Genomic DNA, 54,121 nt, shown 5'->3' with positions numbered 1-54,121 from the left:
TCCGAAACCAATCAACAGGTTTCGGATTTTCACACATCAGAAGGATCGGTCAATGGATCCTTAACTGATCGGCATTAGGCCACTTGGCCCGGTTTTCTTTTTTCCGGTTGGCAGGCTAACATGCGAGCCGGATAAGGGTTTTATCCGCTCACCAGCCCGCACGCTTTTGTCAGCAGTCACAAGGACGCCATCATGCCCCGTTTTGTTCTGATCACCGGTTGTTCCAGCGGAATTGGCCTCGCCGCCGCACAGGCGCTGGGGCAACACGGTTTTACCGTGATCGCTTCGGCGCGCAAGGCGGAAGATGTGGCCCGCTTGCAGCAACAGGGATTGCTGGCGGTACAGCTGGATCTGGCGGATCCCGCCTCCATCGAGCTGGGTGCCAGTGCGGCGCTCCATCTGGCGGGCGGGCGCCTCTATGGCCTGTTCAACAATGGCGCCTACGGCCAGCCGGGTGCGCTGGAAGATCTGCCCACCGAGGCGCTCAGGGAGCAATTCAATACCAACCTGTTTGGCTGGCACCATCTGATCCGTCAGGTGCTGCCGCCGATGCTGGAGGCCAAAGAGGGCCGGATAGTGCAGAACAGCTCGGTACTGGGGCTGGTTGCCATGAAGTATCGCGGCGCCTACAACGCCAGCAAATTTGCGCTGGAAGGCTATAGCGATACCCTGCGCCTCGAGTTGGCGGGCAGCGGGGTACACATCAGCCTGATTGAACCGGGCCCCATCGATACCCGTTTTCGTGCCAATGCCCGCAGCGCCTTCTTGCGCCACATCGATCCAGCCCAAAGCCGTCATCAATCAGCCTACCGCCAAACCCTGACGCGGCTGGAAAAAGAGGGGGCCACCAGCGGCTTTACCCTCTCCAGCGAAGCCTGCATCCCGCCACTGCTCCATGCGCTGACCCACGCCCATCCCAAGGCGCGCTATCCGGTGACCACTCCGACCCGGCTGTTTGCCTTCCTGCGACGGGTATTGCCCACTCGCTGGCTCGATAAATTGCTGGCCAAATCGGCCTGATCCCGTAACTGGCGACAAGCATCCTGTCGCCCGGATTGGGTTAGCTCTATAGAGGCGCAATCCAACCCGCCAACCTTGTTTATCCCTCTCTTCAGTAGTGCTCACCGTTGCTGTAATAGGCGCTCTTGACCAGGGGGATCACCTGCACCACCACATAGGTCTGCTCCCCCAGCACCTGCTTCAAATGGCGCGTGATAAGGCGCGCGGCGGCATCCTGCATCTCCTGCGGCCGTTCGAACCAGTGCAACTCGACAAACGGAAACCCCGCCTCTGGCTCGCCGTTACGGATCCAGCAGCTCTCCACCCGCTCCATGGTGACAAACTCCGGCTTGCCGCCGCTCAGCTCGCAAAGCTCGGCCAGCAGCGGGCCGCTCACCTGTTGCAGGGTATCGAGCGTCACAGCGCGAAAACGAAGATGGGGCATGGCAAACCTCTTGGTTATCTGAAATGAGGACTTATCATAGGAGTTATTGTCAGCAAGAGAAGTCACCCGGCGCATATTAAGGATCCCCATGAGATTTCATCGCACCCTCTTTGCCTTCCTGCTCTGCCTGCTGCTACCGCTGCACGCCTTTGCCGATCCTGCCTTCTATCGGGTGAGCAAGGGCAACCAGCAACACTGGCTGCTGGGCTCCATCCATGCGGGCAAGCCAGCCCTCTATCCGCTGCCCGAGCCGGTTGAGCGCGCCTGGTTGCAGAGCCGAGCACTGGTGATGGAGGTGGACATGAACAGCATCACGCCGGATCAGTGGCAACAGACCGGCTCCCTCACCCGACTGGTGGATGGCAAACCGCTCAAGGATCATCTGCCTGCCGAGCTCTATCAACGCACCCTGATGGCGGGCGCCCGCTATGGCATCGACGAGGCCACCCTTGCCACCCTGCGCCCCTGGTTTGCCGCCATTACCCTGACCCAGGCCGCTATGGCCCGCTCCGACTTCAAGAGTGAACTCGGGATAGACCAGCACTTTGCCACCCGGGCCGCCAAAGAGGGCAAACCGGTAGTGGGTTTTGAAACCCTGCTGGAGCAGCTCGGTTATCTGGCCAGCGTGGGTGACAACCAGACCCTGATGCTTGCCAGTACCCTGGATGAGCTGCCAATGCTGGAGACAGGTTTCGCCGCCGTGATGAAAGCGTGGCAGCAGGGGGATGAGGCGACGCTGATCAATCTACTCAAAGAGGAGATGGCCCCGCCCGCGCTACAGAGCTGGATGGAGCAGACCCTGCTGGCCGAACGCAACCACAACTGGCTGAAAAAATGGTCCACCCTGCCCAGCGAGAGCTTTATCGTGGTAGGCGCCCTGCACCTTTACGGCGCACAGGGATTGCTGGCGTTGCTGGAGCAGCAGGGGTGGCACATTACCCCGCTCACCACACCGGGCCCTGTGCAGGCTCGGCAGCAAGGAGTCCAGTGAGAACGATCACAGAACGCACTGGTTATTAAACAACCTGCAAGGGAGTTGATCGGGATCATCCCGGACGGGGCAAAGAGGTATTTATCATGCCTGTCATCAACCGGGTGACAGGAGCAATAAAATGGACTTTTGGCTGGACCTGATGTTTGGCAACCGCGTGGGATTGATGTCGATGCTGGTGATTATCGGCACCTTCTTGCTCATCAGCTCTTACGCGGCCTACTTCATCTACAAGGTGATGCACTCGCAACCGCCTCATTCACAGCAACCCCATTCTCAACAACCCAAAGAGGGAAAATAATCCTCTGACCCCGGGCGGTCGCTCACACTGACCGCCTGTGCTGTTTTATGGTTCGTGACAGTGATTCCCGGGCCAGACGGCACCGGCTTCCATGCTGGGCTCCCCTCTTATCTCCTCCCGCTTTCCCCGTTTTCTGTGCCGGTTGCGGCCGTTATAATGGCCGCCACTTTTTCTTATGGGGAGCCTGCCGTGTCTCATAACGACGAACTCTCGCTATTTATGAATGAAGTGGCCGACGTGCGGCCCATTCGCAGCGACAACATCCATCCCCATGCGGCCAAATCCGCCCCGACCGAGGCGCAGCTCGCTCGCCGTCAGGCTGCTACCGCGCAGCAACTCGCCCTCGACCACCTCACCATGGAGGCCATTGAAATGCGCGATCCGCACGAGATCGTCGGCTTCAAGCGTGATGGGGTGCAGGAGGGGGTCTACAAGAAGCTGCGGCTCGGCAAATACGAGCTGCAGGCCAGCCTGGACTTGCACCAAAAAACCCTCAACGAAGCGCGCCAGACGCTGGTGCAGTTCATTGCGGATTGTGAAGTCCGGGATATCCGCTGCCTGCTGATCCTGCACGGCAAGGGGGAGCGCAGCACCCCGCGCGCCCTGCTGAAAAGCTATGTCAGCGCCTGGTTGCCGCAACTGCCCGCCGTCATGGCGATCCACAGCGCCGAGCGTCGCCACGGCGGCAGCGGCGCCCTCTACGTGCTGCTGCGCAAAAGCGAGCGCAAAAAAGCGGAAAACCGCGAACGGCACCAGAAGCGGCTAGGTTAACCCGCCGCTCGCCACCACCCCTTTGGCCCGCCAGCGTGAAGGTGGTCAACGATGCAGCGGCGGTGTTAGCATCAAACAGCCCCGATCATGCCAGGTACGGGGCGGCATACCATCAGGGACGATAACAAGGACAATCCCATGTCATATCAAAAGCTTGAACAACATCAGCAGCAGATCCACCGCTTTAGCCACCTCGCCGCCATCTGCGGCTGGGATCAGGCGGCCATGATGCCGGAAGGGGGCAACGATGCCCGCGCCGAAGCGATGGCCGAACTCGGTCTGCTGATCCACCAGAAGCGCACCGCTCCCGAGCTGGGCGACTGGATTGCCAAGGCCGAGAGCGAGCCGCTCGATGAAGTGCAACGGGCCAATCTCGGCGAGATCAAGCGCCAGTGGCAAGATGCCAGCCTGCTGCCCGGTGAGCTGGTCGAAGCGCTGTCGCTGGCCGGCAGCAAGTGCGAGCACGCCTGGCGCAGCCAGCGCAAGCACAACGACTGGGCCGGTTTTGCCCCCAATCTCGAAGAAGTGGTGAAACTCTCCCGTAACGTGGCACAGCTGCGGGCCGATGCGCTTGGCGTGCGCCCCTACGATGCCATGCTGGCGCTCTATGAGCCGGGCATGACCAGCGCACGGCTCGATCAGATCTTCGGCGATCTCGCCAGCTGGCTGCCGAACCTTATTCAAACCGTGAGCGAACAGCAGAAGGGCGATGCCCTGCTGCTGCCGCAAGGCCCCTTCCCCATCCCGACGCAGCAGGCGCTCGGTCAGGAGGTAATGGGACTGCTCGGCTTTGATTTCGCCCACGGCCGCCTCGATGTGAGCAGTCACCCCTTCTGTGGCGGCGTGCCGACCGATGTGCGGATCACCACCCGCTACAACGAGCAGGAGTTTGTCTCCAGCCTGATGGGCATAGTGCACGAGACCGGTCATGCCCGTTACGAACAGGGGCTGCCGCGCCATCTGCTGGGTCAGCCGGTGGCCGAGGCGCGCTCCATGGCGATCCACGAGAGCCAGAGCCTGTTTTGCGAGATGCAGCTGGGCCATCATCCGGCCTTTCTGAGTCTGCTGGCGCCACGCATTCGTCACCACTTCGGCGAGCAGGCGGCGTTTGCACCGGACAATCTGGCCAAGCTCTACAGCCGGGTCGAGCCGGGCTTTATCCGGGTCGATGCGGACGAAGTGACCTATCCGGCCCACGTTATCCTGCGCTACGAGCTGGAGCGCGATCTGGTGGAAGGAAAGATCGAGGTGGCCGACATCCCCGAGCTGTGGGATGCCAAGATGCAGCAGTGGCTGGGACTCTCCACCAAGGGCAACTACCGCAATGGCTGCATGCAGGATATTCACTGGACCGACGGCTCGTTTGGCTACTTCCCGAGCTACACCCTGGGTGCCATGTATGCCGCCCAGCTGCGCTTTGCCCTCGAAAAAGAGCTGGGCAGCATGGGGGACGTCATCGCGGCGGGCCGTCTGCCGGAGATCTTCGGCTGGCTCGGACGCAACATCTGGTCACAAGGGAGCCTGCACAGCACCGACGAGCTGGTGCGCCGTGCCACCGGTGAAGCGCTCAACCCGCACTGGCTGCGCCAGCATCTGGAACAGCGCTACCTGAAGTGATGAGAGCAACAAGCTAACAGCAGAACGGGGCCCTTTTTAGTTGACCACTACAGGGCCCCGTTTTTATGGCGGTTCATTTTTATGGCGGTGCATGGCGCAGCACACCCTCACCACCATGTAGTAAAAAGAGAGGATTCAGAGGGGATCAGGGGAACCCAGCAACTCGCGCAGGTGCAGGATATTGCCCTCCGGGTCGAAGGCATTGCGCACCACAAAGCCGGGCCCCGTCCACTGCTGTGGCAGCAGGCCGCCGCCGAGATCCGCCGCCTTCGCTTCTGCCCAGGCAAGGCTGGATACGGTGAAAAACAGCTTGATGGCCCCCTCTTCCCGCAGTTCCGGCGGGCGGTTGATAACGACCTGCTCGGCATAGGGTTCGGGAATGGCGTGGATCAGCAGCTGGATATCGCTGTTTTCCAGCACTACCAGCTGCTCATCCTGACTGCAGACCACCATCTGCAGCAGGGTACGATAAAACTGGGTCAGCAGGCCCGGATCCTTGGCATAGATCAGGGCACCGGCACGAGCGGGGCCTGGCATGGAGCACTCCTCAATAGTGAACGGCTGGGTGGACAGATCTCCACCTTCTCACAGTTGCGCGCCCCGTTCGATCCTTTTTAGCGGCTCGCCAGCCTCACTGCACAAAGTGCCACTGCCGCAGTGCCAGTGTCGGCGGCGGCCCCTGATCCTCACCCATATCCGCCATGCCCAGCGCCTAGTCATAATGCACCCCGCCAGCACCACTCTCGGTCAGATGCTTGGCGCGCACCGCCCCGAACAGACCGCCACTCCCGGCGATCTTCATCTCGGTGAGCGGAGCATAGAGGGCCGCATAGAGCGGGGTATTGCCCGACAGCTTGACTCCATCCTTGCCACTGTATGCGGAATAGATGGAAATCGCCGGATTACCTGCCGGTGTCAGTCCCTGCTTGCCTGCCGTGACCTCGGCTCCAGCCCCGAGATCGATCTTGCCGCTGACGATCAGGGTCAGGCTGCTGCCCGGCTCGACCGTCAACTGGTTGCTGCCACCCATGGTGAAATCCTTGCCGATCAGCAGCACCACATCCCCCTTGATGGTGAGCTTGGCATCCGACCCCATATTGAGGCTATCGAGCTGATACACGGTCTGCTCCTTGCCAAACAGCTCCCCCTTGCCGGGTAGCGGCAGCCCGGGCTTGTTCTGGTTGCTGCTGGTGACCGAGCCGGTGGAGGGATCCGTAGTCAACACCATCTGCTGGGTGGCCCCCAGCGTCAGCGGGCCATTGATTGGCAGCGTTGCTGGCGGGAATGATTTGGCCAGCGCGGCCACATTGAGCGGGTCACACACCTGCCCGGCTACCGGTGGCAGCTTGGGGTGAATGCGGTATTGGGGATCCAGATACTTCTGGTTCGCCTGATCGTTGAAACTGCCCGCACCGCCATAACTGAGCTTGCCACTGTCGATGCTGGTGCCCCAATCCATGGAGACATTGCCATTGACCGCCACCTGGCCACCGATGCGCCCCCCTTTCAGAGTCAAACTGCCGCCCCCTTTCACATTACCGGAGACCCGGACAATCTTGTCCGAAGAGGGGGAGATAATGACGTCGCTCCCGGCATTCACGTTGCCGGAGATGGGCGAAGATCCGTTCAGGGTCACCGAGCCGGTCGCCCGTACATCACCCCAGATGGGGGAGTGACCATCAAGCACCACATTGGCCTTGTCGCTGACAGTCGCCACCTTGGCATTCTGGTTGATGTTGGTGCCGCCATATTTGCCCTTGCGCGAGTCATAACTATCGATAAGACCGCTGCCGGAGAGACTTAGCCCTTCGCACGCCACCACCGAGTCCTGGAAGATCAGATTGCCCGGTTCACGCTTGAGGGCAAACAGCGCGTTGAGGCTGGCATTGCCCTCCAGATAGCGGCCATGGCTCTGCAGCGCCAGCTTGCTGTCGGCTTCAGTATCAAGCTGCTCGATGCTGAAGCGGCTACCCGCCATCGCCCCTTCGCCCTTGCCCGGCACCTTCTGCACCAACCGATCCCACTCGATGCGCGGCTCGGCGCCAAGCGCCTGACGCAGGGCGCGATAGCTCTCGTTCATGCCCTGCTCGGCACTCAGCTGCGCATTGATCTTCTTGTGAAAATTGCCGCTCAGGCGGGTCTGCAACTGGTTCTCCTGAATGCTGGTAAACACCAGCAGACTCGACAGCAGGCTCACCACCAGCACCACCAGCAATACGGCTCCCCGTTGCCCCTGCAATCCCTTGTTCATCCTGCTCCCCCAGTTGTGGCGTTGGCACCGGATGTGGCCAGCGCTGCCGCCCAGACCGCCTTGCGACGGGCCACCTGCACCTCTACCCCCGGCTCCAGATAGCCGGGCAGCCCTTCGGGCAAGATGCGGATATTGACCAGCGTCCCCTGCTGGCCGAATTCAAGATCCTGAAGATGCGCCAGCAACAGGCGCGCGCCGTCCCCGTCATCGCAACTGAGTACCGGCGGCGTGAAGCGGTATTGCTCGGTAAAATCGGCGGTTTTCTGGTTGCCAAGGCAGGAGAGCACCTGACTGCCCCCCTCCACCTTGAAAGCGAGCGTCAGGCGATCAGGGGTGACGGCAATCAGTTGATCCGCCTGCTTGATGCTGTTGGTAAAGGTCAGCGTGGCAAAGCGCAGCACTTCGTTTGCCTGCTCCAGCGCCTTACTCTGCTCGACCGTGCTTTTAATCGGGGCGTAACCAGCAAAAATCGCCAGTATCAGCATCAGGCCGAGCACCATGGAGATCATCAGCTCGACGAGACTGACGCCTCGCTGTCGGGAGGGAACGGTCAGCATAGGGGGGGAAATCCTGCGTTCAGCTCCACCCGCTTGGCACCGGAGACCCGCTTGTCCTGCCACTCGATAGCGACCACAAAGTTATCGCTGTAGCGGTTCGGCAGCACCAGCCGGTGACCATCATGCAGGGTGAAACGGGCGAGAAAATCGGCCTGGGTGAACCGCTCCGGCTTGCGTTGAACTTCGCACAGCGAGCTCCAGATCTGCTCCACGCTGTTGCTCGCCTCGATAGTGGCCAGCGTGCTCTGCAGGCTGTAGTGCGCCTGCTGCAACGAGACCATCTGCCCCTTGGCGAGACCGAGAAACACCATCACCGCCAACACCATGGAGACCATGATCTCCACCAGATTGAAACCCTGCTGGCGAGCAGGCGCGGCGTGTTTCATGAGCAGCTCCCTTGCAGCAGCTGACCGCTCGGCGCCACGCAGAGCACGCGCTGATCACCGAGTCGATTGGCCAAAGTGATCTCGGTGTGGCGGCTGCTGCCGGTTGGCGCGATCCGGATCGGCTCAAACGGCTTGATCACCACGCCGCCAGCGGGGGCTGCCGCCTGACGCAGCAACTTGCTGTCGGCCATCACCTCCCAACCGCCACTCTCGGTGCCCTGCAGCACCACCGGCAGGGTCAGCTTGACCGCCTCGCTGCGGGCAAAACGGTAGGCAGAAGCGAGCTCGGTGGCAGAGCGCTCGAGCCGCTCGGCCGCGAGGCGCTGACTCATGGAGGGCACCGCAACCAGCAGCAAGATGGCGGCAATGCCGACCGTGATCATCAACTCAATCAGGGTAAATCCGCGCACGTTCATCTTATGATCCCCAGCAGTCATGACGGTTGGCCGCGCGATAACCGGTGTGATCGAGCGTCAGAGTGCCGCACTCATCCTGTTGTCGCGTCGTCGGAATGGCTTTGAGCAGGTAGTCGCCAGCGTCTTGCTGGCTGTAGTTGAATTGGTAGAAATCCGTGCTGGGAGGGGGGACAAACGTGTCGGGATAACGGCCCTGTTGGGTATAGATACGCTCGAGGGCGAGTGCCTGCTCCAGCAGTTGCTGCTGCGCTTCATAACGACGCCCCTGTTGCAGATACCCCTGATACGCAGGTAGCGCGATGGCCGCGAGAATGCTGACAACCGTCATGGCGATCAGCAATTCGATCAGACTAAACCCCCGGCAACGGGGCCATGCCGTACAGTCGCTCACTTATCATCCTTGGCAAGTGTTGTTGTTATTGGTCGGCCGCTGGCCGCAAAGAGCTTGACTTAATAATCACGAAAAATTAACTGACTCGATTGAACAACACAAAACCGTTCCCCTCAATGATAAAAAGATAATTATGTGATCTGTTATCCGTTTTTAATCAGCTTGCAACACCACTAATCTCGCAAGGAAAATAAAGTTGAGCCAATCCCCCTGCCGAGTCGCTCCGGGTGAAACGACGGGGTGGCCGATTTTTGCTATCCCTGTCCGTTTCTGGCTAGTCATGGCCCCCACGTCCCCTTACTCTCTTGCCATCTGTTCCAGCAAAATATCCCAGCAAAGGCGCCATGCAATGAATGCAAAGCCAAGCCCAGAGTCGTCACACGATGAGCGGATCAACGCCCTCAGCCGCGAACAGTGCCACGCCGCACGGCTCGCCCGCGATGCGCGCTTCGATGGCCGCTTCTTTACCGGCGTGATCTCGACCGGCATCTACTGCCGGCCGGTCTGCCCGGCACGGCCACCGCACGAGCACAATGTGCGCTACTTCCAAAGCGCCGCTGCCGCCGAGCAATATGGGCTGCGACCCTGCCTGCGCTGCCGGCCGGAGCTGGCCCCCGCCGCCCGTGGCGATCTGCCGGTTGAGCTGGCACGTCTGCTGGCGCGCATCGATCGTGGCGAGCTGGCTGATGGCACGCTCGCCGAACTGGCCACAGAGGCCGGAATAAGCGAACGCACGCTGCGCCGCCAGTTCGAGCAGCACCTCGGCGCCTCACCAAAACAGGTGGAACAGACGCGACGCCTGCTGCTCGCAAAACGGCTGCTGACCGAAACCGGGCTGCCCATCACCGACATCGCGTTTACCGCCGGTTTTGCCAGCATCCGCCGCTTCAACGATGCCTGGCTGAACGCCTATGGGATGGCCCCACGCACCTTACGCCAGCAAGAGCAGCACGATGACGCGACAGAACACATGGGCTCGGAGCCGCGCGGCGCAACCCTGACGCTGCAACTGCCCTACCGCCCCCCGTATGACGTGGCAGCCATGCTGGCGTTCTACCGGCTGCGGGCGATCCCGGGGCTGGAGCGGGTGGATGGTGAGGTGTATGAGCGGCGCTACCGGGTCGGCGATCAGGTTGCGCTGGTGCGCATCGCGCAGGGCAAGGGGCATAGCCTGCAGCTCACCGTCCATGATCTGCCGCTCGCGGCGCTGCCTGATCTGCTGTATCGGGTGCGCCGGATGTGGGATCTCGATGCCGATATGCAGCGGATCGGCGATCGGCTCGGTCAGGATCCGCTGCTAGCGCGTTTGCAGGCGCGCTGGCCGGGCGTGCGGCTGCCCGCCGGCTGGGATGAGTACGAGGTGATGCTGCGCGCCATCGTCGGCCAGCAGGTATCGGTCAAGGGGGCCATCACCCTGCTCGGGCGACTGGTAGCCCGCACCGGGGCGCAATTCGGGGTGGCGCAACTACCGACCCCCGCCCAGTTGTGCGAACTCGATCTCGACGGCATCGGCATGCCCGGCAGCCGCATTCGCACCCTGCGGGGAGTGGCCGAGGCGCTGGCCAGCGGCGAACTGACCCTCACGACAGCCAGTGACGAGCAGTTGCTGGCGCTACCGGGCATAGGCCCCTGGACGGTCTCTTACTGGCGGCTGCGCTGCGGGCTGGATACCGATGCTTTCCCCGCCTCCGATCTGGTGCTGCAAAAAGCGCTCGGGGGCGGTGCCAAGCTGCCGGTGAAAGAGGTGTTGGCACAAAGCGCGGCGTGGCAGCCGTGGCGCAGCTATGCGGCCAGCTGGCTGTGGCACGCCATGAGTGAAGCGCCCAATTTGCTGATCCATGCCACCAGCAACGAACAACAGCCAGATACCCAACAACAGGAGATAACCCCATGATCCGCTACGATATCCTGCCGACCCGCTGTGGCGATCTGCTGGTCGCCATCAATGAATCCGGTCTGGTACACGTAGACTTTGTGGCGGGCCTGCGGGCACTGCCAGATATGAGTGGCTGGCAACAAGAGCGCGAGGCGCTGGCCCCCTTCCTCGCCGAATTTGACGCCTATTTTGCCGGTCGCTTGCAGCGCTTCTCCCTGCCCCTTGCGGCTCGCGGCACCGCTTTTCAGCAAGCGGTGTGGCAAGCATTGTGTGATATTCCCTACGGCGAAACTCGCAGCTACAGCGATATTGCCCGCGCTATCGGCAAACCCGATGCGGTGCGGGCAGTGGGCGCTGCAAACGGCCGCAATCCGCTCTCGATCATCGTCCCCTGCCATCGGGTGATCGGCCAAAACGGCAGCCTGACCGGCTATGCGGGGGGATTGGAGATCAAAAAGATGTTGCTGGATCTGGAAAATAGCCAGCGTAATGCCACAACAAGCCACGCTACCTGAATATCACACGTTATATGCTATACCTCGTCATAAATTATAATTGAGAGCACATGGCGTAACGTTAAATAACAAAACAGGTATGATAGCCTTCACATTAAGGTAATATCGCAACATCCAACAACCATGACCCAACGAAAAAACAACAATTGAAATGGAAATTTCCTTTCCGTTCCAGATTATCAAGTGTGATTGCCATTCATTTTTACCCTCTGCTCAATTAGTATTATGCTGACCACAAACCACTTTTAATGACCGTTAGCGAATCCATATTGAATGAATAAAAATGACCGACAACGCCTGATCAAAACGCGCCTGATAATTGACAAAGAAGTCAGTGTAAAAGCGTTGGCCGGTACTTTTTCTGTGACCGAAAGAACGATCCGCAATGATTTACAGGCGCTAGCTGGCAAGCATCTTTGCGAAATGTTCTATGGCGGTGCCAGATTGATCAAACATGATGAAGACATCTATTTTGAATCAACATCCATCAACAATATATCGACTCTGCTTGAGGCTCCCTCCACCACCAAGGCCAGGAGTTACCCTGCGGTAAGCAGGGCCAATGAAACCTCTCCAGAGATTTATATATTGGGATCATTCAATATTGACATTGTATTAGAAGTAAATGAATTTCCAAAAGTTGGGGAAAGTGTGCTGGCTCACTCTACTAAATATTATGGTGGTGGCAAGGGAGCAAACCAGGCAATTGCGGCTGCAAAAATAAATGATCAGGTCCACCTGACAATCAAAGTGGGTCAGGACCTGTTTGCCGATAGAGCCAAAAACTACCTGGCGAATGCCAACATTGCCTCATTGAATATTCTTGAGGATGCAGAGCACCCAACGGGTAATGCCATTATTCTGGTGTCACAACCCTCTGGCGAAAATGAAATTGCAATTAACTTGGGTGCCAACAGCCACATCACAGTAGATGATATTATTCATGATCTCGATTATATTCGTGACTGTCGCGTTTTTTTGACCCAACTTGAAAACAACTTCGACATCATGTCACTTGCGATAACTTATGCAAAGAAAAGTGGTGCGACGACCATTCTCAACCCGACGCCATATAATGATAGCGTGAAGAAAATATTGCCTTTTGTCGATATCATCACCCCCAATGAAATTGAGGCTTCTGATTTGTCTGGCATTGTTATCAATGATCATGAATCAGCCAGACTGGCGGCAGAGAGAATATATAAGCTGGGGGTTAAACATGTCATCATCACGCTGGGTGATAAAGGGTGCCACTATTTTAACGGGAACCGCCACTTTCATTTGGTTGGGCACAAGGCAGCCGTAATTGATAGCAGCGGGGCTGGCGACTCATTTAATGGTTCGCTTGCTGCTTCTATTGCCAATGGTAAATCGATTGAAGATTCACTGATATTTGCCAATGCATTCGCATCATTGAAAGTCGAACGTCGTGGTGCATCAAATATGCCAGACACATCTCTGGTTGAAGCAAGGTTATCCACAAATAATTTGTAACAACACACTGCAAACAAATTAACTGCCAATCTATTTACACTATTACTGACAGAGGTATTTATGTTAGTCATCCACTCGTACTCCATTGCGATTATCATGTGTATTATTACCATGATATGTTGGGGCTCTTGGGCCAACACCACCAAGCTGGTTGATGAAAAAAAATGGCCTTTCCAGTTATATTATTGGGACTATTCAATCGGCATCCTGTTGTTTACCTTGCTGCTGGCGTTCACGTTAGGCTCGTCCGGTGATGAAGGCCGCCACTTTATAGCCGATTTACAGCAAGCTGATTGGCACAACTTTGGCCTGGCCATCCTCGGTGGCATCATTTTCAACCTGGGTAATATCTTGCTGGTAGCCGCTATTGCGCTGGCGGGAATGGCTGTTGCGTTCCCGGTTGGCGTCGGGATTGCACTGGTACTTGGCGTTATCGTCAATTATCTGGCCGTACCGGTTGGCGAACCTTATGTGCTCTTTATCGGCGTTGCCTGTGTCACCGTTGCGATTATCTTGACTGCTATTGCTTACGGCCGTCTCAAGCAGCAGCAGAGTGCAAAAATGCGTGGTTTGATCACTGCCATCATTGCCGGTGTGGTCATGGGCTGGTTCTATCGCTTTGTCGCAGCCTCTATGGCCGCTGATTTTTCTGCACCAGCAGCCGGTTTGCTCACTCCTTATTCCGCACTGGTCTTCTTCGCCGTTGGTGTGCTCCTCTCCAGTTTTGTCTGGAATACCATCATGATGAAGAAGCCAATCTCTGGCCCGGTCATTGATGGTAGCGATTACTTCAAAGGAACCATCAAAGAGCATGCGGTCGGTATTCTCGGTGGCATTATCTGGAGTATTGGCATGAGCTTCAGCATTTTGGCCTCAGGCCCGGCTGGCTACGCTATTTCCTATGGCCTCGGTCAGGGTGCCACCATGATTGCCGTTATTTGGGGTGTCTTTGTCTGGCGTGAATTTGCCAGCGCACCAGCCGGAACCAACAAGCTCATCAACGCTATGTTTGCTTTCTATATTCTTGGCATTGCTCTGATCATCGCCGCGAATAGCATTTAATACAGGATAACTATCATGTTGAATAATAAAATTGTCGTTCTGGGTAGTACCAATCAGGATCTGGTTAACAAATCCAGCCATCTGCCAAAAAAAGGCGAGACCATCATCGGCTATGAGTTTTTCAGCGCTCGCGGTGGCAAAGGCGCCAACCAGGCAGTAGCTGTCAGCAACATGGGCGGTAAACTCAGTTTTATCTCCTGCCTGGGTAAAGATGATTTTGCCAACCAGTTGATCGCGGATTATCAGCGATCCGGTATGGATACCAGCAAAATGGTTCAACTGGACGATGTGGCCACCGGCTTGGCCCTTATCATGGTCGATGAGCAGGGCTGCAACTGCATCAGTGTTGCCCCCAACGCCAATGCCATGCTGACCAAAGCATTTGTTACCGAGCAACTCGATAGCCTGCGCCAGGCAGACTACTTGCTGATGCAGCTGGAAACACCGATTGATGGAGTTGAGCTGGCAGCCAAAGAGGCCCACCAGGCCAATACCTATGTGATTATCAACCCGGCCCCCGCCAAACCCTTGAGTGATGATGTCTATCCCTATATCGACCTTATCACCCCCAACGAGACAGAAACCGAGATCCTGACTGGCATCAAGGTGACTGATCACGCCAGCGCAGAAGAGGCCGCCACCCTGTTGCAGCAAAAAGGGGTGAAGAATGTGATCATCACGCTGGGTGAGAAGGGGGCGTATCTGCAAAGTGCCGATGGCATCAAGGAGATCATTGCGGGCTTCCGGGTCGATGCCAAAGATACCACCGCTGCTGGCGATACCTTCAATGGCGCATTAACCGTTGCGCTGAGTGAAGGGAAATCCCTGCGCGATGCCGTGCTCTTTGCCCACCGTGCCAGTGCCATCTCGGTCAGCCGCATGGGGGCGCAAAGCTCCATTCCGAGCAGGGAAGAGGTCGAACAGTTCAACCATTAATGCCACAAACAAAAGCCCCGGAGTCATGCTCCGGGGCTTTTTATTTCTTCCTGACCCGCTCTGATTTAACAGAACTGAAGTTCGGCAATCACCTCTTCAAACTCCCCATGACCTGCATTTCGCAGCGGTTGCAGTCAAAACGCAGGCGGAAGGTGTCTTTACCCATCTTGAGCTCCAGCGGCTCGGCCTTGAGACCGGGCACCTCTTTCGGGCAGAGGTTCTGGCTGTAACGGATGCAGTGCTTGGTGATCATCAACACCACTTCACCCTCCTCCTTGTTCGCCTCGTAGGCGGGGGCAATACGCTCCACCCCGTGTTCGCGGAAGAACTGCTCGGCGGCGCTGTTCAGTACGTTGCCAAGATAGGAGAGACGGTGCTGGGGATAACTGATATCCCGCAGGGCGATGCGTCGCTCGGGACGCTGATAACTGGCCACCCGCGCCGCCTCCAGCGCGGCGATGCCATCCCGGCGCAAGCCGTTGAGCTGTGATGCCGCGATAAATAGCGGGTGAGTGAATACCAACTCAATCTTGCGCGCCACAAACAGGGTATTGCCGAGTTTGCCGAGCTGGTCACGCGCCTGTTGCAACGCCCGCTCCGGGTTGTCGGCAGGCTGTTTGTCACAGGGAAGCGTCACCGCGGCGCTGATACCCTGCTCATCGGTAAGCGTGAGGCTCACGCCCTCATCGCACTCTGCCAGCACCATATCGACCCGGATGCGGCGATCCGCGCTCGCCTTTTCCAACATCTTGCTGAACGCCTGATCGTGGTTACGGTAGATTTCGGTCCCCACCTTCAGCCCCGGCATGCGTTCTGACAGGAGTAACTGCTTACCTTCGACCTTGTTGAGGCGCATCCCCACCAGCTCGTTGTTCGGCTTGAAGAAGCCGAGACCGTCGCCGTTGTTGAGGCTGACCTGCTTGCCGTCGATCTCGATACCGTCACGAGTCACCTTGGTGACTCGCCCCAGCGGCTCGCCCACATATTTCGGGCTCTTGGTGGAGTCGATCCCCTGCTGACGACCATTGAGGAAATAATCGGTTGCACCACGGTTGAAGCTCTTTTTCGGATCCGGCTCGAAGCTGTAACTGCAACGACCTGCCGAAGCGGCCACCAGATCGGAGCGGCTGTCGAGAATGGCGTCCAGCTTCTGGCGATACCAGGCAGTGACGTTCTTGACGTAGTCGAGCCCCTTGAGACGCCCTTCGATCTTGAAGGAGCGGATGCCCGCTTCGATCAGCGCCTCCAGGTTGTCGGTCTGATCCATATCCTTGAGCGACAGCAGGTGGCTGTCGGCCACCAGCACTTCACCATCCGGCTTTTGCAGCGAGCAGGGCAGACGGCAGAGCTGGGCACATTCACCGCGGTTGGCGCTGCGCCCGGTACGGGCATGGCTGATATTGCACTGGCCGCTGTAGGAGACGCAGAGCGCACCGTGGATAAAGAACTCCAGCTGCACATTGGTCGCCGCACTGATCTCGCGGATCTGCGCCAGCGACAGTTCGCGCGCCAGCACCACCTGAGAGAAGCCCACATCCTGCAGAAACTTCACCTTCTCCGGTGTGCGGTTGTCGGTTTGGGTACTGGCATGGAGCGCGATGGGAGGGAGGTCCAGCGCCAGCAGCCCCATGTCCTGCACGATCAGCGCATCGGCCCCGGCTTCATAAATCTGGTGGGTCAGGCGACGCGCCTGCTCCAGCTCGTGATCGTGCAGCAGGGTGTTGAAAGCGACAAAGACCTGGGCACCGAAACGGTGGGCGTGACGCGCCAGCGCTTCGATATCTTCGAGGGAGTTGCCCGCCGCACTGCGGGCGCCAAAGGCGGGGCCACCCATGTAGACGGCATCCGCACCATGGTTGATGGCTTCGATGCCGTAGGCGAGGTTCTTGGCCGGAGCCAGCAGCTCCAACCGGTTGTTGTGGCTTAAAGGGTGCTTGTTCTGGTGCATGGTCTCGGGATCAGGGCGGACAGCAAATGGCCGCTACTCTAGCCCATTCACCGCCCGCGTGCCTTGATCCCGCTTAAGGTATCCGCAAAATGCAGGATTAGATAACCGCTTTGAGTGCCAGCAACAGATCGCCCACGAGAGGACTAAAGCACCACCTTCAAGGCCAACCCAAGCAGCACCAGGCCGCTCACCTTGTCGATCACAAAGGATTTGGCTTTGAGCCACGCCAGTACGGGCCCACGCGAGAGCACCAGCGCCACCAGCACGTACCAGACGGCGTCGATCCCGCCCGCGGTGAGCATCATGATGCCCCCTTCGCTCCAGCCGGTATCGGCTCGCACAAACTGGCTGAACAGGGCGATAAAGAAGACCGCCAGCTGGGGATTAAGGAAGGCCACCATAAAGCCTTCAAATGCCCCCTGCCGACCACGCAACTGATGCACCTCTTCACTCGCTTCGCCACTGGCAGGTTTGGCAAGCAGGGCTTTCACCCCGAGCCAGGCAAGAAATGCGGCGCCGCCGTAGCGGATCAGATCAAACAGGATCGGGGTCTGGGTGATCAGAATGGAGAGGCCAAGTGCGGTCACCAGCGCATAGATACCAACCCCGAAGCCGTGACCGAGCGCGGTGGCGACGCCGTGACCCTGCCCGCCCTGCACCGTGTTGCGGATGATCAGCGCCAGACTCGGCCCCGGGCTGATGGCGCCCATCACGCAGATTGCGGCCAGTGCCAGCCAACTCGTCAATTCCATACTTTTCCTCTTTTGTGCTCGATATGATGACCTGCACTCAGGGTACGGGCTGAGCCATTATGCCAGTAGTGAAAGTTATGAATAGAACCCATAACTGATGGCTATAGCACCACACAACTGACTGGGGCTAATCACCGAGTTCGAGCAGCTTGCGACTCTCGCCGACTGTGCGTTGCAGGTGATCCCGCAGGAAGGGGTAGGCCAGCTCGCGAAACCAGCGGTGGGCCGGATCCTGATGGTGGCGCTGATGCCACAGCAGATGATACTGCTGGTCGCGGGTAGCAAACGGCAAATCGACAAAGGTGAGCTCATGGCCGCAGGAGAGCTGCCAGGCGATATGAGCCGGGGTGGTCATCAGGCAATCGGTGCGCAGCAACACCTCCACCGCCGCCTGAAAGAAGGGAACTCTGGCAAACCAGCGCCGACTCAGTCCCTGCGGCGCCAACACCTGCTCCACCGGACTGTCCTTGTCGCCACCGCCGCTCACCTGCAGGTGAGGCCAGGCGAGATAGTCATCGAGACTCAGCGCCTTGCCTGCCAGCGGATGGTGACGTCCCATCAGCACCGCCAGCCGATCTTCCCCCTGATGCAGACCACGGATCTGATCCGGTACCTGCTCGGTGATGGTGGAGACCAAATCGAGCTCGGACTGCCACAGTTGCGGCAGCTGACGCTTATCCCACAGGCTGTACTCCAGCGCCGCCAACGGCGCCTCGTTGGCGAGCGCGGCGCAGATATCGGGCAGAATATGTTGGGCAACATAATCAGAAGAAGCGAGCCGAAATACCCGCTCGCAGCGGCTCGGGTCAAACCCGGGCGCCTCGTAGAGCCGCTCCAACGCACCGAGAGAATCCGCCAGCTGGGCAGCCAGCAGTTCGGCACGCGGCGTCAGCAGCCAGCGTTGCCCCTCCCGCACCAGCAACTCATCGTCAAACTCGCTACGCAGCTGGGCAAGCTGCTTGCTGATGGAGGGTTGACTCAGGTGCAGCAGCTCGGCGGCGCGGCTGATATTACGGGTCTCCAGCAGCACCTTGAGGGTCGGCAGCAAGTTGAGATTGGCTCTGAGCAAGGGATACCCTCATCGGTGGCGAAACGCCTATCTTAGGGCAGACGAGCCCCGCGTTTTAAGCAAAATTTCCTGCCATGTTCAGCACGTTGCAGCCCTTTGCGGCCAGATGGCGCAGCCGCTCGCCCTGCACATAACCATGACCACAAGATGACAGTGGTTGTCTCGTACGGCATAATTGCACGATTTTCCGCCCGCGGGCGATCCACTTTGAGAAGCGGTAACAAGATGAAATACGCCAATATCACCGGCTGGGGCAAATGCCTGCCTCCCTCCGTGCTGACCAACGATGACCTCAGCACCATCATGGATACGTCAGACGAGTGGATCTATCCGCGCACCGGCATCAAGGCTCGCCGGATCTCCCACGTCAGCACTTCGGATCTGGCAACCTTGGCCGGTCGCCGCGCGCTGGCTTGTGCCGGTCTGGAAGCGAGCGATCTCGATGGCATCATCCTGGCGACCGCCACCCCGGACAACCTGCTGCCAAGCGCCGCCTCTGCGGTGCAGAAGAAGCTCGGGGCCGTCAACGCCGCCGTGTTTGACCTCAACGCCGCTTGCACCGGTTTTGTCTACTCCCTCTCCGTCGCTACCTCACTGGTGCAGACCGGCATGATGAAGAAGGTGCTGGTGATTGGCGCCGAACGCCTCACCTACCTGCTGGACTGGGCACGCCGCGATACCGCCGTACTGTTTGGCGATGGCGCCGGTGCCGTGGTGATCGAGGCAAGCGAGCAGGAGTGTGGCCTGATTGCCAACAAGCTCGGCTGTGACAGCGAAGCCCGGGAGATCCTGCACGTACCGAACTTCGGTACCGATCGGGTGCGTTTTGCCGATATCGACGGCCTGTTCACCTTCAACTTCGAAGGCCCGGAGATCTTCAAACGCGCCGTACGCGGCATGGGTGAAGCCACCAGCACTGTATTAGCGCAGGCTGGCATTGCGCCGGAGCAGGTCGACCTGATCGTCCCCCATCAGGCCAACATCCGCATCATCGAAACCCTCGCCAAGCGGATGAACGCGCCGATGGAGAAGGTAATGGTCAACATCGAAAACTACGGCAACACCTCCGCCGCCACCGTGCCCATCGCCCTGTGCGAAGCGCTGGAGCAGGGTCGCGTCAAGCCGAACTCCTATCTGCTGACCGCCGCCTTCGGTGCCGGTCTGACCTGGGGTGCCGCCATCATCAAGTGGGGCGATCGCGTCACCCCCATCAAGGCGTGCGATGCCGAACTGCCGCCGTGCGACAAGAGCGCGCTGGAGCTGATCGCCCACGCCGTCGAAGGGTGCCAGAAGGCCCACGCCAACGAGGCCTGATCCTCATCAGGAGCCTGAATCATCAGGCTCCTGCTCTCCTTTTTCTCTCCACCTCTCTCCGCTCATCCTTCGCAATCCTCTCGATACGGCAATCGCTGATACAAACAAATCCGATTTGCAGCCAATTTATTTTTTTCCGCTAACCTTATTGTGCCAACTATAAATAAAGAAAAGAGCTTCAAGGGGCACCATGACTGTTGCAGTCCCGCTCCTTTACCTCTTACCAAATAATTGCACAGGGATAAGCTACGTATGGCACAACACAAAAGTGGCGTGAACACACCGCTTTGGGAACCGGTTTGCTGGATTTGCTGCATCGGGCTCGGTCTGCTGAGCTGTCTGTTGCTGCAACTCGCCGATGCGCTGTCACCTCTCTACCTGCTGCTCAATGTGCTGGTTGCCATTGCCGCCGCCCTCTGGACATCGAGTCACTTCCATCAGCACATACACCGCAATCGTACCGAACAGATAGAACCCGCTGCCACGAATGCCATCGCCCACTCCATCGTCGGGCTGGAACAGGTGTGCGAGAAGGCGCTGCCCATCTGGTCCCAACAGATTGAAAACTCTCGTCAACAAACCGAAGCGGCGATGATTGACCTGACCCAGCGCTTCAGCGGGCTTGCCAACAAGCTGGAAGAGGCGGTCAATGCCTCCCATCTGGCAGCCGGTGAACTGGGTGATGCCAATTCCCGTGGCATGGCCGGAGTCTTGAGCGAGAGCCAGCGGCAACTCAATGAGGTGGTTGCCATCCTGCATTCCGCCCAAGCCAATCGGGACGCCATGCTGGGTGAGATAAAAAGCCTGACCACCTACACCATAGAGCTCAACACCATGGCCATGGATGTGGCCAAGATCGCCTCCCAGACCAACCTGTTGGCCCTCAACGCCGCCATTGAAGCAGCCCGGGCAGGGGAAGCCGGTCGTGGCTTTGCTGTGGTCGCTGATGAAGTGCGCAACCTCTCCCGCCTCTCCAGCGAAACCGCCCAGAAGATGACCGACAAAGTCGAGACCATCAATACCGCTATCGGTCGCGCCTTCCAGATTGCCGAAAATGCTGCCGCACGGGATCACGCCTCGGCGCTCAATTCGGAGCAGACCATCGAACAGGTGCTGGCCCGTTTCCGCCATGCCACCGACAGCCTGGCGGAATCCGCCTCCCTGTTGCAAAACGAGAGCACCGATATCCACCGCGAAATCTCCAGCGTCATTGTCTCGCTGCAATTTCAAGACAGGGTCAGCCAGATCCTCAGCCACGTCAGACAAAACATGGAGAGCCTCTCCAGCCACCTGATTGCTTCCGAGCAAAACAGCAATTCATCCGGACCAATCCAGATCGATGCCAATCGCTGGCTGGCAGAGATGGAGCTCTCATACGCCACCGACGAGCAGCGCAATATTCACCATGGTCGCACCACCCGTTCTACCAAAGCGCAACCAAGCAGCGCCGACATCACATTTTTCTAGGAGAGAGATATGGGCAAAACGATCCTGATCGTGGATGACTCGGCAACCATTCGCCAAGTCGTAGGCATGACCCTCAAGGGCGCCGGTTATGAAGTGATGGAGGCGAGCGATGGCAAGGATGCACTCAAGAAACTTGATGGCAAGAAGATCAACCTGATCATCAGTGACGTCAACATGCCGAACATGGATGGCATTACCTTCGTCAAAGAGGCCAAAAAGCTGGCCAGCTATAAATTCACCCCCATCATCATGCTGACCACCGAATCGCAAGACAGCAAGAAGCAGGAAGGACAAGCTGCAGGAGCCAAAGCCTGGGTGGTGAAGCCCTTCCAGCCCGAGCAGATGCTGGCCGCTGTCGCCAAGCTCATCATGCCGTGATCCGGAGTGCATCATGCAACTACAGAGCGAGCGGCTCGACAACAAGGTGGTGGTGACCCTGCCGGACGAGATCACCATCTATACAGTCAGCGAGCTGAAAGAGGCACTTTCGCCCTTATTGCATCAGGGGCGCGAACTGGAGCTGAATCTGGCGGCGGTATCCGAGATAGACAGCGCAGGGCTGCAACTGCTGCTGGCGGCAAAGAAAACCGCACTGCAGCAAGGCACCTCCCTGGCGCTGGTCTGGCATAGCCATGTTGTGCTTGAACTGCTGGAGCTATGCCAGCTCTCGGCCTTTTTTGGCGACCCCACCCTCATCACCCATGGCGAACGGCCCTGAGCCAGCATGACAAGGAGTCACCGTGAGCATCGATCTTGATCAGGCTTTACAAACCTATATCGCCGAGGCACGCGAGTTGCTCGAAGAGATGGAGTCAGCGCTGCTCTCACTGGAGGCTGACCCTGACAATAGCGAGCTGATTGGCGCTATCTTCCGTGCAGCTCACACCATCAAAGGGTCTGCTGGCCTGTTTGGTCTGCAGCCCATCGTCGGGTTTACCCATATCATCGAGGATCTGCTCGACCAGATCCGCAATCAGCAGCTCACCGTCACCTCCCCTCTGATCAAGGATCTGCTGGAGAGCTGTGACCACATCCAGACGCTCATCAGTGTCGTTGCGGAACAGGGCAGCACGTTAAGCGATGGCGATGCCAGCCAGGATGAACGGCTGAGGCTCACCCTCACCCGTCATCAGTGCGTCCCCCATACCACGCTGCCAGATACGGTGCATACGCCGGAACCAAAAATCGAAAAAGAGGGAGGGATTACCAGCTCCGCCTCCTTGTGGCATATCTCCCTGCGTTTTGGTCCCGATGTGCTGCGCAATGGCATGGATCCCGCCGCATTTCTGCGCTATCTCGGCACACTCGGAACCCTCTGCTCGGTGGAGACCATCCATCAAGGACTACCAGATTGGGAGCAGTTCGATCCTGAGAATTGCTACCTCGGCTACGAGATAGACTTCGACTCGCAGGCAGACAAGACGGCCATCAGCGATGTCTTTGAATTTGTCAGAGATGACTGCCAGATCACCATTTTGCCGCCCCACAGCAAGATCGCCGAGTTCATCAACCTGATCGAGTCGCTGCCGGAAGACAACGCCATGCTGGGTCAGTTGCTGGTCAACACCGGCGCACTGACCGCAGAGGAGTTAGCAAACGGTCTTCAGGCACAGCAAGCAACCCCGGCTGAGCAAGCGCCCAAGCTCGGAGAAATCCTGATTGCGCAGGGTGCCGTCAATGAAGCCGTAGTCGATGCCGCCCTGAAAAAACAAAACCAGACCAAGGAGAGCAAGAGTAAAGAGGGTCGTTACGTCAGGGTACATGCCGACAAGCTGGACGATCTGATCAATCTGGTCGGGGAGTTGGTGGTCGCCAGTTCAGGAGCCAATCTGCTGGCCCAGCGCACCCGAGAAAGCCAGCTACAGGAAGCCACCTCGGTCATTGCCATGCTGGTGGAAGAGATCCGTGACAGCGCGCTGCGCCTGCGAATGGTGCCTATCGGCGATACCTTCAACCGCTTCCAGCGGGTAGTGCGCGATGTCAGCCAGGAGCTGAACAAGGATATCACTCTGGTGATCTCCGGAGCCGAGACCGAATTGGACAAGTCGGTAGTAGAGAAGATCGGCGATCCGCTGATGCATCTGGTCAGAAACTCGATGGATCACGGCATCGAATCGGCAGAACAACGGCTGCTGGCAGGCAAATCCCCCCGCGGCACCCTGAATCTCAACGCCTATCACGACTCCAACAGTATCGTCATCGAAATTCGGGATGACGGCGCCGGTCTCAACAAAGCCAGGATCCAGCAAAAAGCCATCGAACGCGGTCTGATCAGCGCAACCACCACGCTGACGGATCAGGAGATATACAACCTGATCTTCGAGCCGGGGTTCTCCACCGCAGAGTCGATCACCAACCTCTCCGGTCGCGGGGTGGGCATGGATGTCGTCAAACGCAACATAACTGCCCTGCGTGGTACGGTCGATCTCGACAGCATCCCGGGAAAAGGAACCCGTGTGCAGATCCGCCTGCCGCTGACCCTCGCCATCATCGACGGCTTCCTGGTGCGAGTCTGCGACACCCATTACGTCATTCCACTCGATATGGTGATCGAGTGCGTTGAATTGACCCAGAGTTCACTGGCCGACACCCAGGGGCGCAATTACATCAATTTGCGTGGTGAGGTGCTGCCCTTTATCCGCCTGCAACACTACTTCGATACCAATGGCAGCAAGGGGCGGCGTGAGAACATTGTCGTGGTCAGCCATGCAGGCAAAAAATCCGGACTGGTGGTGGATGAACTGCTGGGAGAATTCCAGACCGTCATCAAACCGTTGGGGAAATTGTTCCAGCGCCTGCAGGGCATCAGTGGCTCAACCATTCTGGGGGGAGGTGAGGTCGCCCTGATCCTCGACATTCCCTCGCTCATCCAGCACGCGATCACCCTGGAATCCTGTCAGCTCAACAACTTGACGGTGTCGCGCAACCAACCTCAATCCAGCCTCAACTGAGGGGGCCATCATGTTTAAAAACTCCACCATCAAATTGCGCCTCATCGTGCTGCTCTGCATGCTTTGCCTGCTGCTGCTGGCCGTTGGCGGCCTCGGGTTATACAACATGCAGAGCAGCAATACCGGGCTACAGCGCGTGTACAACGACAGGGTGGTTCCCCTCAAGCAGCTGAAGACCATCTCCGACAGCTATGCCGTCTCGATCATCGACAATCTCAACAAGGCTAATGCGGGGCTGATCCCGGCAGAAGAGGCGTTGAATCAGATAAAACAGGCCCAGCAGACCATCAAGAGCGAGTGGCAGCACTACCAATCCACCACTCTCACCCCGGAGGAGCAGCGCTTGTCAGCCGAGGCGAGCACCCTGTTCAACGCGGCAGATTCCGATATTGGCAAGCTGGAGAAATTCCTCGCCACCCAGCACGGCATGATTGCCGGCATGCTGAACAATTTTGACGGCACCCTCTATGGCTCCATCGACCCGATAGGCAACAAGATCACCGAGCTGGTCAACCTGCAGCTCAATGTGGCCAAGTCGGAATATACCGCTGCACAATCCTGGTATGACGTGATGCTGATAACCATGGCGGTGGTTATCGCGGTCGGCATCGTGCTCGCCGCCTGGTTTGGCACCCTGCTGATTAAAAGCATCATTACTCCCATTGAGCAGGCCCTGCGTGTGGCCAATAGTCTGGCCGATGGCAATCTGGATGTATCGATCAAGATAGAGTCCAACGATGAAGCGGGTCAGCTCTTGATGGCGATGGACAACATGGTCAAGAAGCTGGGGGCCTTGATCACGGATATCGAGACCTTGGTCACCGCCGCCGTCGAGCAGGGAGACTTCAGCCACAAGATTGCACTGGAGGATCGCCAGGGCTATATCAAGCGGGTATCCGAGCTGCTGAATCGCCTCTCCCATGTCACAGATACCAGCCTGGAAGATGTAATGCGCATCGCCACCGCGCTCTCCAAAGGGGATCTGACTCAACGGATCGATGAACCCTACCCCGGTATTTTTGGCCAGACCAAAGACGGCCTCAACCAGACCATCACTGCGCTAACCAATATCATCGAAGAGGTCCGCAACGCCGCCGACAACCTGACCAATGCCTCCAATCAGGTGAGCAATACGGCGCAGGCATTGAGTCAGGCCACCAGCGAGCAGGCGGCCAGTGTGGAGGAGACCAGCGCCTCTATCGAACAGATGAGCGCCAGCATCAACCAGAACACCGAGAACGCCAGGATCACCGACAGCATGGCCAGTAACTCGGTGCTGGAGGCCACCGAAGGGGGTCAATCCGTACAACAGACGGTGACGGCCATGCAGCAAATCGCCAGAAAAGTCAGCATCATCGATGACATCGCCTATCAAACCAACCTGCTGGCCCTCAATGCGGCCATCGAGGCGGCTCGCGCCGGAGAACATGGCAAAGGCTTCGCGGTAGTTGCCGCCGAGGTGAGGAAACTGGCGGAACGCAGCCAGATCGCGGCGCAAGAGATTGGCGAGCTCTCCTCCGACAGCGTCAGCAAGGCAGAGCGGGCCGGCAGTCTGCTGGAGAAGATCGTCCCCTCCATTCGCAAAACCTCTGATCTGGTACAAGAGATCAATGCTGCTTCCGGGGAACAGGCCAGCGCGGCCAACCAGATCAGCCTGGCCATGAGCCAGCTCAATCAGGTCACGCAGCAAAACGCAGCCAGTAGCGAGGAGCTCGCTGCCACGGCGGAAGAGATGAGCTCGCAAGCCAGTGAACTGCAACAAACCATGGCCTTTTTTGCACTGGAAAAGCGCCCCCAGGTTAATGCCAGAGTTCATGAGGCCAACCACAAGGGCGTGCCTCCCAGAGGCAGTTTCATCGCACCGCCACAACGGGCCAGCCAGCCCAATCAACCATCATCCCATGCCATTGATGAAGCGGATTTTGTCCGTTTCTAACCGGAGGCGACCATGCATACATCCACCGACATCACGGTGCCATCAGCGGCCGCTGACGAGAGCAGTGGCGATGCCCAGTATCTGACATTTCTGATCAATAACGAGATGTTCGCCATCAATATTCTGGGAGTCAAAGAGATCATCGAATACGGCAATATCACTCCGATCCCGATGATGCCCGGTTTTATTCGCGGCGTAATCAATCTCAGAGGAGCGGTCGTGTCGGTCGTCGACTTGAACGCCCGCTTTGGCAATGCCCCTTCGCTCATCACTCGCCGCAGTTGCATCGTCATCATTGAGGGGATGGCCCCACAGGGCGATGAACCAGTGGGTCAGGATATTGGCGTCGTGGTGGATTCCGTATCGGAAGTGCTGGGTATCCCGCAAGCAGATATCGAGCCCCCGCCCAGTTTTGGTGCCCGCATCCGGGCCGACTTTATCAGCGGCATGGGTAAGGTCAACGGCAAATTCGTCATCCTCATCGATACCGAAAAAGTGTTGTCACTCGATGAGATGGCTCAACTCAGTGAACTGGCCCAGCCACAGGCAAGGTTGCCACAAAGCAACCTGCAACCCTCCTGAACAGGCCCATATACACCACGACATGCAGCATAAGGAAACGCTCATGACCCACTCACTCTTTGGCAAACTCTTCGGAAACAGCGCGGCCGAAGCAAGACAGCAGGCCCAACTACTCAATGCTATCGGGCAAGTACAGAGCACCATTGAAGACGATCAGGCTCCGGCTGCAATCGAACTTTCCGGACTGGATAGCCCGCTGCGTGAAGTGGCCATCGCGGTCAACGACGTGATTGCCCTGTTGAGCTGCAAGCTGGAGCAAAGCCGGAACGAGATCAGGAATAGCCAGATGCTGCTTCATGAAAACCGGCTGGTTCGCAAGGCGCTCGACTGCGCCAGCACCAACGTGATGATCGCCGATACCGACCTCGACATTATCTATATGAACGAGGCGGTGACCGGCATGCTCAATCAGGCTGAAAGCGACATCAAGAAAGAGCTCTACAGCTTCAATGCCAATCAGCTGATGGGCGCCAATATCGACAGCTTTCATAAAAATCCCGGCCATCAGCGCGCCATGCTGGCCAAACTCAACAGCACCTACCGCACCCAGATCCAGCTGGGGGGACGCACCTTCTCCCTGATTGCCAATCCGGTCTTCAACGATAGCGGCGAGCGACTAGGCTCCGTGGTCGAGTGGGCAGACCGTACCAAGGAGGTGATGATAGAGAAAGAGATGTCCGACATCGTGCAGGCCGTGATCAATGGCGAGCTGCACCGCCGGATGGAGCTGACGGGTAAAAGCGGCTTCTTTCAGGCAATGGGGGAAGGGATAAACCAGATTGCCGAAGTGATCGACAGTACCCTCAACGATGTTATCCGGGTCGTACAGTGTCTGGCGAAAGGGGATCTGACCCAACAGATAGAGGCTGATTATCCCGGTATTTTTGGCACCACCAAAGATTCGCTAAACACCACTATCGCCTCGCTGACCAAGATTGTCACCGAAGTGCGTGGCGCCTCTGACAATCTCTCCAGTGCCGCCGAGCAAGTCAGCGCGACTGCCCAGTCGATCAGCCAATCCAGCAGTGAACAGGCCTCCAGCATGGAAGAGACCAGCGCCTCCATCGAGCAGATGAGCGCCAGCATCAACCAGAATACCGATAATGCTCAGGTCACCGATGGCATGGCCAGCAAGGCAGCCAAAGAAGCCGTTGAGGGAGGTGAAGCGGTCAAACTGACCGTCGATGCCATGAAACAGATCGCCAGACGGATTGGCATCATCGACGATATTGCCTACCAGACCAATCTGCTGGCGCTCAACGCCGCCATCGAAGCGGCGCGCGCCGGCGATCACGGCAAGGGCTTTGCCGTAGTGGCGGCGGAGGTGCGCAAACTGGCCGAACGCAGCCAGGTTGCAGCACAGGAGATTGGCGAACTGGCGTCAAGCAGCGTCGAGATGGCGGAAAAAGCCGGTCGTCTGCTCGATCAGATGGTGCCCTCCATCAACAAGACCTCGGACCTGGTGCAGGAGATCAGCGCCGCCTCCAATGAACAGTCCACCGGCGTCAGCCAGATCAACCTGGCCATGAATCAGTTGAGTCAGGTTACCCAGCAAAATGCCTCTTGCAGCGAAGAGCTGGCTGCCACAGCGGAAGAGATGAGCAGCCAGGCCGAACAACTGCAGCTGGCCATGGAGTTCTTTACCCTGGAGGCCCACACCAAAGAAGGCAAAGCCACCTCGCACCTTCACCCCACTACCCGAGGGCGCTTCATGAACGAGAACAATGCCAACAGTCGGGAGCGGGCCGCCACCACACAACGCCCCATCAACGACGGCGATTTTGTCCGGTTCTAGTCACGGGAGAGGCATTGCCTCTCCCGCATCCGACAACACAGGTAGAGGGACAGGGTTTTGTATCAAACCCAGCTGCGTGATGATGAGTTCTCCCGTTTCCAACGCTGGCTTCATCAAACGGCGGGGATAGAGCTGTCTCCAGCCAAGAAGGCGCTGGTTGCCAGCCGCTTGGCAAAACGCCTGTGCCACTATGAGCTGGACAGCTATGACGACTACTTCCAGCTCATCATGAACGATCGCAGCAGCGAACTGCAGCTGGCGCTCGATCTGCTCACCACTAACGAAACCTACTTTTTCAGAGAGCCAAAACACTTCGAGTTTCTGACCCGGGAGGTGCTTGCACGCTTCCCGAGTGAACGCACCTTGCGGATCTGGAGCGCAGCCAGTTCATCCGGCGAGGAGCCCTACAGCCTGGCCATGACCCTCGCGGAGAAACGCGGCACCCTCAACTGGGAGATCCTGGCCTCCGATATCTCGTCCCGGGTGCTGGAACAGGCGACGAGCGGCCGTTACCCCATCGAGCGGGCGCACAACATTCCCCTGCCCTTTTTAATGAAATACTGCCTCAAGGGCGTTGGCCTGCAGGAGGGGATCTTCATCATCGATCGCAAGTTGCGGGACAAGGTGCAGTTCATGCAGATCAACCTCAATCAGGATCTGCCGGACATCGGCTTGTTTGACGTCATCTTTATCAGAAACGTGATGATCTACTTCAACAAGGAGACCAAGGGGCAAGTGTTGCAGCGGCTGGTGCCCAAACTCAAACCCGGTGGCTATCTGCTGGTCAGCCATGCCGAGAGTTTGCATGGCTTGCATCACGGACTGCAGCTGGTATCTCCCTCCATTTACCAGAAGAGATAAATCATGGCACGGGAGGTGATTCTGCAACCCGGTGAACTCTTCTTTGGCAAGGAGGATGTTGTCCTCAAAACCGTGCTGGGCTCCTGCATTGCCATCACCCTGTGGCATCCGGAACAAAAGATGGGCGGTATGTGCCACTACATGCTGCCAACCCGGGGGCGGCCAACCACCCTGCTGGATGGCCGCTATGCCGATGAAGCCATCACCTTGCTATTACAAGCTGTTGCGCAATATCCGCCCCCTCTCGACGAATACGAGATCAAATTGTTCGGAGGCGGCAATATGTTCGACCAGCCACACTACGCCAAACGCGATAACAATGTGGCCACCAGAAATATTGAGGCAGCCTGGCAGCTGACCCGACACCTTGGCCTTGATATCAAAGCCCACCATCTTGGCCATAGCGGCCACCGAAGCCTGATTTTTGAACTCAGCAACGGTAGTGTCTGGCTCCGCCATCATCGTCTGCCACATCAACGGGAGTCGCGAGAATGAAGCAGATCCGGGTCATGCTGGTGGATGATTCCGCCGTGGTCAGACAGGTATTGCAAGCGGTGCTGGAGCAGGAGCCCGATATCCGGGTGATCGCCACGGCATCGGATCCCCTGTTTGCGCAGGAAAAACTGAAGAAAGAGTGGCCTGACGTCATCGTGCTCGATGTGGAGATGCCTCGTATGGACGGCATCACCTTTCTCAGCAAGATCATGGCGGAGCACCCGACGCCAGTGGTGATCTGCTCCTCCCTCACCGAGAAGGGTGCCGAGACCACCTTGCAGGCGATGGCTGCCGGCGCGGTGGACATCATCACCAAGCCGACCATAGGGATAAAAAGCTTTCTGCAAGAATCAGCTCACGATCTGGCCATGGCGGTGCGTGCTGCGGCCCAAGCTAACCTCAAGCGCGTGGGCAAGCCCTCCTCTGTGCCGGTCAGCGCCAAGCTGAACGCCGATGCCATGCTGGCCCCCAATCAGCACGCCATGGCACAAACCACCGAGCGGCTCATCGCCATCGGTACCTCGACCGGTGGCACCCAGGCCCTTGAGGCAGTACTGACGGCCCTGCCCCGGGTCAGCCCCGGCATTGTCATCGTGCAGCACATGCCGGAGAAATTTACCGCCATGTTTGCCGAGCGGTTGAACGGGGTCTGCCAGATAGAAGTGCGGGAGGCGAGAAACAATGACAGAGTGATCCCCGGGCTGGCGCTGATTGCCCCTGGCGGCAAACATATGCTGCTCAAGCGCAGCGGGGCCTACTATCACGTCGAGGTGGTCGACGGGCCGCTCATCAACCGCCATCGTCCCTCGGTGGATGTGCTGTTTCGCTCTGTCGCCAAATATGCCGGCAAGAATGCCACCGGCATCATCATGACCGGCATGGGGGATGATGGCGCACGGGGATTGCGCGAGATGCTGGAGGCTGGTGCCAATACCTATGCCCAGGATGAGGCATCCTGCGTGGTGTTCGGCATGCCCAAGGAGGCAATCAAGCTGGGGGCTGCTCGCCATGTGCTTCCCTTGCAAGAGATGCAATACGCCATCCTCGGCAGGTAATCCCTTATCGCGCGTGTTGACCATAAAAAAGTCCGGCTCCCCAAGGGGAGCCGGACTTTTTACATCAACCGGCACAGGTCCGGTATCAGGCGAGCAGATTACTCTGCAGCAGGCGCTTCTTCAGCGGCCGGAGCAGCCTCAGCAGGTGCTGCCGCTTCGGTCGGGGCGTTCGCTTCCTTGATGGAGAGACGTACGCGGCCCTGACGGTCCACTTCCAGTACCTTCACCTTGACCACGTCACCGATGGTCAGGTGGTCAGCCACGTTCTGTACGCGAGCGTCGGTGATCTGGGAGATGTGTACCAGACCATCTTTGCCCGGCAGGATGTTGACGAATGCACCGAAATCGGCCAGACGGACAACTTTACCTTCATAGATGCGGTTCACTTCGATCTCGGCGGTGATGGCCTCGATGCGACGGATCGCTTCCATGGCGGCTTCGTTGGCCACGGCGGAGATACGTACAGTACCGTCATCATCCAGCTCGATGTTGGTGCCAGTCTCTTCGGTCAGCGCACGGATCACGGAACCACCCTTACCAATCACATCCTTGATCTTCTCGGGATTGATCTTGATGGTGTGGATACGCGGTGCGAAATCGGAGATCTGGGCACGCGGAGCCTGGATAGCTTCGTCCATCACTTTCAGGATGTGCAGACGAGCGCCACGAGCTTGCTTCAGCGCAATCTCCATGATCTCTTTGGTGATGCCTTCGATCTTGATGTCCATCTGCAGCGCGGTGATACCTTCGGTAGTACCGGCCACTTTGAAGTCCATGTCACCCAGGTGATCTTCGTCACCCAGGATGTCGGACAGCACGACGAAACCTTCTTCTTCCTTCACCAGACCCATGGCGATACCGGCAACGGAGGCCTTGATCGGCACACCGGCATCCATCAGCGCCAGGGAGGAACCACAGACAGAGGCCATGGAGGAGGAACCGTTGGATTCGGTGATTTCAGACACCACGCGCACCACGTACGGGAACTCGGCGGCGCTCGGCATCACGGCAGCAACGCCGCGCTTGGCAAGACGGCCGTGACCGATTTCACGACGCTTCGGGCTACCCATCATGCCGGTCTCACCGACGCAGTATGGCGGGAAGTTGTAGTGCAGCATGAAGCGATCGGCTCGGTTGCCGGTCAGCTCGTCGATGTTCTGGGCGTCACGCTCGGTACCCAGAGTGGCAACCACGATGGCCTGAGTTTCACCACGGGTGAACAGGGCGGAACCGTGAGCACGGGGCAGAATGCCGGTACCTACGCTCAGGGCGCGGATCATTTCCGGATCGCGACCATCGATGCGCGGCTCGCCACGAACTACGCGACCACGAACGATGCGGCTTTCCAGGCTGTGGAACTCTTCGCCGATCTTCTTGGCATCTTCTTCCACGCCGGACGCAATAACTTGCTCAACCACACGGCCCTTGATGGCAGCGATGGTTTCATAACGAACAGCCTTCTCGGTGATGCGGTAGGCTTCACCCAGCTCGGCGGTCGCCAGCTCGGCAACCTTGGCTTTCAGCGCTTCGTTGACGGCAGGCGGAGTCCAGTCCCACGGCTTGGTGCCAACGGCAGCGGCAAACTCGTTGATCGCGTTGATCACGGTCTGCATCTGGTCGTGACCAAATACCACGGCGCCCAGCATCACCTCTTCGGAGAGGATGGCCGCTTCGGACTCAACCATCAGTACCGCGTTGGCAGTACCGGCAACCACCAGATCCAGATCGCTCTGCGGCAGTTCGGTGGTGGTCGGGTTCAGCACATACTGACCGTTCATGTAACCCACGCGGGCCGCCGCAATCGGGCCGCCAAACGGGATACCGGAGATGGCCAGTGCAGCAGAGGCACCGATCATGGCAACGATGTCAGGGGATACGGCCGGATTCACGGACATAACGGTCGCAACGACCTGAACCTCATTGAGGAAGCCTTCCGGGAACAGCGGGCGAATAGGACGGTCGATCAGACGGGAGATAAGGGTCTCGCCTTCGCTCGGACGGCCTTCACGACGGAAGAAACCACCCGGGATACGACCAGCAGCATAGGTACGCTCCTGATAGTTGACGGTCAGCGGGAAGAAATCTCGGCCGTGATCGGCCTCTTTCTTGCCAACTACGGTCACAAATACGCAGGTATCGTCCATGCTGACCATTACGGCCGCAGTGGCTTGACGGGCCATCACACCGGTTTCCAGAGTGACGGTGTGTTGACCGTACTGGAATGACTTTACAATAGGATTCACGTGAATTTCCTTTTTACAATTTGGCTCTTTAAATTCGCGCACAAGTATACTTGATTCGATGCAAAAGGTAAGCGGCGACGCGAATTCTGTGAGGCAGGCAACGGCTTGAAGAGCAATAAAAAAAGGGGAACCTGATGGTTCCCCTTTTTCGCGAAATCTGATGGTCGATTAACGACGCAGACCCAGCTTGGCGATCAGAGCAGCGTAACGCTGAACGTCTTTACGCTTCAGGTAGTCCAGCAGCTTACGACGCTGGGAAACCATGCGCAGCAGACCGCGACGACCGTGGTGGTCCTTGGAGTGCTCTTTGAAGTGACCTTGCAGATGGTTGATCTGGGCAGTCAGCAGGGCAACTTGCACTTCGGGGGAGCCAGTGTCGTTGGCGCAACGAGCGTTGTCAGCAACGATGGAAGCTTTGATCTCAGCATTTAGAGACATGGTATTACTCCGGTAGAGTGTTTAAAGGTTCACAGCCAATCTCTAATTCAGCCGTGAAATGAGGGCGGTATCATAATCGTCCCCGCCCCTTTTCGCAACGATAAAGACGCGCGCAGGCAACGTGAGGCCGATACCGCCCGAGGAGGATCACTCCTCGTTGTTATCGTCGTGATAACGCACCAGTCGCTTGGGCGCGACGCGGCCATCATCATCAATCTCGCCAACCCCGATGAACTCGCGCTCCGGGCCGACCGTCATGCGAACCTGACCGCTTTGCGGCGCACCGGCCACCTGCACGGCCTGGCCCTGATTCACATAGGCAGCCACAACGGCCAGCATGTTCACCTCGGGCAGGGAAGCCACGGCGGTGTCCATCGGCAGCAACAGCGGATCCAGCTGCTCACGCGGCGGGATGCTCTCGGCCTTGGCCTGCTCGAAGATGCACTCAAGCTGCTCAGGCGTCAGCATCCGATCATACGGATAGCTGGCAACTTGGGTACGACGCAGTTGGGAGACGTGAGCACCACAACCCAGCACTTCGCCCAGATCATCCACCAGAGAGCGGATGTAGGTGCCCTTGCTGCAGTGCACTTCGAGGCGCACTTCATCACCTTCAAAGCTCAGCAGTTTGAGCTCGAAGACGGTGATGGGGCGGGCTTCGCGCTCGATCTCGATACCTTCGCGGGCATATTCGTAGAGCGGACGACCGTTGTGCTTGAGCGCCGAGTACATGGACGGCACCTGCATGATCGGACCGCGGAACTGGTCCAGCGCCTCGATCAGGGTACCGACTGCCACGTTCACCGGACGGGTGGAAACCACCTCGCCATCGGAGTCGCTGGTGTTGGTGCGCTCGCCCAGCTTGGCGGTCACCTCATAGCGCTTGTCCGCTTCCAGCAGATACTGGGAGAACTTGGTGGCCTCACCGAGGCAGATCGGCAGCATACCGGTCGCCAGCGGGTCCAGGGCGCCGGTGTGACCGGCCTTGGCGGCGTTGTAGATGCGCTTGACCTTCTGCAACACATCGTTGGAGGTCAGGCCGGTCGGCTTGTCCAGCAGCAGAATGCCGTGCACATCACGGCCCTTGAAACGACGTCTTCGGGTCATCTCAGGCTTTATCCTCAGTCGTGTCATCCGGTGCGGATTCAGCTTCTTCGTCACGGCCGGATTCGGCCATGCGACGCTTGTCTTCACGCACAGTGTTGGTCACCAGGTTGGAGAGACGCATCCCCTCGACCAGGGTCTGGTCGTAGTAGAAACGCAGCTCGGGCACCACGCGCAGACGCATGGCGCTGCCCAGCAGGCTACGGATATATCCGGCTGCTTCGGTCAGACCCAGCAAGCCTTCCTTGATGCGCTCGGCATCATTTTCCAGCTGCAAGAAGGTGACGTAAATCTTGGCATAGTTGAGGTCACGGGACACTTCCACATCGGAAACGGTCACCATGCCGATACGCGGGTCTTTCACCTCGCGCTGCAGGATCAGCGCGATTTCACGCTGGATCTGCTGTCCGACCCGACGGGTCCGGCTGAATTCTCTGGCCATATTCTATCCTGCGATAAAAGGGGGCCGCGGCCCCCTATTTTGTCTGACTCTTGGCTTACAGAGTCCGTTGAATTTCAACAGTCTCGTAAACTTCGATCTGGTCGCCTTCGCGCACGTCGTTGTAGTTCTTGACCGCGATACCACACTCGTAGCCGTTGCGAACTTCGTTGACGTCATCCTTGAAGCGGCGCAGGGATTCCAGCTCGCCTTCATAGATAACCACGTTGTCACGCAGAACGCGGATACGGTTGGAACGCTTGACCACACCTTCGGTGACCATACAGCCAGCAACGGCGCCGAACTTCGGAGACTTGAAGACGCTACGCACTTCAGCCAGACCGATGATCTCCTGACGATACTCAGGAGCCAGCTTGCCGCTCATGGCCTGCTTCACTTCGTCGATCAGGTCATAGATGACGGAGTAGTAACGCATATCCAGGCTCTCGGATTCGATGACCTTGCGCGCAGAAGCGTCGGCACGGACGTTGAAACCCACCAGGATGGCGCTGGAAGCTGCTGCCAGGGTCGCGTCGGTTTCGGTGATACCACCTACGCCGGAACCCACGATCTTCACCTTCACTTCGTCGGTGGAGAGTTTGACCAGCGCATCGCAGATCGCTTCCACAGAACCCTGTACGTCGGCCTTGATCACCACGTTCACTTCGGACACTTCGCCCTCGGTCATGTTGGCGAACATGTTTTCCAGCTTGGCCTTCTGCTGGCGAGCCAGCTTGACTTCGCGGAACTTGCCCTGACGGTAGAGCGCCACTTCACGGGCTTTCTTCTCGTCACGGACAACGGTGGCTTCGTCACCGGCAGAGGGAACACCGGACAGACCGAGGATTTCCACCGGCAGGGACGGACCCGCTTCCTTGATCTCGCGACCCAGTTCGTCACGCATGGCGCGAACACGGCCGTACTCGAGACCACACAGCACGATGTCACCCTGACGCAGGGTACCTTCTTGTACCAGTACGGTAGCAACCGGACCACGACCTTTATCCAGGAAGGATTCGATCACGACGCCGTTGGCCATGCCATCGACTACCGCTTTCAGTTCCAGCACTTCAGACTGGATCAGGATGGCTTCCAGCAGATCGTCGATGCCTTCGCCAGACTTGGCGGATACGTGCACAAACTGGCAGTCTCCACCCCAATCTTCGGACATGACGTTGTAACGGGCCAGCTCGGTCTTGACGCGATCCGGATCCGCTTCCGGCTTGTCGATCTTGTTGACCGCAACAACCAGCGGCACAGCGGCTGCCTTGGCGTGCTGGATCGCTTCGATGGTTTGCGGCATGACGCCGTCATCGGCAGCAACAACCAGTACCACGATATCGGTCGCCTTGGCACCACGAGCACGCATGGAGGTAAACGCCGCGTGACCCGGAGTATCCAGGAAGGTGATCATGCCACTGTCGGTTTCGACGTGGTAAGCACCGATATGCTGGGTAATACCACCGGCTTCGCCAGCAGCAACCTTGGCTTTACGAATGTAGTCGAGCAACGAGGTCTTACCGTGGTCAACGTGACCCATGATGGTCACAACCGGTGCGCGCGGCTTGGCTTCGGAGGTCTCGTCACGATCGGACAGTACCGCCTCTTCCAGCTCGTTCTCACGACGCAGCACAACCTTGTGACCCATCTCCTCGGCGACCAGCTGAGCGGTCTCCTGGTCGATCACCTGGTTGATGGTGGCCATGGCACCCATCTTCATCATCGCCTTGATGACTTCAACGCCCTTGACGGCCATCTTGTTGGCCAGCTCGGCCACAGTGATGGTCTCGCCGATGACGACGTCGCGGTTCACCACGGCAGCCGGCTTGTTGAAGCCGTGCTTCATGGCGTTCGGCATGGCGACCTTGCCACGCTTGCCTTTACGGGCACGCGGGTTGCGAGAGTCGCGGTCATCTTCACGACGACCTGCCTTTTTCGGGGCTTTGACCGCTGCGGCAGCGGTACGACGACTGGTCTCTTCCTTCCGATCCAACTCGTCTTCTGCGGCTTGCGCATGCTTGTTGGTGGTCAGGTGGTAGTCGCTGCTCTCTTTGGCGCGAGCGGCCTCTTCTTCAGCCCAACGGGCCGAGTTCTGTTCCGCCATGAGACGAGCCTCTTCGGCTTTCTTCGCGGCGAGTTCTTCAGCTTTTTGCAAAGCTGTTTGTTCCTGTTGGCGCTTCAGTTCTTCTGCTTCGCGCTTGGCCATCTTTTCTGCCTCTTGCTGAGCTGTGCTACTGGCTGCTTTGGCGGGCTGTGGAGCCTGTCGAGCCTTTGATTGTGCCTCGATCCGCGCCTTTTCCTCAGCTTCACGACGAGCTTGCTCAGCCTCACGGCGAGCCTTCTCTTCAGCGTCGAGGCGAGCCTTATCTTCGGCCTCGCGACGAGCTTTTTCTTCTGCTTCCAAACGCGCTGTTTCCTCGGCTTCCGCCTGACGCTGTTCATCTTCCAGCGCCGAGCGTCTTACATAGGTGCGAGACTTGCGCACTTCTACCTGCACTTCCTTGTTCTTGCCGCCAGTCCCCTGAACACTGATGGTGCTCTTGGTCTTGCGCTGCAAGGTCATGCGGGCAGGAGCGGCGACCTCGTCACCTCCATGCTGTTTCTTCAGGTGTGCCAGCAGAGCCTGTTTCTCAGACTCGCTAACCATGTCGTCGGCCTTGCTCTTGCTGATACCGGCATCGACAAACTGCTGGAGAAGACGATCAACCGGTGTGTCGATGTCAGTGGCAAGTTGTTTGACTGATACTTCTGCCATTCATTTTCCTCCGTTTGATCTTACTCGGACTGCTCTTCTCCGAACCAACAGATATTGCGAGCAGCCATAATGAGCTCACCTGCCTTCTCGGCAGTCAGCCCTTCAATATCAGCAAGGTCATCGATACCTTGCTCAGCCAAATCTTCCAGGGTGCCCACGCCACGGCCCGCCAGAGCGTAAGCCAGTTCGCGGCTCAGACCGTTCAGATTGAGCAGCTCTTCGGACGGCTCGACGCCATCGAAAGACTCTTCTTTGGCCAGTGCCTTGGTAGTCAGGGCATCTTTGGCGCGCTTGCGCAGCTCTTCGACCATGTCTTCATCCAGACCGTCGATAGCCAGCAGCTCGTTGACCGGTACAAAGGCGATCTCTTCCAGGGTAGAGAAGCCCTCTTCCATCAGCAGACCGGCGAAATCGTCGTCGATGTCCAGGGTGCTGGTGAACAGGTTCATGATGCGGTCGTTTTCGGCCTGATGCTTGGCACGCATGTCCTCAACGGTCATCACGTTCAGCTCCCAACCGGTCAGCTGGGAGGCCAGACGCACGTTCTGACCATTGCGACCGATGGCTTGCGCCAGGTTGGCAGCTTCCACGGCGATATCCATGGTGTGGTTGTCTTCATCAACGATGATGGAAGCCACATCGGCAGGTGCCATGGCATTGATCACATACTGGGCCGGATTGTCATCGTACAGCACGATGTCGGCACGCTCACCGCTCAGCTCGGCGGAGACAGCTTGCACACGGGCACCACGCATACCGATACAGGCACCGATCGGGTCGATACGACGATCGTTGGTCTTCACCGCGATCTTGGCGCGGGAACCCGGATCACGGGCGGCGCCCATGATTTCGATCATCTCTTCACCGATTTCCGGTACTTCGATACGGAACAGCTCTTTCAGGAAGTCCGGGCTGGAACGGCTGACAAATAGCTGGGAACCACGGGCTTCCGGACGAACTGCGTAGAGCAGGCCACGGACACGGTCGCCCGGGCGGAAGGTTTCACGCGGCAGCATGTCATCACGGAAGATCACGGCTTCAGCATTGCTGCCCAGATCCAGGATGACGTTGTCGCGGTTGCTCTTCTTGACCACACCACTAATGATGGTGCCTTCTTTATCTTTAAACTGATCAACTACTTGTGAACGCTCGGCTTCGCGCACTTTCTGCACGATAACCTGCTTTGCGGTCTGGGTAGTGATACGGTCGAAGGTCACAGAGTCGATCTGGTCTTCAACATACTCACCGATCTGGATTTCCGGCTGATCAATCTGCGCCGCTTCCAGGGTGATTTCAGCGTAAGGGTTTTCCATCGCGGCTTGATCCGCAATGACGACCCAGCGGCGATAAGTGTCGTAGTCACCGGTCTTGCGATCGATCTCGACCCGAACTTCAATCTCGCCTTCATACTTCTTCTTGGTCGCAGTCGCCAGCGCGGTTTCCAGAGCCTGGAAAATCTTCTCGCGGGGTACCGCCTTCTCGTTGGATACTGCGTCAACGACCAGCAAAATCTCTTTATTCATATCCGATAGCCTCGTTAACCAAAGTTCGGCACTATGTTCGCTTTTTGGATATTGGTGAAAGCCAACACGTCGTCCTTACCATCTACTGTCAGGGTGATCATGTCGCCTTGCACAGCTTTGATTACGCCTTTGAACTTGCGGCGGTTATTTGTTGCCATCCGAAGCGTTACCGCCGCCTCTTGGCCAACGTATTTTTCGAAATGGGCAACCTTGAACAGCGGACGATCCATGCCGGGGGAGGACACCTCGAGGTAGTACTCCTCGGTGATGGGATCTTCGACGTCCATGATGGCGCCAACCTGATGGCTGACCTCAGCACAGTTCTCGACAGTCACACCCTGCTCGCCGTCGATATAGACACGCAAGGTGGAGTGTTTACCCGCACGGATAAACTCAATACCCCAAAGTTCAAAACCCAAGGCAACGACCGGAGCCTCGAGCAGATCGGTCAAACGTTGTTCCAACGTAGCCAAAGTCACCCTCCGAAAAACAAAAAAAGGGCATAAAGCCCAGATAGAGATCGATACAGAGTAAATTGCACATAACAAAAAGCCCCGATGTCAAATCGGGGCTTGGCGCTTTACCCTGATTGTCGCCTCGCAGCGACCGCCTTCCTGAGCGTAGGAAATGCGTGAAATTTGGTTGCGGGGGCCGGATTTGAACCGACGACCTTCGGGTTATGAGCCCGACGAGCTACCATGCTGCTCCACCCCGCGTCCGAAATCGTGCGAGATTATAGCCAGTTCAATCTATTCATACAAGAGTGACTGACTATAATACACTCGGTTACCCGAGCTCACTACTTAATTGGTGCCGTGGGCGGGACTCGAACCCGCACACCCTAGAGCACTACCCCCTCAAGATAGCGTGTCTACCAATTCCACCACCACGGCAAAACTCACTTACTGGGGAACGTCAGTATCTTTGTTTACTGGCGCTTTGGTCTGCTCAACTTGTTGGGTTTGTTGCAGATTTTCCCACTCACTACCCTGTTTTACCTTGTTGCTGGACATAGAGCCTAGCACCAGGCTGATAACAAAAAACAGAGTAGCCAAAATTGCTGTTGTTCGGGTCAGGAAACTGCCTGAACCACCGGAGCCGAATACTGTGTTCGATGCCCCTGCGCCGAAGGAGGCGCCCATATCAGCCCCTTTACCTTGCTGAATCATCACCAGACCAATCAGAGCCAGTGACACCAACAGATAAACGACTAAAAGAATCTCGTACATTTAACTTGCACCCTTTGCCGCTTCAACAATTCCTAAAAACGCATCGCTATCGAGGCTTGCTCCGCCAATCAGTCCGCCATCAATGTCGGGCTGGGCAAACAAATCTCTCGCATTGGTCGGCGTTACGCTCCCACCATAGATGATTCTAACTTTCTCACCTATTACCGGAGTATCCTCCGCCAAGCGACCACGTATAAAGGAATGAACCTCTTGTGCCTGCTCGGGTGTGGCGCATTTACCTGTACCTACAGCCCAAATCGGCTCGTAGGCGATGATAGCATTATCGAAAGCCATCGCGCCATTTTTCTCTATGACGATATCCAGTTCTTCGGCGATCACCTCGAAGGCTCTTCTCGCCTGCCTCGCCGCACCTGATTCACCTAAACAGAGGATGGGAATCAAGCCTGCCGCTCTGGCTGCCGCAAACTTCTCTGCGACGATAAAACTGGTCTCACCAAAGAGACGCCTGCGCTCGGAGTGCCCTACCAACACGTAACGACACCCTGCCTCAACCAGCATCTGACACGAGATTTCTCCTGTGTAAGCGCCAGTGTCGTGCTGACTCACATTCTGAGCCCCCAACTTTATTACTTTCTGCTCGTTGAGCAGTAAAGCGGTAAAGTCGAGATGCACATGGGAAGGACAGAGAACCACATCTACTTTTCCGTCAACGCCGTTCAGACACTGACTTGTAAACTGCTCTAACTGCGACCTACTACCGTGCAACTTCCAGTTGGCTGCTACAAACGGCTTGCGATGTCCCATCGGCAACTCCCTTGCGAAAGCGGGGCTGATAATATCCAGAGGATGCTCAGCTGACAAGTGCTATTTTTAAATTTTCGAATCGTTTGAACAAGATACAACCAGGACGGCTAAAAAGCCGCCCTGGTTGTTCATTAAAACGCCGACTCGACCTGTTTGGCGATGCGTTGAGCCATGTCACGCACCTGCTGTTCATGCTCACCTTCGACCATGACCCGGATCAGCGGTTCGGTACCGGATTTACGCAACAGCACGCGACCACGACCCGCCAGCTCCTGTTCCACCTTGGCAACCTCATCCATGACAGCATCAGCAGCCAGCGGATCCTTGCCTTCGGCAAAGCGAACATTGACCAGCACCTGCGGGAACTTGCTCATGCCGGAGCGCAGCTTGGCCAGCGGCATCTCGGCACTGCGCATGGCGGTAAGCACCTGCAAGGCGGCCACGATGCCATCACCCGTGGTGGTCTGATCCAGACAGATAATGTGGCCGGAGTTCTCGCCACCGATGCGCCAGCCCTTCTCTTCCATCATCTCCAGCACGTAGCGGTCACCCACCTTGGCACGGGCAAACGGAATACCCAGGGTCTGCAGTGCCAGCTCCAGGCCCATGTTGGCCATCAGGGTGCCGACAACACCGCCTTTGAGGCGACCATTGCGCAGGGCATCGCGCGCGATGATATAGAGCACTTCGTCACCATCGATGAGATAGCCGGTATGGTCGACCATGATCAGACGGTCACCATCACCATCAAAGGCAACCCCCAGATCGGCCTTGCACTCCAGTACCTTGGCAACCAGCGCCTCGGGCGCAGTCGAACCGACACCATCGTTGATGTTGAGGCCATCCGGGGCACAGCCCATGGTGATCACTTCGGCACCCAGCTCGCGGAAAACCGACGGTGCAATGTGATACGTGGCACCGTGGCCACAGTCGACCACCATTTTTACCCCATCCAGATTCATGTGGGAGGGGAAGGTGCTCTTGCAGAATTCGATATAGCGACCGGCAGCATCATCAATGCGCACCGCTTTGCCAAGTTCGGCAGACTCGACACACTTGAGCTCGTGATCCAGCTCGGCTTCGATAGCCAGCTCGACATCATCGGGCAGCTTGGTGCCGTCTGCGGAGAAGAACTTGATGCCGTTGTCATAGAAGGGGTTGTGGGAGGCGCTGATGACGATGCCGGCTTCGGCACGGAAGGTGCGAGTCAGATAAGCAACCGCCGGTGTTGGCATCGGCCCCATCAGAATTGCCTTGAGGCCCGCAGCGGAGAGTCCCGCTTCCAGCGCAGACTCCAGCATATAGCCAGAGATGCGGGTATCTTTACCAATCAACACCTTTTTGGTGCCCTTCTTGGAGAGCACCTTGCCGGCAGCCCAACCCAATTTCATCACGAAATCAGGAGTGATCGGGAATTCGCCAACCTTGCCGCGCACACCATCGGTACCGAAATACTTTCTTGCCATTTTCTGTTCTCTTTATTATCTGGAAATAAAATCTTGTCCCGTCATTGCCAGCCAACCGACGCGCAATGCGTCCATGGTCTCCCGTACATCGTGTACCCTGATGATGCGAGCCCCATGCTGCATGCCGATAAGGGCGCATGCCAGACTGCCCGCCAGACGCTCATCCACCGGACGGCCCAGCAGGTTGCCTATCATAGACTTTCGCGACATCCCCACCAATAGCGGCAAGCCATAATCAAGCAGTTCCTTTTGAGCCGCCAACAGCTGATAGTTGTGTGCAAGGGTCTTGCCAAAGCCATATCCCGGATCCAGCAACAGATCTTCGTGCCTGATCCCGGCGGCCAGACAAGCCGCAATGCGCTCATCAAAAAAGGCGCGCACCTCCCCGATCAGATCGTCATAGTGGGGCTCGACCTGCATGGTTCGCGGCTGCCCCTGCATATGCATCAGACAGACAGGAACAGCAGCCTCGGCCGCTGCCTGCAGTGCTCCCGGCTCTTGCAGTGCCCGCACATCGTTGATCAGATGGGCACCCGCCTGGCAACCCTCCCGCATCACCGCCGCTTTGGAAGTATCGAGGGAGATCATCACATCCAGCTCACGGACCATCTGTTCCACGACAGGAATGACCCTGTCCAGCTCCTCCTGCTCGCTCACATCGGGCGCACCAGGGCGGGTAGACTCGCCACCGATGTCGATGAGGGTTGCACCGTCAGAGACCATCTGCCGCGCATGGGCCATCGCCCGTTCAAACTGGTTGAAATTGCCACCATCGGAGAAGGAGTCGGGCGTTACATTCAGGATCCCCATCACATGGGGACGATCGAGAGAGAGGCTAAGCCCCTTGCTGGTTAACTGCATTTTCACGTCCATCTAATAAAGAAAAACCCCGGGCAAGCCCGGGGTTTGGAGAGTCACAATTATTTGGCCGGAGCGTCGTTGGCTTTGTCGATAGTGACATCCGCCACCGATGCAGCCTCATCGACCGGCTTGGCCTCGGCAGCCACAGTGGAACCGCCTTGCGGGGTATCACCGTGCTCGTCATGCCAGTTGCTCGGAGCACGAACCTCGCGGCGCGCCATCAGATCATCGATCTGCTTGGCGTCGATGGTCTCGTACTTCATCAGCGCATCTTTCATGCTGTGCAACACGTCCATGTTATCCAGCAGGATCTGCTTGGAACGGGCGTAGTTGCGGTCGATGACCTGCTTGACCTCGGCATCGATGACGCGAGCGGTATCGTCGGACATGTGCTTGGCCTTGGCCATGCTGCGACCGAGGAACACTTCACCATCTTCTTCCGCGTAGAGCATTGGGCCGAGACGCTCGGACATACCCCACTGGGTCACCATCTTGCGTGCAATTTCAGTTGCCCGCTCGATGTCGTTGGAAGCGCCAGTAGAAACCTTCTCGGCACCGTAGATCAGCTCTTCTGCCAGACGACCACCATACAGGCTGGAGATCATTGACTCCAGATGCTGTTTGGAGTGGCTCCAGCGATCCTGCTCCGGCAGATACATGGTCACACCCAGCGCACGACCGCGCGGAATGATGGAGACCTTGTACACCGGGTCATGATCCGGAACCAGACGACCAATGATGGCGTGACCGGCTTCGTGATACGCAGTCATCTCTTTCTCGGACTCTTTCATCACCATGGAGCGACGTTCCGCACCCATCATGATCTTGTCCTTGGCCTTCTCGAACTCGGCCATGGAGACCACTCGGCGGCTCTCACGGGCAGAGAAGAGGGCAGCTTCGTTGACCAGGTTGGCCAAATCCGCACCGGAGAAACCGGGTGTACCACGGGCAATCAGCGCCGGATTGACGTCATCCGCCAACGGAACTTTGCGCATATGCACTTTCAGGATCTGCTCACGACCACGGACATCCGGCAGACCGACCACCACCTGACGGTCGAAACGGCCCGGACGCAGCAATGCCGGATCCAGTACGTCAGGACGGTTGGTGGCAGCGATGACGATGATGCCTTCATTGCCTTCGAAACCATCCATCTCGACCAGCATCTGGTTAAGGGTCTGCTCACGTTCATCGTGACCACCGCCCAGACCGGCGCCACGCTGGCGACCGACCGCATCAATTTCATCGATGAAGATGATGCAGGGGGAGGATTTCTTGGCCTGTTCGAACATGTCACGCACCCGGGAGGCACCGACACCGACAAACATCTCCACGAAATCGGAACCTGAGATGGTGAAGAACGGCACCTTGGCCTCGCCCGCAATGGCCTTGGCCAGCAGGGTTTTACCGGTACCGGGAGGACCAACCAGCAGCACACCGGTCGGGATCTTGCCACCCAGTTTCTGGAATTTGCTCGGGTCGCGCAGATAGTCGACCAGCTCCTTCACCTCTTCCTTGGCTTCATCGCAACCTGCAACGTCAGCAAAGGTGGTCTTGATCTGATCTTCGCTCATCAGGCGAGCCTTGCTCTTGCCAAACGACATGGCACCTTTGCCACCGCCGCCCTGCATCTGACGCATGAAGAAGACCCAGACACCGATCAGCAACAGCATCGGGAACCAGGAGATAAAGATAGAGGTCAACAGAGACGGCTCTTCCGGCTTCTCGCCCATCACTTTGACATTGTGATTGAGCATGTCGTTGAGCAGCTGGGGATCCGGCGCAGGGATAATGGTGGTGAATCGTTCACCAGTACGCTTGACGCCATTAATGACCTTACCGTCCATCCGCACTTCACGGATCTGCTCTTGGGTCACCTCTTTAACGAAGCTGGAATAGTCCAGCTGGCGACTGGTGGTATCGCTGGGGCTGAAGCTATTGAACACCGACATCAAAACGACGGCGATGACCAGCCACAGGATTAAGTTTTTCGCCATGTCACTCAAATCAGTAACCTCGCAGACTGACAGTTAACGATGAAGGTTAGGGTACTACAGTTTAAAACCGGTAGCCACAATGTAGACTTCCCGTGATCTGGCGCGGGATGAGTCTGGTTTACGAATTTTGACGGCGGAGAAAAGTTTACGAATTTCATTGAGATAGGCATCAAAGCCCTCTCCCTGAAACACCTTCACCACGAAACTGCCGTCACTGCGCAATACCTGATTGCACATGTCCAGCGCCAGCTCGACCAGATACATGGCGCGAGCCTGATCCACCTGCTGGGTACCGCTCATGTTGGGCGCCATATCAGACATCACGACATCGACCTTGTCAGGACCCACTCGCTCCAGCAAGGCGCCAAGCACAGTTTCCTCCCGAAAGTCCCCTTGCAGGAAATCGACACCAGCAATGGGATCCATCGGCAAAATGTCACATGCGATGACGCGACCCGAATCACCAACCTGTTCAACCGCGAACTGGGACCAACCACCGGGGGCTGCCCCCAAATCCACTACGGTCATGCCATTTTTCAGCAAGCGATCCTTGCCCTGGATCTCGTCAATTTTGAAAACAGCACGAGAACGCAGGCCCATTTTCTGGGCTTTTTTGACGTATTGATCGTCGAAATGTTCTTTTAACCAGCGAGTTGAACTGGGGGAACGTTTTTTCTGGGTCATGATAATCGACTTTAAAAAACCACAAGGGTTATTAGTATTAAGGGCTAAGTGGGGGTAGAATACGCCCCTTTCAACCCTGACTTATGAAGAAATTGCGATGATTCTCAACAATAAACAGAAACAGTACCTCAAGGGCCTTGCCCATAGCCTCAAGCCGGTCGTCCTGCTGGGTCAGCATGGTCTGACCGAAGGTGTACTGGCCGAGATCGATCTGGCACTGAACCATCACGAGCTGATCAAGGTTAAGGTTGCCTCTGAAGATCGCGAAATGAAACAACTGGTTATGGATGCTATCGTCCGTGAAACCGGTTCAATCAAGGTGCAAAGCATGGGTCATGTGCTGACCATTTATCGTCAAGCCAACGAACCCAAAATCCAGCTGCCCCGCAAGTAAAAGGAAAGAGCATCGCTCTTTCCTTATTCCACTTCTTCCCGAGTCGCTTGCCAAAGTAGTCGCAAAGCCCTTAACCTGCGATGAATACTTCCGGACACGCATTGTGGTTCACCATCCCATTCTGACCGACGATGAGCTGGCCATGCTGCGGGACTTGGGGAGCAATCAGGACACCCATGTTCTGAGTGGTCACCTCGACGCCCCCATGCTTGGCTTGCTGCAAAAAGCCGAACACCTTGTACTCGAAGCCCGCTTCGCAGGCCATCAGCTGCGTTTTCCTCTGACGTTTACCCAAGGGGAAGACGGCTTTGTCGAACCTCGGCTATCTGCACCGGTCATCAGGGAGCTGGGGTTTGCGCAACCGCGCGCCTGGCGTCTCACCCAAAAAGCCAAGCTTTGCAGCGAACTGGGCCTGTTTCAGGTACTCAGCCTCTCCCTCAATGGCCTTATCGTGGAAAATTTGCCCATCGACATGGTGGCCGATACGCCCATCAACGGCGAGCTCTGCATCGAGCAAGAGGCCCCTTTTCCACTGCAGGGACGACTGGTAAGGCGAATCAAGATCAATGCAGATCATGCCACCTGGGCGCTGAGCTTTCAGATGAGCGAGAGCAACATAGAACGGCTGCGCCACTGGCTGTTCCAGCGTCATCAGGACGCCTTTACCGAGGCGTATCTGTCCTGATCAGTCGTGATACCGATAAAGACAAACAGGGGAGCGCCAGCCCCCCTGTTTCATCCTCTGTGGCATTCGCTTAGATATAAGCGACTTCCAGCACTTCGTACTCCACATCACCGCCCGGCGTCTTGACGATAGCGACATCGTCCACTTCCTTGCCAATCAGGGCACGAGCAATGGGTGAGTTGACGGAGATGAGGTTCTGTTTGATATCAGCCTCATCGTCACCCACGATGCGGTAGACCACCTCTTCCTCTGTCTCGCTCTTGAGCAGAGTAACGGTCGCGCCAAAAATCACACGGCCGTTGTTGGTCATCTTGGTGACGTCGATCACCTGGGCATTGGAGAGCTTGGCTTCAATCTCCTGGATGCGGCCCTCACAGAACCCCTGCTGCTCGCGAGCGGCATGGTATTCGGCGTTTTCCTTCAGATCGCCGTGCTCACGGGCATCGGCAATCGCTTCGATAATCTGGGGACGAAGCTCGGTCTTGAGATAATCGAGCTCTTCGCGCAGCTTCTCAGCGCCGCGAACAGTCATCGGAGTATGATTCATAGTCGAAACCTGGGTTGCTTGAAAATAGAAGCTGCGGCTATCTGCAAGGAGGCCGCAGCAATCGGTTCGGATGAGGCATCTTAATATGAAGCCAACACAAAATCCACGTCAGCCCCCTGATGCAGATCCCACTTGCGGCATCGTCATTACTCTCGCCTACTTCCCTTCCGGCACTGAAATGGGCGCCGATACGGTCGGTTTGCCCTGCATGATGGCGATCTCCACCCGCCGGTTCATCCGACGATTTTCCGGAGTGGTGTTGGGCACCAGTGGCTGGGAATCCGCCATGCCCTGCACCACCAGCCGCCCCGGATCAAAACCGGGGACCTTGATCATCTGGTGCGCCACCGCCACCGCCCGTTGCGATGACAGCTCCCAGTTGGACTGGAACAGCTCATCTTCGGTCGCCACGTTGTCGGTGTGACCGGAAATGGTGATTTCCCCCGGCACATCCTTAAGCAGGGTCGCCACCTTGCGAATGACTGGCCAGAACTGGGGCTGCAGAAACGCCGAACCGGCCGGGAACGACGCTTTTTCCCTGATCCGAATAATGATCTGCTGGCCCAGCGCCTCGATCTCGATAGCGCCATCCTGGATCTGATCTTTCATCTGCTCGGCAAGGGCTTTGGCCAGGGTATTGGACTGCTGCTGCGCCTTCTGTGCATCCTGAGCGGTATCGCCCCCCGTCTGCTTACCATCACTCTTGTCCTGACCACCGGCCTGATCCGACTCGCCGGGCAGAAATTCCAGCTCGGTCTGGGTCATATCGATGGTCTGCTGCATCACTGTATCAATGGGCGTGGGCTCAGGGCGACCGGGCCTGAACTCCTGGGCAATCACCGAGGTTCCCTTGGGAATATCTTTCACCTCGAGGATGTTCTGTACCCCGAATGCCTTGTCCATGGAACCGGCTATCTGCTTGAACTTCTGCACATCCATCTCGGCAAAAGAGAGCAGCAACACGAAGAAGCACATGAGCAGCGACATCAGGTCAGCAAAGGTGCCCATATAACCGGGCAGCCCTGGTGGCGGGCACTTGCAATCAGACATAGCGCCCCCTATTCGGTGCCGGTATTACGTTTGGACTGGTTCAGATAGTTCTGCAGCATGGACTGGATCACCCGCGGATTCTGACCATCCTGAATCCCCATAATCGCATCGAGGATCAGGGTACGACTAAGTTTCTCCTCCCCGCTGCGCAGCTCCAGCTTGTCGGCGATGGGAATCGCTATCATGTTGGCCTCAATCGCACCGTAGAGGGTGGTGAGCAAGGCCACCGCCATCGCCGGACCGATCGACTTGGGGTCACTCATGTTGGCCAACATGGCCACCAAGCCCACCAGCGTACCTATCATCCCCATGGCCGGGCCCAGATCCCCAAGGGTACGGAAAACCTTGATGGCAATGACATGACGCTCGGCAGTCAGGTCAATATCCTTTTCCATCACGGCACGCACCACATCGGCATCGTGACCATCCACCAGCATGTCGATCCCTTTTTTCATAAATGGATTGGGGATCTCTGCAGCCTCCAGTGCCAGAAAGCCCCCTTTGCGAGCCGCGTCAGCCAGTTCAACTGCTTTGGTGATCAGGTCTTCAAGTTTGTCGCCCTTGTACATAAAGGCTTTACCCGCCACCTTGAATGCCATCAGGAACTGGCCAATGTTGAACTTCATCATGGCGATGAAGATGGAACCCAATATGGTGATGTAGACCGATGGCATATCCACGTACATGCTCATGGGCCCACCCAGCAGCATGCCGTACACCACCACCCCGAAACCCAGCACTATCCCTATAAGACTGCCTAGATCCACGTCCCTACTCCTGTCACCGGTTCTTATGTCTATTTATAGTTTGTTGAATTTTCTGCTATTGCGACCCATGCGGCAAGCATGCATCTACTGAGAATGATGGCTCATTATCGGCCAGTTTAGCGAGAGTTTGAGGGGGCAGTGCTTTTCTGCCTCCCCCCTGTGGACGGTCGATGTTAATATAAGCCGTTTTTTTCAATCCCCGAGGATGGACATGGCCAGTAAAAAAATCGACCGCCTGAGTTTTGATGCCACTCTGGAAGAGCTGGAAACCATCGTTCATCAGCTGGAACAAGGTTCCCTACCCCTGGAAGAGGCGCTCAAGCAGTTCGAGCAAGGCGTTCATCTGGTACGGGCCGGTCAGCAGAAGCTGGAACTGGCCGAACAGAAGATCCAGATCCTGCTCAGTCAAGCCGATGGCAGTGACCAGCTCGCCCCCTTCCAGCCAGAACAAGGAGAGGAGTGAGTGGCGCTGGACCATTTTTCCCGTCTGCATCGTCAGCGTATTGACGACTGTCTGTCAGCACAACTTGAATCCTTGCCCGCCATGGCGCCGCGCCTGCGCGATGCCATGAGTTATGGCCTGCTGCTGGGCGGCAAGCGGGTGCGCCCGTTTCTGGTCTACGCGGTCGGCGAAATGCTGGGCGTCAAGAGCGAACTGCTGGATGGCCCTGCGGCTGCCGTGGAGTGCATCCACGCCTACTCCCTGCTGCACGATGACCTGCCCGCCATGGATAACGACGACCTGCGTCGCGGCCAGCCGACCGTCCACAAGGCGTTCGATGAAGGCACAGCCATTTTGGCGGGTGATGCCCTGCAGACGCTGGCGTTCTCCATTCTGGCAGACCATCCGATGCCCGCTACGCTACTGGGCAACCGGGTGCGGATGCTGAGTACCCTCGCCCGCGCCTCCGGCTATCTTGGTATGTGTGGCGGTCAGGCGCTGGATCTGCAGGCCGAAGGGCGCCAGATCTCGCTCGCCGAGCTGGAGCAGGTACACCGCCACAAGACCGGTGCGCTGATTGAATGCGCCGTGGCGCTCGGCGCCCTGTGCAAAGCCGATGTCGATGACGCCACGCTGGCTGCCCTGCAAACCTATGCCGCCGCGATTGGCCTCGCCTTTCAGGTGCAGGATGACATCCTCGACATCACAGGTGATACCGCCACCCTGGGCAAGCCGCAAGGTTCTGACCTGGCGCTGGAGAAAAGTACCTATCCGGCCCTGCTCGGACTCGAAAATGCCCGTGAGCTGGCTCGCGAACTGCATGGGAAAGCCTTAACAGCCCTGCAATCCTTGCCCTACAATACCGACATTCTGGAAGCGTTTGCCGATTACATCATCGAGCGAACCCACTAAACGCTGGATAACAGTAACAATATGAGCGTTGATATTAGCAATTTCCCCAACCTGGCCCTCGCGGACACTCCGGTCGAGCTGCGTTCCTTGCCCAAAGATCGGCTGCCGGTGCTGTGCAACGAGCTGCGCGAATATCTGCTGCGCTCTGTCAGCCGCTCCAGCGGACACTTTGCCTCCGGTCTCGGCACGGTCGAACTGACCGTGGCCCTGCACTACGTCTACAACACCCCGTTCGATCGGTTGATCTGGGACGTGGGCCATCAGGCATATCCCCACAAGATCCTGACCGGGCGCCGTGACCAGATCCACACCATCCGTCAGAAAGGCGGTCTGCACCCCTTCCCCTGGCGTGGCGAGAGCGAGTATGACGTGCTCTCCGTCGGCCACTCCAGCACTTCCATCGGTGCGGCGCTCGGCATGGCGGTTGCCGCCGAGAGCGAAGGGCTGGGTCGCAAGGTGGTGGCGGTGATCGGTGACGGTGCCATTACCGCAGGGATGGCCTTTGAAGCGCTCAACCACGCTGGCGATGTGCACAAGGACATGCTGGTGATCCTCAACGACAACGAGATGTCCATCTCCGAGAATGTCGGCGCGCTCAACAACCATCTGGCCCGGGTCATGTCCGGCAAGCTCTACACCACCATCCGCGAAGGCGGCAAGAAGGTGCTGGCGGGTCTGCCTCCGGTCAAGGAGCTGGCCAAGCGGGCCGAAGAGCACCTCAAGGGGATGGTGGTGCCCGGCACCCTGTTCGAGGAGTTCGGCTTCAACTATATCGGCCCCATCGACGGTCACGATATTGAGGCACTGGTCGAGACCCTGCGCAACATGCGCAACCTCAAGGGCCCGCAGCTGCTGCACGTCAAGACCAAGAAGGGCAAGGGTTACGAGCCGGCGGAGAAAGATCCCATCGGTTATCACGCCGTGCCCAAGTTCAATCCGGACGAGTGCTCCCTGCCCAAGGCGAGTGGTGCCAAACCGACCTTCTCCGCCATCTTTGGCCAGTGGCTGTGCGACATGGCCGCCAAAGACGAGAAGCTGGTCGGTATCACCCCCGCCATGCGCGAAGGTTCCGGGCTGGTGAAATTCAGCCAGCAATATCCGGATCGCTACTTCGATGTGGCGATTGCCGAGCAACATGCGGTCACGTTCGCCGCCGGTCTCGCCATCGCCGACAAGAAGCCGGTGGTCGCCATCTATTCAAGCTTCCTGCAGCGCGCCTACGATCAGGTGATCCACGACGTGGCACTGCAAGATCTGCCGGTGCTGTTCGCCATCGACCGGGCCGGTCTGGTGGGTGCCGACGGCCCGACCCATCAGGGGGCGTTCGACATCAGCTTCCTGCGCACCGTGCCCAACATGGTGGTGATGACGCCCTCCGACGAGAACGAATGCCGCCAGATGCTCTATACCGGCTATCTTCATCAGGGCCCTGCCGCCGTGCGCTACCCGCGCGGCAGCAGCCTGAGCGATGCGCCCATCTCGTCAGAGATGCAGGCGCTGGCGCTTGGCAAGGGACGAATCCTGCGGGAGGGCAAAGACACCGCCATTCTGGCCTTTGGTACCCTGCTGCACCACGCGAAAGCGGCCGCAGAGGCACTGGATGCCACTCTGGTGGACATGCGCTTCGTCAAACCGATGGATGAGGCACTGGTGCTGTCACTGGCGGCCAGCCACGATCACTTCGTCACTATCGAAGACAACGCCATCATGGGCGGCGCCGGTTCGGCAGTGAACGAGCTGCTGATGCGCAGCAAACAGTGCAAGCCGGTGCTCAACCTCGGCCTGCCGGATCGCTTCGTGGAACAGGGTACCCAGCAGGAGATCTATGCCCTGCTCGGTCTGGACGATGCTGGCATCCAGCGCAGCATCGAAACCTGGCTGCAAGCCTGATAAATACCTTTATTGCTAATGTGTAATGCCCGTCGAGTCACTATGACGGGCATTTCTACATAGGCCCCCATCCTCAAAGCTCAGCTCTTCACGGAAGTGCGTCCTAAATAACAGATCCCAATAGCGCTACACCTTCGCTGTGCATAGCCATTCCTCGGGAAAGGAGACACTGTATCCATGAAGTGTTTCACTCGGGCCAGCAGGCTGGCCATTCCTCTACATTGATGATTGCGCGTGATGGTTTTGGCTCGTCGGTAGTGGTGACGCAGCTTTTCCAGCATGGCGATTCAATGTAGTGGTCTAATCATCCCGGACACCATTTTAGGTGGTAGAGTCGCCACCATGACCTGAGGTGTTCAATGACAAGATTACGTCGCTCATTTACTGCCGAATTCAAACTCGAAGCCGCATCCCTGGTGCTCGACTAGGGATATTCTGTCCCCGAAGCCAGCCGTTCACTGGATGTCGGTGAAACCATACTTCGCCGCTGGGTTCAGCAACTGCAATCCGAACGAACCGGCACCACGCCTATCAGCAAAGCGCTGACCCCGGAGCAGCAGAAAATCCAGGAGCTGGAAGCCCGCATCCATCGGCTCGAGCGCGAAAAGGACATTCTAAAAAAGGCTACGGCTCTCTTGATGACGGACGAGTTCACACGTACGCGCTGATAGACCAATTAAGAGAGCAAGCCCCCATT

At 57.6% G+C, this 54,121-nt stretch carries 52 protein-coding genes, 2 tRNA genes and 2 pseudogenes; 27 read left to right on the top strand and 29 right to left on the bottom strand.

Annotation, left to right across the window (positions count from 1 at the left end; genetic code table 11):
- Positions 1-192 precede the first annotated feature (192 nt).
- A complete protein-coding gene (locus OKC40_RS11695) occupies positions 193-1,020 on the top strand; it encodes an SDR family oxidoreductase (protein WP_005343603.1) in 828 nt (275 codons plus the stop codon).
- Positions 1,021-1,111: 91 nt separating this feature from the next.
- On the opposite strand, the gene OKC40_RS11690 is transcribed toward OKC40_RS11695, so the two are convergent.
- Complete coding sequence (locus tag OKC40_RS11690; RefSeq protein ID WP_234605642.1) at positions 1,112-1,444, bottom strand: DUF1904 family protein; 333 nt, start codon at positions 1,442-1,444, stop codon at positions 1,112-1,114.
- Positions 1,445-1,532: 88 nt separating this feature from the next.
- On the opposite strand from OKC40_RS11690, the gene OKC40_RS11685 reads away from it, so the two are divergent.
- The 4 genes from OKC40_RS11685 (at position 1,533) to OKC40_RS11670 (ending at position 5,124) form a co-directional block, all read left to right on the top strand.
- Complete coding sequence (locus OKC40_RS11685; RefSeq protein WP_234605643.1) at positions 1,533-2,435, top strand: TraB/GumN family protein; 903 nt, start codon at positions 1,533-1,535, stop codon at positions 2,433-2,435.
- 121 nt (positions 2,436-2,556) lie between these two features.
- Positions 2,557-2,736, top strand: coding sequence for a DUF3149 domain-containing protein (locus OKC40_RS11680; protein ID WP_234605644.1), 180 nt, complete (start codon positions 2,557-2,559; stop codon positions 2,734-2,736).
- 189 nt (positions 2,737-2,925) lie between these two features.
- A complete protein-coding gene (gene smrA / locus OKC40_RS11675) occupies positions 2,926-3,507 on the top strand; it encodes a DNA endonuclease SmrA (protein ID WP_042060152.1) in 582 nt (193 codons plus the stop codon).
- A 138-nt stretch (positions 3,508-3,645) separates the two neighbouring features.
- Positions 3,646-5,124 carry a carboxypeptidase M32 gene (locus OKC40_RS11670; protein WP_234605645.1) on the top strand — a complete coding sequence of 493 codons (1,479 nt, stop codon included), beginning with the start codon at positions 3,646-3,648 and terminating at the stop codon, positions 5,122-5,124.
- A gap of 135 nt (positions 5,125-5,259) precedes the next feature.
- On the opposite strand, the gene OKC40_RS11665 is transcribed toward OKC40_RS11670, so the two are convergent.
- From OKC40_RS11665 to OKC40_RS11640, 6 genes are all read right to left on the bottom strand, one after another.
- The gene (locus OKC40_RS11665) at positions 5,260-5,661 is read right to left on the bottom strand and encodes a VOC family protein (RefSeq protein WP_234605646.1); all 402 of its coding nucleotides are present in this window, start codon (positions 5,659-5,661) and stop codon (positions 5,260-5,262) included.
- A 175-nt stretch (positions 5,662-5,836) separates the two neighbouring features.
- Complete coding sequence (locus OKC40_RS11660) at positions 5,837-7,375, bottom strand: DUF7305 domain-containing protein (protein ID WP_270795308.1); 1,539 nt, start codon at positions 7,373-7,375, stop codon at positions 5,837-5,839.
- Positions 7,372-7,932 carry a PilW family protein gene (locus OKC40_RS11655; protein ID WP_234605648.1) on the bottom strand — a complete coding sequence of 187 codons (561 nt, stop codon included), beginning with the start codon at positions 7,930-7,932 and terminating at the stop codon, positions 7,372-7,374. The genes OKC40_RS11660 and OKC40_RS11655 overlap by 4 nt, the downstream gene beginning before the upstream one ends.
- Complete coding sequence (locus OKC40_RS11650) at positions 7,926-8,318, bottom strand: type IV pilus modification PilV family protein (RefSeq protein ID WP_270795305.1); 393 nt, start codon at positions 8,316-8,318, stop codon at positions 7,926-7,928. Before OKC40_RS11650 ends, OKC40_RS11655 begins: the two co-directional genes overlap by 7 nt.
- The gene (locus tag OKC40_RS11645; protein WP_042060180.1) at positions 8,315-8,734 is read right to left on the bottom strand and encodes a GspH/FimT family pseudopilin; all 420 of its coding nucleotides are present in this window, start codon (positions 8,732-8,734) and stop codon (positions 8,315-8,317) included. Before OKC40_RS11645 ends, OKC40_RS11650 begins: the two co-directional genes overlap by 4 nt.
- 1 nt (position 8,735) lies before the next feature.
- On the bottom strand, positions 8,736-9,125 hold the full coding sequence (locus tag OKC40_RS11640) for a type IV pilin protein (protein ID WP_234605650.1): 390 nt from the start codon (positions 9,123-9,125) through the stop codon (positions 8,736-8,738).
- A gap of 349 nt (positions 9,126-9,474) precedes the next feature.
- Here OKC40_RS11640 and OKC40_RS11635 point away from each other — a divergent pair, with 349 nt between their 5' ends.
- From OKC40_RS11635 to rbsK, 5 genes are all read left to right on the top strand, one after another.
- Positions 9,475-11,019: an AlkA N-terminal domain-containing protein gene (locus tag OKC40_RS11635; RefSeq protein ID WP_234605651.1), complete on the top strand. Its 1,545-nt coding sequence runs from the start codon at positions 9,475-9,477 to the stop codon at positions 11,017-11,019.
- Complete coding sequence (locus OKC40_RS11630; protein WP_234605652.1) at positions 11,016-11,516, top strand: methylated-DNA--[protein]-cysteine S-methyltransferase; 501 nt, start codon at positions 11,016-11,018, stop codon at positions 11,514-11,516. The genes OKC40_RS11635 and OKC40_RS11630 overlap by 4 nt, the downstream gene beginning before the upstream one ends.
- Positions 11,517-11,789: 273 nt before the next feature.
- Entirely contained in the window at positions 11,790-13,010 is a 1,221-nt protein-coding gene (locus OKC40_RS11625) for a PfkB family carbohydrate kinase (RefSeq protein WP_270795301.1), read from the top strand.
- Positions 13,011-13,070: 60 nt separating this feature from the next.
- Entirely contained in the window at positions 13,071-14,072 is a 1,002-nt protein-coding gene (locus OKC40_RS11620) for a GRP family sugar transporter (protein ID WP_234605660.1), read from the top strand.
- Between the two features lie 15 nt (positions 14,073-14,087).
- The gene (gene rbsK, locus OKC40_RS11615; protein ID WP_234605663.1) at positions 14,088-15,008 is read left to right on the top strand and encodes a ribokinase; all 921 of its coding nucleotides are present in this window, start codon (positions 14,088-14,090) and stop codon (positions 15,006-15,008) included.
- Positions 15,009-15,096: 88 nt separating this feature from the next.
- Here rbsK and OKC40_RS11610 read toward each other — a convergent pair whose 3' ends face one another.
- The 3 genes from OKC40_RS11610 to OKC40_RS11600 all read right to left on the bottom strand — a co-directional run bounded on the left by OKC40_RS11610 (position 15,097) and on the right by OKC40_RS11600 (position 18,777).
- Positions 15,097-16,956 carry a peptidase U32 family protein gene (locus OKC40_RS11610; protein WP_234605664.1) on the bottom strand — a complete coding sequence of 620 codons (1,860 nt, stop codon included), beginning with the start codon at positions 16,954-16,956 and terminating at the stop codon, positions 15,097-15,099.
- 143 nt (positions 16,957-17,099) lie between these two features.
- The gene (locus tag OKC40_RS11605; protein WP_058052371.1) at positions 17,100-17,708 is read right to left on the bottom strand and encodes a LysE family translocator; all 609 of its coding nucleotides are present in this window, start codon (positions 17,706-17,708) and stop codon (positions 17,100-17,102) included.
- A 127-nt stretch (positions 17,709-17,835) separates the two neighbouring features.
- Entirely contained in the window at positions 17,836-18,777 is a 942-nt protein-coding gene (locus tag OKC40_RS11600; RefSeq protein WP_234605665.1) for a LysR family transcriptional regulator, read from the bottom strand.
- 225 nt (positions 18,778-19,002) lie between these two features.
- Here OKC40_RS11600 and OKC40_RS11595 point away from each other — a divergent pair, with 225 nt between their 5' ends.
- From OKC40_RS11595 to OKC40_RS11545, 11 genes are all read left to right on the top strand, one after another.
- Entirely contained in the window at positions 19,003-20,091 is a 1,089-nt protein-coding gene (locus OKC40_RS11595; protein WP_021230362.1) for a ketoacyl-ACP synthase III, read from the top strand.
- A 252-nt stretch (positions 20,092-20,343) separates the two neighbouring features.
- Positions 20,344-21,558 carry a methyl-accepting chemotaxis protein gene (locus tag OKC40_RS11590; protein ID WP_234605666.1) on the top strand — a complete coding sequence of 405 codons (1,215 nt, stop codon included), beginning with the start codon at positions 20,344-20,346 and terminating at the stop codon, positions 21,556-21,558.
- Positions 21,559-21,567: 9 nt separating this feature from the next.
- Positions 21,568-21,936 carry a response regulator gene (locus OKC40_RS11585; RefSeq protein ID WP_042060288.1) on the top strand — a complete coding sequence of 123 codons (369 nt, stop codon included), beginning with the start codon at positions 21,568-21,570 and terminating at the stop codon, positions 21,934-21,936.
- 13 nt (positions 21,937-21,949) lie between these two features.
- Complete coding sequence (locus tag OKC40_RS11580) at positions 21,950-22,276, top strand: STAS domain-containing protein (protein WP_058052376.1); 327 nt, start codon at positions 21,950-21,952, stop codon at positions 22,274-22,276.
- A gap of 22 nt (positions 22,277-22,298) precedes the next feature.
- Positions 22,299-24,509, top strand: coding sequence for a chemotaxis protein CheA (locus tag OKC40_RS11575; RefSeq protein ID WP_234605667.1), 2,211 nt, complete (start codon positions 22,299-22,301; stop codon positions 24,507-24,509).
- A gap of 10 nt (positions 24,510-24,519) precedes the next feature.
- The gene (locus OKC40_RS11570) at positions 24,520-26,445 is read left to right on the top strand and encodes a HAMP domain-containing methyl-accepting chemotaxis protein (protein WP_234605668.1); all 1,926 of its coding nucleotides are present in this window, start codon (positions 24,520-24,522) and stop codon (positions 26,443-26,445) included.
- A gap of 12 nt (positions 26,446-26,457) precedes the next feature.
- Complete coding sequence (locus OKC40_RS11565; protein WP_139409806.1) at positions 26,458-27,027, top strand: chemotaxis protein CheW; 570 nt, start codon at positions 26,458-26,460, stop codon at positions 27,025-27,027.
- Between the two features lie 43 nt (positions 27,028-27,070).
- Positions 27,071-28,822, top strand: coding sequence for a methyl-accepting chemotaxis protein (locus tag OKC40_RS11560; protein WP_234605669.1), 1,752 nt, complete (start codon positions 27,071-27,073; stop codon positions 28,820-28,822).
- A gap of 57 nt (positions 28,823-28,879) precedes the next feature.
- A complete protein-coding gene (locus OKC40_RS11555; protein WP_234605670.1) occupies positions 28,880-29,683 on the top strand; it encodes a CheR family methyltransferase in 804 nt (267 codons plus the stop codon).
- Positions 29,684-29,686: 3 nt separating this feature from the next.
- On the top strand, positions 29,687-30,178 hold the full coding sequence (gene cheD, locus OKC40_RS11550; RefSeq protein WP_234605671.1) for a chemoreceptor glutamine deamidase CheD: 492 nt from the start codon (positions 29,687-29,689) through the stop codon (positions 30,176-30,178).
- Positions 30,175-31,233, top strand: coding sequence for a protein-glutamate methylesterase/protein-glutamine glutaminase (locus OKC40_RS11545; protein WP_234605672.1), 1,059 nt, complete (start codon positions 30,175-30,177; stop codon positions 31,231-31,233). Before cheD ends, OKC40_RS11545 begins: the two co-directional genes overlap by 4 nt.
- A gap of 98 nt (positions 31,234-31,331) precedes the next feature.
- Here OKC40_RS11545 and pnp read toward each other — a convergent pair whose 3' ends face one another.
- From pnp to rlmE, 15 genes are all read right to left on the bottom strand, one after another.
- Positions 31,332-33,476 (bottom strand): polyribonucleotide nucleotidyltransferase, encoded by a 2,145-nt coding sequence (gene pnp / locus OKC40_RS11540; RefSeq protein WP_042060109.1) that lies wholly within the window; start codon positions 33,474-33,476, stop codon positions 31,332-31,334.
- A 168-nt stretch (positions 33,477-33,644) separates the two neighbouring features.
- Positions 33,645-33,914 (bottom strand): 30S ribosomal protein S15, encoded by a 270-nt coding sequence (gene rpsO, locus OKC40_RS11535; protein WP_005326646.1) that lies wholly within the window; start codon positions 33,912-33,914, stop codon positions 33,645-33,647.
- A gap of 147 nt (positions 33,915-34,061) precedes the next feature.
- Positions 34,062-35,021, bottom strand: coding sequence for a tRNA pseudouridine(55) synthase TruB (gene truB / locus OKC40_RS11530; protein ID WP_270795293.1), 960 nt, complete (start codon positions 35,019-35,021; stop codon positions 34,062-34,064).
- 1 nt (position 35,022) lies between these two features.
- On the bottom strand, positions 35,023-35,460 hold the full coding sequence (rbfA, locus tag OKC40_RS11525) for a 30S ribosome-binding factor RbfA (RefSeq protein WP_042060105.1): 438 nt from the start codon (positions 35,458-35,460) through the stop codon (positions 35,023-35,025).
- A 55-nt stretch (positions 35,461-35,515) separates the two neighbouring features.
- A complete protein-coding gene (gene infB / locus OKC40_RS11520; RefSeq protein ID WP_270795291.1) occupies positions 35,516-38,212 on the bottom strand; it encodes a translation initiation factor IF-2 in 2,697 nt (898 codons plus the stop codon).
- Between the two features lie 20 nt (positions 38,213-38,232).
- Positions 38,233-39,735, bottom strand: a complete 1,503-nt coding sequence (gene nusA / locus OKC40_RS11515; RefSeq protein ID WP_005338808.1) for a transcription termination factor NusA — start codon at positions 39,733-39,735, stop codon at positions 38,233-38,235.
- 14 nt (positions 39,736-39,749) lie between these two features.
- Positions 39,750-40,208 carry a ribosome maturation factor RimP gene (gene rimP, locus OKC40_RS11510; RefSeq protein WP_042060102.1) on the bottom strand — a complete coding sequence of 153 codons (459 nt, stop codon included), beginning with the start codon at positions 40,206-40,208 and terminating at the stop codon, positions 39,750-39,752.
- A 166-nt stretch (positions 40,209-40,374) separates the two neighbouring features.
- Positions 40,375-40,451, bottom strand: a tRNA-Met gene (locus tag OKC40_RS11505).
- A 92-nt stretch (positions 40,452-40,543) separates the two neighbouring features.
- Positions 40,544-40,628 (bottom strand) — tRNA-Leu (locus OKC40_RS11500).
- Between the two features lie 9 nt (positions 40,629-40,637).
- Positions 40,638-40,964 (bottom strand): preprotein translocase subunit SecG, encoded by a 327-nt coding sequence (secG, locus tag OKC40_RS11495; protein ID WP_042060101.1) that lies wholly within the window; start codon positions 40,962-40,964, stop codon positions 40,638-40,640.
- The gene (gene tpiA / locus OKC40_RS11490) at positions 40,965-41,729 is read right to left on the bottom strand and encodes a triose-phosphate isomerase (RefSeq protein WP_182938975.1); all 765 of its coding nucleotides are present in this window, start codon (positions 41,727-41,729) and stop codon (positions 40,965-40,967) included.
- Between the two features lie 131 nt (positions 41,730-41,860).
- A complete protein-coding gene (glmM, locus tag OKC40_RS11485; RefSeq protein WP_058052388.1) occupies positions 41,861-43,195 on the bottom strand; it encodes a phosphoglucosamine mutase in 1,335 nt (444 codons plus the stop codon).
- Between the two features lie 15 nt (positions 43,196-43,210).
- Positions 43,211-44,056, bottom strand: coding sequence for a dihydropteroate synthase (gene folP / locus OKC40_RS11480; protein ID WP_234605673.1), 846 nt, complete (start codon positions 44,054-44,056; stop codon positions 43,211-43,213).
- A gap of 59 nt (positions 44,057-44,115) precedes the next feature.
- Entirely contained in the window at positions 44,116-46,062 is a 1,947-nt protein-coding gene (gene ftsH / locus OKC40_RS11475; RefSeq protein ID WP_182938972.1) for an ATP-dependent zinc metalloprotease FtsH, read from the bottom strand.
- 45 nt (positions 46,063-46,107) lie between these two features.
- On the bottom strand, positions 46,108-46,737 hold the full coding sequence (rlmE, locus tag OKC40_RS11470) for a 23S rRNA (uridine(2552)-2'-O)-methyltransferase RlmE (protein WP_033137773.1): 630 nt from the start codon (positions 46,735-46,737) through the stop codon (positions 46,108-46,110).
- Between the two features lie 97 nt (positions 46,738-46,834).
- Here rlmE and yhbY point away from each other — a divergent pair, with 97 nt between their 5' ends.
- Both yhbY and OKC40_RS11460 read left to right on the top strand, forming a co-directional pair.
- Positions 46,835-47,131: a ribosome assembly RNA-binding protein YhbY gene (gene yhbY / locus OKC40_RS11465; RefSeq protein WP_005338829.1), complete on the top strand. Its 297-nt coding sequence runs from the start codon at positions 46,835-46,837 to the stop codon at positions 47,129-47,131.
- A 103-nt stretch (positions 47,132-47,234) separates the two neighbouring features.
- The gene (locus OKC40_RS11460) at positions 47,235-47,816 is read left to right on the top strand and encodes a PilZ domain-containing protein (RefSeq protein ID WP_234605674.1); all 582 of its coding nucleotides are present in this window, start codon (positions 47,235-47,237) and stop codon (positions 47,814-47,816) included.
- 70 nt (positions 47,817-47,886) lie between these two features.
- On the opposite strand, the gene greA is transcribed toward OKC40_RS11460, so the two are convergent.
- The 3 genes from greA to pomA all read right to left on the bottom strand — a co-directional run bounded on the left by greA (position 47,887) and on the right by pomA (position 50,180).
- Positions 47,887-48,363, bottom strand: coding sequence for a transcription elongation factor GreA (gene greA / locus OKC40_RS11455; RefSeq protein WP_005338833.1), 477 nt, complete (start codon positions 48,361-48,363; stop codon positions 47,887-47,889).
- A gap of 156 nt (positions 48,364-48,519) precedes the next feature.
- A complete protein-coding gene (locus OKC40_RS11450; protein WP_075114045.1) occupies positions 48,520-49,413 on the bottom strand; it encodes a flagellar motor protein MotB in 894 nt (297 codons plus the stop codon).
- Between the two features lie 8 nt (positions 49,414-49,421).
- Positions 49,422-50,180, bottom strand: coding sequence for a flagellar motor protein PomA (gene pomA, locus OKC40_RS11445; protein ID WP_042060088.1), 759 nt, complete (start codon positions 50,178-50,180; stop codon positions 49,422-49,424).
- Between the two features lie 211 nt (positions 50,181-50,391).
- Between pomA and xseB the strand changes: the two genes are divergently transcribed.
- From xseB to dxs, 3 genes are read left to right on the top strand one after another with little or no spacing between them, the layout of a single operon-like run.
- Complete coding sequence (gene xseB / locus OKC40_RS11440; RefSeq protein ID WP_005338838.1) at positions 50,392-50,643, top strand: exodeoxyribonuclease VII small subunit; 252 nt, start codon at positions 50,392-50,394, stop codon at positions 50,641-50,643.
- The gene (gene ispA, locus OKC40_RS11435) at positions 50,644-51,534 is read left to right on the top strand and encodes a (2E,6E)-farnesyl diphosphate synthase (RefSeq protein ID WP_182938970.1); all 891 of its coding nucleotides are present in this window, start codon (positions 50,644-50,646) and stop codon (positions 51,532-51,534) included.
- 21 nt (positions 51,535-51,555) lie between these two features.
- Positions 51,556-53,424, top strand: coding sequence for a 1-deoxy-D-xylulose-5-phosphate synthase (gene dxs / locus OKC40_RS11430; RefSeq protein ID WP_234605675.1), 1,869 nt, complete (start codon positions 51,556-51,558; stop codon positions 53,422-53,424).
- Positions 53,425-53,504: 80 nt separating this feature from the next.
- Here dxs and OKC40_RS11425 read toward each other — a convergent pair.
- Positions 53,505-53,711: pseudogene (locus OKC40_RS11425) on the bottom strand (hypothetical protein); the annotation flags it as partial.
- A gap of 72 nt (positions 53,712-53,783) precedes the next feature.
- Here OKC40_RS11425 and OKC40_RS11420 point away from each other — a divergent pair.
- A pseudogene (locus tag OKC40_RS11420) lies at positions 53,784-54,121 on the top strand (transposase); the annotation flags it as partial.

Origin of the sequence: Aeromonas sp. QDB11 (assembly GCF_027705265.1) — a bacterium.
Lineage (GTDB): Bacteria > Pseudomonadota > Gammaproteobacteria > Enterobacterales > Aeromonadaceae > Aeromonas > Aeromonas allosaccharophila.
This window is presented reverse-complemented; position numbering and strand designations above follow the sequence as displayed.

Coding starts and splice junctions, on each gene's coding strand:
- OKC40_RS11690 (WP_234605642.1), bottom strand. CDS start 1,444: ATGCCCCATCTTCGTTTTCGCGCTGTGACGCTCGATACCCTGCAACAG.
- truB (WP_270795293.1), bottom strand. CDS start 35,021: ATGACCCGAAGACGTCGTTTCAAGGGCCGTGATGTGCACGGCATTCTG.
- glmM (WP_058052388.1), bottom strand. CDS start 43,195: ATGGCAAGAAAGTATTTCGGTACCGATGGTGTGCGCGGCAAGGTTGGC.
- OKC40_RS11570 (WP_234605668.1), top strand. CDS start 24,520: ATGTTTAAAAACTCCACCATCAAATTGCGCCTCATCGTGCTGCTCTGC.
- tpiA (WP_182938975.1), bottom strand. CDS start 41,729: ATGGGACATCGCAAGCCGTTTGTAGCAGCCAACTGGAAGTTGCACGGT.
- OKC40_RS11450 (WP_075114045.1), bottom strand. CDS start 49,413: ATGTCTGATTGCAAGTGCCCGCCACCAGGGCTGCCCGGTTATATGGGC.
- OKC40_RS11645 (WP_042060180.1), bottom strand. CDS start 8,734: ATGAACGTGCGCGGATTTACCCTGATTGAGTTGATGATCACGGTCGGC.
- OKC40_RS11630 (WP_234605652.1), top strand. CDS start 11,016: ATGATCCGCTACGATATCCTGCCGACCCGCTGTGGCGATCTGCTGGTC.
- rlmE (WP_033137773.1), bottom strand. CDS start 46,737: ATGACCCAGAAAAAACGTTCCCCCAGTTCAACTCGCTGGTTAAAAGAA.
- greA (WP_005338833.1), bottom strand. CDS start 48,363: ATGAATCATACTCCGATGACTGTTCGCGGCGCTGAGAAGCTGCGCGAA.
- OKC40_RS11620 (WP_234605660.1), top strand. CDS start 13,071: ATGTTAGTCATCCACTCGTACTCCATTGCGATTATCATGTGTATTATT.
- OKC40_RS11585 (WP_042060288.1), top strand. CDS start 21,568: ATGGGCAAAACGATCCTGATCGTGGATGACTCGGCAACCATTCGCCAA.
- yhbY (WP_005338829.1), top strand. CDS start 46,835: ATGATTCTCAACAATAAACAGAAACAGTACCTCAAGGGCCTTGCCCAT.
- OKC40_RS11660 (WP_270795308.1), bottom strand. CDS start 7,375: ATGAACAAGGGATTGCAGGGGCAACGGGGAGCCGTATTGCTGGTGGTG.
- rbfA (WP_042060105.1), bottom strand. CDS start 35,460: ATGGCCAGAGAATTCAGCCGGACCCGTCGGGTCGGACAGCAGATCCAG.
- OKC40_RS11545 (WP_234605672.1), top strand. CDS start 30,175: ATGAAGCAGATCCGGGTCATGCTGGTGGATGATTCCGCCGTGGTCAGA.
- OKC40_RS11635 (WP_234605651.1), top strand. CDS start 9,475: ATGAATGCAAAGCCAAGCCCAGAGTCGTCACACGATGAGCGGATCAAC.
- rbsK (WP_234605663.1), top strand. CDS start 14,088: ATGTTGAATAATAAAATTGTCGTTCTGGGTAGTACCAATCAGGATCTG.
- xseB (WP_005338838.1), top strand. CDS start 50,392: ATGGCCAGTAAAAAAATCGACCGCCTGAGTTTTGATGCCACTCTGGAA.
- dxs (WP_234605675.1), top strand. CDS start 51,556: ATGAGCGTTGATATTAGCAATTTCCCCAACCTGGCCCTCGCGGACACT.
- cheD (WP_234605671.1), top strand. CDS start 29,687: ATGGCACGGGAGGTGATTCTGCAACCCGGTGAACTCTTCTTTGGCAAG.
- folP (WP_234605673.1), bottom strand. CDS start 44,056: ATGCAGTTAACCAGCAAGGGGCTTAGCCTCTCTCTCGATCGTCCCCAT.
- OKC40_RS11650 (WP_270795305.1), bottom strand. CDS start 8,318: ATGAAACACGCCGCGCCTGCTCGCCAGCAGGGTTTCAATCTGGTGGAG.
- infB (WP_270795291.1), bottom strand. CDS start 38,212: ATGGCAGAAGTATCAGTCAAACAACTTGCCACTGACATCGACACACCG.
- OKC40_RS11665 (WP_234605646.1), bottom strand. CDS start 5,661: ATGCCAGGCCCCGCTCGTGCCGGTGCCCTGATCTATGCCAAGGATCCG.
- OKC40_RS11685 (WP_234605643.1), top strand. CDS start 1,533: ATGAGATTTCATCGCACCCTCTTTGCCTTCCTGCTCTGCCTGCTGCTA.
- OKC40_RS11625 (WP_270795301.1), top strand. CDS start 11,790: ATGAATAAAAATGACCGACAACGCCTGATCAAAACGCGCCTGATAATT.
- rpsO (WP_005326646.1), bottom strand. CDS start 33,914: ATGTCTCTAAATGCTGAGATCAAAGCTTCCATCGTTGCTGACAACGCT.
- OKC40_RS11580 (WP_058052376.1), top strand. CDS start 21,950: ATGCAACTACAGAGCGAGCGGCTCGACAACAAGGTGGTGGTGACCCTG.
- OKC40_RS11670 (WP_234605645.1), top strand. CDS start 3,646: ATGTCATATCAAAAGCTTGAACAACATCAGCAGCAGATCCACCGCTTT.
- OKC40_RS11655 (WP_234605648.1), bottom strand. CDS start 7,932: ATGCTGACCGTTCCCTCCCGACAGCGAGGCGTCAGTCTCGTCGAGCTG.
- OKC40_RS11565 (WP_139409806.1), top strand. CDS start 26,458: ATGCATACATCCACCGACATCACGGTGCCATCAGCGGCCGCTGACGAG.
- OKC40_RS11695 (WP_005343603.1), top strand. CDS start 193: ATGCCCCGTTTTGTTCTGATCACCGGTTGTTCCAGCGGAATTGGCCTC.
- OKC40_RS11560 (WP_234605669.1), top strand. CDS start 27,071: ATGACCCACTCACTCTTTGGCAAACTCTTCGGAAACAGCGCGGCCGAA.
- OKC40_RS11595 (WP_021230362.1), top strand. CDS start 19,003: ATGAAATACGCCAATATCACCGGCTGGGGCAAATGCCTGCCTCCCTCC.
- OKC40_RS11610 (WP_234605664.1), bottom strand. CDS start 16,956: ATGCACCAGAACAAGCACCCTTTAAGCCACAACAACCGGTTGGAGCTG.
- OKC40_RS11680 (WP_234605644.1), top strand. CDS start 2,557: ATGGACTTTTGGCTGGACCTGATGTTTGGCAACCGCGTGGGATTGATG.
- OKC40_RS11605 (WP_058052371.1), bottom strand. CDS start 17,708: ATGGAATTGACGAGTTGGCTGGCACTGGCCGCAATCTGCGTGATGGGC.
- OKC40_RS11590 (WP_234605666.1), top strand. CDS start 20,344: ATGGCACAACACAAAAGTGGCGTGAACACACCGCTTTGGGAACCGGTT.
- nusA (WP_005338808.1), bottom strand. CDS start 39,735: ATGAATAAAGAGATTTTGCTGGTCGTTGACGCAGTATCCAACGAGAAG.
- secG (WP_042060101.1), bottom strand. CDS start 40,964: ATGTACGAGATTCTTTTAGTCGTTTATCTGTTGGTGTCACTGGCTCTG.